The following is a 54640-nucleotide window of genomic DNA, read 5'->3' as shown; positions in this document are numbered from 1 at the left end:
GTCTTTTGCTAAAACAGCGCAAACTTTCTGCAAGTCATTTCTTGTAGTTCCTTTGTTCTCCATCCAATATCTGACGCATTTGTTCCTGACAAATTGCGCCGTTCTGATGGCTTCTTCTAGCTTTTGGTATTGTTCGGGAGTGCCGCCCTTTAGCTTGGCTTCTACAACTAACATTTGTTTATCCTCGACCTTGGATTAGCTTCAGCTTAACACACTTTACCCATGAATGGTAGAATTAAACGTTGCTCCGCTTCTGAGGCGGGCTGGTCGGATTTCATCCCCCGTTACAACGTAGTTGTAACGGGGGCATTCATCCGACATTTTTAGGTAAATCATCTCCTTAATCTTCAGTAATAATTGTTACGTTTGCCTACTTGAATTAATTTTATTTCCTGACAAATCCCAACAAGTTGTAAAGTTATATTGCAAATATTTAAAAAAATATTGAAAAATAAACCAAACTCTAATCCAAACTTTAATGTAGAAATTTATAGCAATATTACGAGGATCAGATCATGGCGAATGAGATACAAAAGTATCGGATGGTTTGCACTCTTACCTTTGGCGATATTTACGGTCAAATAGTAGTTTGGTTAATTGTAATTTTCCTCTCTTTAGCTTCTGCTTTGGCATTATGGAGCACTAGTCGGCAAATTTATGCTTTAGCTGCTGTGGGATTAATTGTAGTTCTGTCTCTGCCTTTCTTACTTTTTGCTTTCGTCACGACTCTATTAAATCACATTGAATTTAAACCGATCGATGCCACAGAAAGTACACGCACTAGTCCGGTAAATATACCTAAACCGAAAACTGCTGAAGCTACTTGATCAAGGGGATTGGGGATTGGGGATTGGGGACTGGGAAAAAGTGCCATTACCCATTAGCAATAACAATCTATAAAGAATTTCCCTGCATTTTGTAGGGAATTTTTTTTGTGAGTAACCATAGATAAAGAGGAAATTTGAATTTAAAACTGAGAATGTTAGAACACGATGTCATTATTATTGGTGGGGGATTAGCTGGGTGTCGCGCCGCTGTGGAAATTGCCCGGACCGATCCAAAATTAAATGTAGCTGTAATCGCTAAAACTCACCCGATTCGTTCTCACTCTGTCGCTGCTCAAGGGGGTATCGCTGCAACTCTGAATAATGTAGACTTGGAGGATACCTGGAAAGCTCATGCTTTTGATACTGTCAAAGGTTCCGATTATTTAGCAGACCAAGATGCGGTAGAACTTCTCACTCGTGAAGCGCCAGATGTGCTGATTGACTTGGAACACATGGGCGTGTTATTCTCGCGGTTGCCTGATGGTCGCATCGCCCAACGTGCTTTTGGCGGACATTCCCATCGTCGCACCTGTTACGCTGCTGATAAAACAGGTCATGCAATTTTACATGAATTAGTTAATAACCTCCGTCGCTACGGGGTGCATATTTATGACGAATGGTATGTGATGCGGTTAATTTTGGAGGAAGGACAGGCGAAAGGCGTTGTCATGTACCGCATTCGGGATGGCGAGATGCAAGTTGCCCGTGCTAAAGCTATTATGTTTGCTACTGGTGGTTATGGTCGGGCTTTTAATACTACTTCTAATGACTATGCCTCGACGGGTGATGGTTTGGCAATGTCTGCTTTGGCGGGTGTTCCGTTGGAAGATATGGAGTTTGTCCAGTTTCACCCGACTGGTTTGTATCCGGTAGGTGTGTTAATTTCAGAAGCAGTGCGAGGCGAGGGTGCTTATTTAATTAATTGTAATGGCGATCGCTTCATGGCAACCTACGCCCCTAGCAGAATGGAACTCGCTCCTCGTGATATTACCTCAAGAGCGATCGGTTTGGAAATTCGTGCTCTTAGAGGTATCCATCCTGATGGTAGCTGCGGAGGGCCTTTTGTCTTCTTGGATTTGCGACACATGGGAAGGGAAAAAATCATGAGTCGCATTCCTTTTGCTTGGGAAGAAGCACATCGATTATTAGGAATTGATGCTGTAGAAAAACCGATGCCTGTGCGTCCCACTGCACATTATTCAATGGGTGGAATTCCGGTTAATACTGATGGTCAAGTTCGCAGTAGTGCTGATAGTTTGGTAGAAGGTTTCTTTGCTGCGGGTGAAGCTGCTTGTGTTTCCGTTCATGGTGCGAATCGTTTAGGAAGTAATTCGTTATTAGAATGTGTTGTATATGGCAGAAGAACTGGGGCGGCGATCGCACAATACGTCCAAAATCGGAAACTCCCCGAACTCGACGAAAGACCATATTTAGCCCAAGCAAAACAACAAATTCAATCGCTTTTTGAGCAAAAGGGAGAAATCAGAATTGGCAAATTACGCCAAACTTTCCAAGATTGCATGACTCAATATTGTGGCGTATTTCGCACTTCGGAATTGATGCAAGAAGGATTAAACCAATTGCAACAGTTAAAAGCACAATACGACAATATTTATCTTGACGATAAAGGGACAGTTTGGAATACGGAAATTATGGAAGCGATCGAACTTCGGAGCTTGATGATTGTGGGAGAATTAATCTTATCATCTGCCTTAAACCGTCAAGAAAGTCGCGGTGCTCATTATCGCGAAGATTTTCCCGAAAGAGATGATAGCAACTTCCTCAAACATACCTTAGCTTACTATTCTCCTGCTGGCGTTGATATCCAGTATAAACCTGTAAGCATCACCATGTTTGAACCCCAAGAAAGGAAGTATTAATTTTCTTGTTGGTGGCATAAATCGGGGCAGGTTTTGTTTATAGGTTATCTGTTTTACCCCAGATATATCTGCTAAACCTGCCCCTACAAATACATCACAACAACGTACTTTTTTCAACCCGCATATTTCACAATTAACCGGACACAAAAACAACAATCAATACCAATGTAGGGGCGGGTTTAGCCAAAAGCTTTAAATACCCAGAAATAAGATAGAAATCAAAACCCGCCCTTCCCGATTTTTTAGTGAAAATACTTAGCTGCGATACGATCTTCAGTTAAATCACTTTAACTATATAATTCTCTTAATTTTCTATTTAAAAGTTTCCGCAAAATCCGATAAATATCAAGCCAAATTAGCCCACAGAATCGTTATTTTGGCAAATTATATTGACTCAATGAATTTCCGATGAAAATTCTTAAATTTGCGGCGACAAGTTGATAAATTATGGGAGTAGATATTTTGGATTAATTACAAACACAACCGATAAATGACAACTGAAATAACACCAACCTATGAAATACGACCCAGCTAAACATCATCGTCGTTCGATTCGCCTGCAAGGATACGATTATTCTCAGGCTGGTGCATATTTTATCACAATTTGTACATGGCAACGGGAATGTTTATTCGGTGAAATTGTTAATGGCGAAATGCAGTTAAATTCTTGGGGAGAAACTGTGAAATTACATTGGCATAATTTGCCCAAACATCACGATCATTTAGAATTAGATGAATTTGTCATCATGCCCAATCATCTGCATGGCATTATCGTATTAATCAATTACAATTCTGGACAAAATTTTGTAGGGGCGGGTTTAGCAGATATCTCTGGCAAAAAACAGATAACTTCCCAACAAAACCCGCCCTCCCCAATGTTACAACCACAAAACCAACCTAAAAAATTACCAGAAATTCTGCGGGGATTCAAAACATTTTCTGCGCGTCGGATTAATCAAATGCGTCGTACCTCTGGTGTACCTGTATGGCAGCGCAATTATTACGAACATATCATTCGTAATGAAGAATCTTTAGAGTGTATTCGCCAATATATTATGAATAATCCTCTTTCCTGGGAATTGGATCAATTACATCCTAATAATCCATCCAAATGGTAATAGATATGATAATTATTGGTGGCATAAATCGGAGCAGGTTTTGTTTATAGGTTATCTGTTTTACCCTAGATATATCTGCTAAACCTGCCCCTACAAATAAATTTAGGTGTGTTAGTGCGATCGCAAAGCGATATGTAACATTATCGCCTCACCCAAATTGAATGTGAAACCTCTAAAACCGTCACATCCCAACGATTATTATTTTTATAATTAGCCAAAATCGAGGCAATAAACCATTTTTTTAGGTGACTGAAATGTATTATAGTGTCATCAGTATTAATGTTGGCATAGTTTTTTCAGTATTGTTAGTTTTTGGGATTTTAAAATGGTTACAAATTCCTACAGGGAGTTTTCTTGATTGGGTAATTGCTGTAGCTATTTTTGAATGGTTATTAGCAATTGTTACTATTCCTTGGAATATCCATTTTGAAGCTAAAGAAGTAATTTCCGAAGCAGCAGATTCAGCGGAAAAGGGAATTAAAATTGAGCAAAAACAAGTTAATTATGCTCAAGTTGTGGCTAAGCGATCGCTCTTTCTCGCCATTACTCTACATCTAATTTCAGCGATCGGCTTTTATACTTTAGCAGTTTTGGGGATTAGTGCGATCGGTTATTTAGGTTCTGCTGCTGCTTTATTATTGACAATTTTACGTCCTGCAATTCGCGCTTATCAATATTTAGCCGCCAGATTAACCATGATTCGCCAACAAGTCAAATATCCCCGTGAAGATATTTTAGAATTGCGGAATAGTTTTAACGAATTAAAAACGACTGTGCAAAGAATTGAGGAAAATTTAAATCCAGAACATCCCGATTCTTGGGTAGCTAAACAACAAAGACAATGGGAAGCAACACGCCATGATTTAAACCGCATTGCTGCTAATTTGGAAGAATTAAAAGCTACTAATTTAGCTGAACATAACAGGTTATCGCGAGAAGCAGAACAAGCGATCGCTCAACTTTCCACCGATGGACAATTTCTCGATCATGTCCGGGAAATTATTCGCTTTTTCAAGTCAGCTTAAGCTATCCTAAACTACTTATTACTAATCCAAAATGATTGATTCCCGGAAATATTTTCCAATTCCGGGAATCATCTTCCAAAAATGCTGTACTATAATCCGAAAGCTACGTATTGAAGATTTTGTTGGCTTTCTTTCTTCTCTGAATCTCTAACAGAGGCAGTTTTTTCTAATTCTGGTTTTTGAGCCAAAGTCATGTAAATATAAGCTAGGAATTCCATAATTTAACCTCGCAAATTTTTTAGTTTGATACAACAGGGAAATTAGACGGCAGTTACCAGAGTATAAATATCAGATTCCTCTCGCCAGAACTTTCTGGAATCGGAAGCGATCGGATAGATAGGATTACTGAATGTCAGGTTGAGACTTTTCCCTACTTTTACCGATCGATTCTCAACCTGTTTAAATTGTCTAAATATAGATACACCTACTAACATCTGCTTTCGGGAAAGTTTTCCTCAATTTTTACTCTGGCAACCACAAGATTATCTATGTTTGCTTAAAGATATAGTATATTTTCCCAACTTTCAGTTACTTTTGAGACAATTATTAACTATTACAGTAGTACTACTTAAGTAATTCAACTGAGAAAAAGTTAAATATTCATTAAACATGATGATTTATAATAGAACTTTGAGCCTCGATCGCTACTGCGATCTTCAGCAGCCACTAGATCAACCCCACCGATGCAAATTCCTCGCCTGCATCCAGACACGATCGAACAAGTGAAACAACGGGCTGATATCGTCGAAATCATCTCGGAAAAAGTTGTTTTACGCAAACGTGGCAAAGATTTCCAAGGTTTATGTCCATTTCATGACGAAAAATCTCCCAGTTTTAGCGTTAGTCCCCACAAGCAAATGTATTATTGCTTCGGTTGTCAAGCTGGGGGAAATGTAATTACTTTTCTCATGGAATTGGAAAAGCAATCTTTTGCTGATGTGGTGCTAAATTTGGCGCGACGCTATTCCATACCAGTGCAAACATTGGAACCGGAACAACGTCAAGAACTGCAACGCCAACTAACTTTAAGAGAGCAATTATTTGAAATTCTTGCAGTAACAGCGGCGTTTTATCAACACGCTTTACATCAACCTTCAGGAAAAGCAGCTTTAGAATATTTGCGATCGGAACGGCAATTAAATGATGAAACAATCCAAAAGTTTCAGTTAGGTTATGCACCTGCGGGATGGGAAACTCTTTATCGATACTTGGTAGAACAAAAGAAGTTTTCGGTTCAATTGGTAGAACAAGCCGGATTAATTCGTCGGCGCAAGGAATCGCAAATTAGCTATTATGATTATTTTCGCGATCGCCTAATCATTCCCATTCACGATATTCAAGGTAGAGTTATCGGTTTTGGTGGCAGAACTCTCACCGACGAACAACCAAAATATCTCAACTCTCCCGAAACTCCACTATTTAATAAAGGTAAAACTCTCTTTGCTTTGGATCGGGCGAAAGATGCTATTTCTAAACAAGATTTAGCCGTGGTAGTGGAAGGGTATTTCGATGCGATCGCACTCCACGCCGCGGGAATTACTAACGCCGTTGCTTCTTTGGGAACTGCTTTAAGTTTAGACCAAGTGAAACTACTTTTACGTTACAACGAATCCAAAGAATTAGTTTTAAATTTTGACGCTGACAAAGCTGGGAATACCGCAGCACAAAGAGCAATTTCCGAAATCGCTAACTTAGCTTATCGGGGAGAAATTCAACTCCGCATTCTCAACCTTCCCAATGGCAAAGATGCCGACGAATATTTAAAAACCTATTCAGTTGAAAAATACCAAAATTTATTAACTGATGCACCTTTATGGTTAGATTGGCAAGTTGAACAATTATTAGCAGGTAAAGACCTCAGACAGGCTAATCAATATCAGCAAGTCGCTGAAGAAATAGTGAAAATCCTTAGTAGTATTATTGACGATAATCAGCTAACTCACTATGTTAATCAATGCGCCGAACGTTTGAGTAAAGGCGATTCTCGGCAAATTCCCTTAATTTCTGAAAATCTTCTCAGCAAAATTATTCAACATTGGAAAGCAGTATGGCGCGATAATAAATCAGTACAAATGCCCTTATTAGTAACGCGAATGGTTCAGGGTAATTATCCTCAAGCAAAACCCCAACTTAGCATTGTTAAAAAGCAAACTAATGGCGCAGAAAAAATAGTTACAACCCAACGAGATGACCTTTTAAAAATCGCTGAAGCTTTATTATTACGCCTTTATATTCACTGTCCCGAATATCGGCAAGACATTATCGATCGCTTAGAAACCCATGAACTAGAATTTAGCTTTTCCCATCATCGGTTTTTGTGGCAACAAGTCAGGGAAATGGATATTAATTTAACTGCGGAAAATCTCATTTCCAAACTGCATGATAAAGCAGTGGAATTTCCTCAAGAAATGGCGCAAGCTTCCCGGCTATTTATTTTAGATGAAATGGCAGAGAAAGACTTGGAAAGAGCCGGGGAACTAATCAAAGCAGCGATCGCACGCATGGAACAAATTATGTGTGAAAAACAATCACGTCAATTTTTAGTACTCTTAGAAAAAACCGACTGTTCTACCGATCCAGAAATTCAGAAAAAATATTACCAAGAATTTCTGCATTATAAGCAACGGAGTATGGAATTAGAGCAACAATGCCAAGTTTCCATCTCCGATTTATTACAACTTTAAGGACACATTAAAGTTTCCCGAGTATCACGTCCGGTAACAGGATTAGTACCCGTAGCCATTTCACAAAGTAGTTCTAGCTGATCGTCCCGAAATAAAACATCAGTGAAATCAGCACCTTCAATATTGGCTCCATCAAACTTTGCATTGAAAGCAAAAGCACCTTCTAAAATTGCATCCTTCAAATTAGCTTTGGTAAAACGAGCAGTGGCGATCGTCGAGTAAGAAAGATCGGCACCTTCCAAATTAGCATATAAGAAACTAGCCCCATAAAGACTAACTCCCCGCAAATTTGCGTGGTTAAAGTCGCTACTGCGGAGATTGGCTTTAGTAAAGTTAGAATCAGTTAACTCTCGATTAGAGAAATCTGCGCCAACCAAAGCTTCGTTGGTATAATCCAAAGCTAAAACTGGGGTGGAAGCTCCCAGAAAAGTTACTAAGCAAATTACTACCCAGAGGCATAAACTAAGTAATAATCTGGAAATCCGCTTGTCTAGTCGAAAATTCATGCTGCTTAAAATTAATGGCGAATCGTTCAGTATCTAATTATCCCGATTTCGGTGCATTAGGAGAAGAGCTAGTTGCACAATGGTTGCAGGAGCAAGGTGGGAAGGTTCTGCATCGTCGCTGGCGCTGTCGTTGGGGAGAGTTAGACATCATCGCCGAAAAACAGCCCAATTTATTACTATTTGTGGAAGTTAAAACTCGCAGTCGCGGAAATTGGGATAGCGATGGTTTGTTATCTATTACTCCCCAAAAACAAGCTAAACTTTGGCAAACAGCACAATTATTTTTAGCTTCAGGGAATTTTGCCGATAAAATTTGTCGATTTGATGTAGCTTTAGTAACTTGCCAAAGGGTAAAAAATAATCTATCTCAACAAACCAATTCTAATTGTAGTGTTACTACTAATTATTCCGGCTTTAGCCCCCTAAAAAATACAGATGACTTTCTACAACAGCCAACTGTATTTTTTGCGGAATACCAACTCTTTTTGCAACACTATCTTGAGTCAGCACTAAACTTTGATTTCTAATTTGTCATCTATCAAAAGTCGTATATTCTAGAATTCAATCTTTAACTGATGACTGATGACAAATTATGGAAAATATTAGGGGTTAAGCCAAAGTTTCTGGGCAATATCCTAACCCATTGACGAATTGCTTACGGAATGTCTCAATTTCTTCTTTGTCTGGTCTACCATGAGACACGATCGCTACTTGGTAGCGGCGCATTACTTCAATAGGTGGTTCGCCTGCATCCAAACTCCAAAGTGCCATCTTCACACGCACTTCAGGTTGGTAGGGAATGCCTAATTCACTGAGATAAGCTCTAAAATTGCCGTCTAGATAAGAGTCTAGCGCCTTACTCATTTTTACTTTTATTACCCAGCCGTCAATTTGGTGTAGAACGGTTACAGAGTAAAGGGGAAGTTGGTTATTTTTGTGTAAGAAATCAACTACTCTTTGGGTCAGACTGGCGTTAGCTAAGAAGTACAGGTAATCCATAAGGTGTGCTTGGGGGCAAAGCAAATGCTACACCATATATTGTCACTAAAAAACAGAATTTATAGTAGGGTAAATCCCCCAAACATAGTTGGGTAGTTTTACCCAACTATGTACTAATATTTGTGGCTTTATTAAGATAATAAAATCAACTATCGCAAGGTAGAATTAAAACTTTACAAAACTACAAATATACGGCAATTATTACTCTCAGTCTGCATGAAAGTTGTTTAATTAGGAGCAAAATAAATTTGCTGATGATATATCATCAATATCTCATAATACTGGAAAAATTTCAAAATTTTTTCCAGTATGTAAAAGAAAAGTGATTTAACCGAGTTAAATTAATAACTATATCTGAACTAAATCAAGCATGAATCAGCCACAATCTCCATCCCTTTTATCTTTCAGTCCTGTTGAGGAAAGTCAGGAAGACCTGTTATTGTCTGCTTACGACTATCAACTTCCTGATGAACGCATCGCCCAAAATCCAGTAACACCGAGAGACAGCGCCCGCTTGTTGGTAGTTAACTCTCCTACACAGCACAGCCATCGCGTGTTTCGTGATTTGTTGGAATTGCTTCAGCCGGGAGATTTACTAGTGATGAATAACACCCGTGTAATTCCTGCGAGACTTTACGGACGTAAATCTACGGGAGCACCTGTAGAAGTTTTACTTTTAGAGGAACAAAAACATAATTGTTGGTTAGCTTTAGTAAAACCAGGTAGACGCTTACTACCTGGAGCCGAAATTCATTTTCAAGCAAAAAATTCTTCAGAAAGCCAACCAGATTTAATTTTAAGTGCAAAAATTTTAGCCAAGGATGAGGCTACAGGTGGACGAATTTTGCAATTTAGTTTACCGGAAAAAAAATCTTTGATTCCGCTTTTAGATCGGTTTGGTTATGTACCTTTACCTCCTTATATTAAAGATTCGCAATCTCTTCCCGAGCAGTATCAAACTGTTTATGCACAGACTCCGGGATCGGTAGCAGCCCCAACAGCTGGGTTACATTTTACGCCGGATTTATTGGCGAAATTAAGCGCCAAAGGAATTGAACAAACTTTTGTGACGTTACATATTGGAGTAGGTACTTTTCGTCCTGTGGAAGTGGAAAAGATTACCGAACACCAAATGCACGGGGAATGGGTGGAAATCCCAGAGGCTACAGTGGCAAAAATTCAGGAGACTAAAGCTAAAGGAGGTAGAATTATTGCGGTAGGAACGACAGCGGTACGTTCTTTAGAAGGAGCAGCGCAAAATGGGGAATTAAAGCCTTTTTGTGGGCAAACCAATTTGTTTATTTATCCCGGTTATAATTGGCGGGTGGTGGAGGGTTTGATTACTAATTTTCATTTACCTCGCTCTAGTTTAATGATGCTGGTTAGTGCTTTGTTGGGACGGAAACGGTTGTTATCTTTGTATGAAGATGCGATCGCCAAAAATTACCGCTTTTACTCTTTTGGTGATGCGATGTTGATTTTACCTGAAGCTAGAATGAATTAAAGGGAACAGGAAACAGGGAACTTTGAGAAACGCTATAGTTAACTCAAAATTCACCAATTTTGTCTACACTAAACTATCATTTTTCGATCGCGTGAATATGTTGAAACAAATCTTTTATAGTCATCTACTCGTTGTTGTTACCGCGGCGCTCTTCACACCGCTTGCTGTTGCTGAATCCGGTGTGAGTTCACCAAGAACTAAACAGCTGGTTCAAGGTGTTTATACTCAAGATTTAGAAGCAGCTGGTTATTTTCAACAAGGAGTTAACAATTATAATCAGGGAAATTTTGCCGCTGCTTTTTCGGCTTTTGAAAAAGCGATAGAACGTGACCCTAGTATTGCGATGGCTTATCATTATATGGGCAATGTCTTGTTAGGAAGAGGGCGGAATGTGGAAGCGATCGCCGAATATTCCAGAGCAATTCAATTAGATCCTTCTTTAGCAGAATCACATTACAATTTAGGCATAGCTTTGTATCGCCAAGATAGACTAGATGACGCGATCGTAGCTTACCAACGCTCTATTGCCATTAATCCCCGTAATCCTAATGCTTATTACAATATGGGCGTAGCATTGTATGAACAAAAACAGTTAAATGGCGCAATAGACGCTTATCGCCAAGCGATCGCACTTAGTCCGAAAAAGGTTAATGCTTGGTTGAATTTAGCGATCGCTTTAGAACAACAAGGAAACTTTGATGCAGCCATAGAAGCTTACGAAAAAGCCACCGATCTCGATCCTAAATTAGTTACAGCACAGAATAGTTTAGGGAATCTTTTAGTCAAACAAGATCGCTTCGGCGAAGCGATCGTCGCTTACCAAGAAGCAATTCGTCGTCAGCCAAAAGATCCCATCGCTCATTACAATTTAGGTATGCTGTTGTACCGAGAAGGTAACTTAGAAGATGCGCTATCACCTCTGAGAGAAGCTAGAGAAATTTATGAAGACCAAGGTAACAATGCGAAAGCCGCAGAACTTACCCAATTAATCAATCAAATTAAGCAAAGATTGGAAGCTCAGAAGAAATAAAACTCCAACTTTGTGAGCAAAACTTCAGTTAAATTGGTAGGCGATTGATATCTTTATTAGAACCAATCACTACCATTGCTGAACCCTTTTCTAGTCGCTTGTTGGGGTTAGGATTAATTTCAAACTTGCCATCATAACTGACAGCTAACATATTCACCCCGTAACGATTCCGCATTTGTAATTCTGCAATAGTTTTGCCATGAAACACATCGGGAATAATCAACTCTACAATACTATTTTCCCGATCTAAATCAAATCTTTCGATGATGTTTGGTTTAGTTAAACTTCGAGCTAAATCCCGTCCAGCTTCATGTTCGGGATAAACTACATGATCTGCACCAACTCGTTTTAATAATTTTACATGAACCTCAGAAGAAGCTTTCGCTACCACATGAGGAACACCAGCTTCCTTTAAATTTAGCGTGGTGATGATGCTTTCTTCCAAGTAATTCCCGATCGCCACTATTACCGTATCAAACTCATAAATTCCCGATTCCTTGAGTGCGGAAGCCTCAGTAGAATCTAGCTGTACCGCATGAGAAAGTAGCTGATCGGTTAATGCTTGCGATACTCTTTTTTCATCTCTATCTGTTCCCATTACTTCGTATCCCATTTTATACAAAGTCGAGCAGACAGCCCTACCGAAACGACCTAAACCAATTACCGCAAACTGGTTATTTCCCTTTCGTAAACTGCGAAAAAAATTCAAAGATGAAAGACTCATAAGTTATGGTGAATTTGAATTGGTGACTATTACTTTTTAGGGTAACTAATGTATTGACAATAGAAACATTATCCCACTAAAAGAGTTTCTTCTGGATAACGAACTGAAGTAGGGCGGTAATCTCCTAAAATCGCTGCCATAAATAGTAAAACTCCTACCCGACCGATGTACATAGTAAAAATTAAAACTACCTTGGCAACGATCGAGAGTTTAGCAGTAATTCCTGTAGAAAGACCGACAGTAGCAAAAGCGGAAACAACTTCAAACAGAATGGCGATAAAATTTATTTCGGGATCGCTGAGGGAAATTAAAATTGTGGAAAGGATCACTGTAGCAACTGAACCGATCAGCACACCGATCGCTTTTAAAATTAAGGTAATTGCTACCTCGCGTTGATACAAAATAACCTCTTCTTGACCTTGTAAAATCGATTTTGTGGCACTGGCGAGAACGCGCACAGTTGTAGTTTTGATTCCCCCGCCCGTACCTCCCGGACTAGCACCAATAAACATCAGCGCAATAGTTAAAAATAACCCGGCTGTAGTCATTTTCCCAATATCAATAGTATTAAATCCGGCAGTTCGGGGAGTTACTGATTGAAACCAAGCATTAAGCAATTTATGCCCGAAATTCAGAGAACCAAAAGTTTCTGGATTTTTCCATTCGATAAAAAAGAACGCAACTGTACCAAATGCTAAAAGTACGATCGTTGTACTCAAAGCAACTTTAAAATTTAAAGAGAATCTAAGACAGACTTTTTTACCTTGGAGGCGATCGCGCAACCACAAATAAAGCTCAAAAATTACCTGATAACCAATTCCGCCAAAAATAATCAATGTCGTCACTACCAAAACTAACCAAACCGAAGTTTGATAGCCCACAAAACTGTCACTAAATAAACTAAAACCCGCATTATTCCAAGAATTGACACTATGAAAAACTGACAACCACAAAGCTTGACCTGAACTATAATCGCGACTAAATACAGGCATTAACAAGAAAACTCCTGTAATCTCAAAAATTATCGTAGTCGCGATAATTGAACGAATTAATTGGGGCGTTTCCTGCAATCCGGGGCGATCCATTGCTTGTTGAATTGCCATTTTATGTCGTAAATCAAACCTTCGTCCGACCAACAAAATTAAAAAAGTTGTCGTTGTCATATAACCCAATCCGCCAATTTGGATTAAGGTTAATAAAAACAACTGTCCCCAAAAAGAAAAATAAGTTCCTGTATCTTCCACAGCTAACCCAGTCACACAAACCGCAGAAGTAGCTGTAAACAATGCCACAATGGGATCGTTCCAATTCCCACTACTAGTCGAAAAAGGCATCATTAATAAGAGAGTTCCAACCGTGATGACAGCGATAAAACCTAAACAAATCGTTCTAGATATGGTCATGGAGTGTTTACTTAGTAGTCTTTTTGCAGCTTACTGCTTTGTGAGTACTTTTTTCTCTACCTAGTTAACACAGAAATGCTAACTTTCGGAAATTTTCCCTTCTTTCTGCATTTCTTGACCTCCTCTGTTAGGCTAATTTTTAATGTTACAGAACTTAACACAGAGAAATTTTCTATGTCATCTAGCCTCAATCAACGAATTCAGGAATTTTACGACGCTTCTTCTGGACTTTGGGAAAAAGTGTGGGGCGAACACATGCACCACGGTTACTATGGTTCCGAAGGAAACATCAAAAAGGAACGTCGTCAGGCGCAAATTGATTTAATTGAAGAACTCCTGAAATGGTCGGGAATCCAGCAAGCGGAGAAAATTCTGGATGTTGGTTGCGGAATTGGCGGTAGTTCGTTATATTTGGCGCAAAAATACAATGCTAAGGCTACAGGAATCACCCTGAGTCCGGTTCAGGCGGCGAGGGCGAAAGAACGGGCGGCGACAGCCGGAATGAGTGAAAAAACCGAGTTTTTGGTTGCTGATGCTTTGCAAATGCCTTTTGCCGATGATTCTTTTGACTTTGTTTGGTCAATGGAAAGTGGCGAACACATGGCAGATAAAGAGCAATTTTTACGGGAATGTTATCGGGTTTTAAAACCAGGTGGAACTTTTTTAATGGCTACTTGGTGTCATCGTCCAACTATGTCACCGAATCAGCCTTTAACAGCTGATGAACAACAACATTTGGCGGAAATTTATCGAGTTTATTGTTTACCTTTTGTGATTTCTTTGCCAGAATATGAAGCGATCGCCAAAAACCTATCTTTCCAAAACATTTACACCGCAGATTGGTCAAAAGCTGTCGCCCCTTTTTGGAATGTTGTCATTGATTCAGTATTTAATTTAGAAGCCATAATTGGCTTAATACTTTCCGGTTGGAGTACTATTCAAGGTGCAATGTCCTTGGGATTAATGCAGCGGGGATATGAACGCGGATTGATTAGATTCGGCTTACTCTGTGGCAACAAATAAACTTTAACCTCAAACCTTTCCTTGAGGAGATCTCCCTAAATCCCCCTTACAAAAGGGGGACTTAAACTAAAATTTACCCCCTTGGGAAGGCGGGTTAGGATGGATCGGTCATCTATAACAAACTTTTAGTTAATTGAAATTTACTTACTTAAAAACTTATATTTTAACAGAATTAATTCTGAATTAAAACCTCGCTTAGAAGTTATTTTTTAATTATAATTTAGATTAAAATCAAGCGGGAAACCTGATTGAGCAGATTATGAAAGAAACTTGGCAAAAAGCTTACTCATTTTCTAATGTTGCGATTGATTCCACAAGCACACAGTCGGAAAAACCTTGGTTTTATCCCTATTGGAAATTTTCCCGACCTCACACTGTCATTGGGACTACTTGCAGTGTAGTTGGGCTGTATTTAATGGCGATCGCCTCCGTAAATCATAACATTAACTTATCCCTAATCTGGCAATTACTAGGCGCTTGGGTTGCTTGTCTTGGCGGCAATATTTACATCGTCGGGTTAAATCAATTAGAAGATGTAGAAATCGACAAAATTAATAAACCACACTTACCTTTAGCATCAGGAGAATTTACGCGAAAGCAAGCTATATTAATTATCAGCATTTCAGCAATATTAGCAATATTAATCGCTGGATTAATGGGGCCATTTCTCCTGGGAATGGTGGGAATTAGTTTAGCCATTGGTACAGCTTATTCCTTACCACCAATTCGCTTAAAGCGGTTTCCTTTTTGGGCAGCGATTTGTATTTTTACAGTTAGAGGAGCGATCGTCAACTTAGGACTATTCTTGCATTTTCGTTGGGTGTTAAAAGCTAATCAAGAAATCACCCCAGAAGTTTGGGCATTAACCTTATTTATTTTAGTGTTTACGGTAGCGATCGCCATCTTCAAAGACATCCCCGACCTCGAAGGCGACAAACAATACAACATTACCACCTTCACCATTCAACTAGGACAAAAAACCGTCTTTAACCTCTCCCTCTGGTTACTAACAACCTGCTACTTAGGGATAGTAATTGCTGGAATTTTGTGGCTACCTTCAATTAACACAAAATTCTTAGTCATCACTCATCTGTTCGCACTCGGATTACTTTGGTGGCAGAGTAGAAAAGTAGATTTACAAGATAAGATGGCGATCGCCAAATTCTATCAATTTATCTGGAAACTATTCTTCCTAGAATATCTCCTATTTCCCCTAGCTTGCCTGAGCAGGTAAAACCTATGTGAATTTTATGATGGACGAAGGGCAGGAACGAATTCAGGCAACTTATCGCGATAACTACGATCGCTTAGTTGCAATTAAAACCAAGTACGATCCAGGTAATCTTTTCCGACTTAATCAGAACATCAAGCCATCTTGAGATAATGCACAATAAACGGTTTAAAGATGGCGATCGTGCCGACAGCAGCAGATAATGCGGCTGTCTTTTGTCTTAGCTGCCAAAATTTTCATTCTTAAAGCTGGTATTTGCTTAGTAAAACTACTAGAGTAAATATAGAGAAAAGTAGCCGTTTTCTCTCTAGAGATAGAGACTTTTCCCAAGCAAAACTTTAACAACACAACGGAATATCATACTTTACAGCCTTGTGCTGCTCAAAAAACATGAAGTAAAACCTACGGCGGAGGTGACTACAATGACTTTGAATCAGAAAATTACAGATACCGCCTGTGATGCGGCGTTTACAGGGAAAGAAATCCATCCTTGGGATTCTGGCCCTGTAGTAGCGGAGTTGCAAGGGCTGTTACGCGCTCACGGTTACACGATTAGAATTATTGACGGAGACTTCGGTAGTCTTACAGAAGCAGCTGTCCGGTCATTTCAAAAAAAACACGGCTTAAGAATTAATGGCGTAGTTGGGCCACAAACCTGGGCGGCATTAAAATCCACTGTACAGCCAGGAACTCGTGTCCTCAGACTAGGTTACACTGGCAATGATGTCTATGAATTACAAGGATTGTTGCAAGTCAACGGTTATGAAGTCAGCCGAACCGGAATATTTGACCGGAAGACTAAATTAGCGATTAAGGACTTTCAACAAAAACATAAATTAAAAGATAACGGCATCGTTAATAGCATCACTTGGACATTATTACGCGGTGGCTACCCTCAGCCTACTCCTCCTAAAGAACCTTTTTGGTTGCCAAGTTTCCTGAAATGGCGCTGAAAGGGAGAGGTGGGGAGATGGGGAAGTTTATTAACTCAAAACTCTGTGTTGGTGGGTTTTGTTGTTAAGTTTTCTGTTGTGAGTATAAATTTACCTGCTCTTACCCGCCCCTACAATTCAAAACTCTCCCCACCTCCCCACCTCCCCACCTCCCTACCTCCCCCTTCTGCCTGAATTTGACTTGAACGCTTAAACTAGGCTAAGAGCTACTAGTTAACACCTTTGTTTAAGAATGTCTGAAAAACACAAGTCTATTCACCTGTTGCTGATTACTGTACTTTGTTTTGGGTTTGCGGCTTTTGGTTGTTCTTCTTCGCCGTCGAACTCTACAAATACAACGAATGGAACCTCAACTCAGCAACCTACTACTTCAGCTGCTACAACACCTGTTCCGAGTACTGTTCCGGCTGCGGAGAATACGCCTAGTACTATTCAAGCTAGTCCAGCTACAAGTAATGCTACTTCAGCTTTAGAAAGTTTGGCTGGGATTAGCCAACCCAGTAATCCAACTAATATTGGTCAATCAACTATTGGTCAATCAACTAATATTGAGCAACCAACTACAACAGCTGCGACACCTGCGCCGGGAAGTGCGGCTGATTGGTATCAAAAAGGAATTGCTAGTGTTCAACAAGGGGATGTGAAAAGTGCGGAAGAATTTTGGCGGAAGTCTATTGAATTAGATCCAAAAAATCCAGAAGTTCATGCTAATTTGGGGGTGCTGTTGCAGCGTCAGGGTAAGTTGGAAGAAGCGAGTTCTCAATATCGGGAAGCTTTGCGTTTGAAGTCTGATGATGTGGAAACAGTGATGAAGTTGGCGATGGCTTTGGGTCAACAAAAAAAGTTTGATGAGTCGATCGCACAATCACAAACAGCTATTCGTCTCAAGCCAGATTTAGCACCTGCTCACATGATATTAGCCGCAGCTTTATCGGAACAGGGTAAGCCCGATCTAGCTATAGAAAGTTTGAAAAAAGCTCAGGATTTATGGAAGAAACAAGGGCAAACAGAACAAGCTGCGGGTGTGCAAGTTCAGTTGGCTAGTTTGTTAGGAAAACAAGGCAAGTTTGATGAGGCTAGTACTCAAATTAAGCAAGCTATTGCTATCAAACCAGATTTTGCTCCGGCTCATATTTTGTTAGCGGAAGTTGCTTTACAACAGAATAGACCGCAGGAAGCTATAACTAGTTTACAAAAGGCGAGGGATTTATTTAAAAAACAAAAGCAAAATGACCAATTAGCAGCAACACAAATGCAGTTGGCGATGGTTTTGGGACGGCAAAAAAAATACACTGAAGCTAGTGCCCAAGCTAAAGAAGTGTTAAAGTTAAAGCCTGATTTTGCTCCGGCTTATTTGATATTGGCGGAAGTAGCAACGGTTCAAGGAAATAATAGTGAAGCGATCGCTAATTTACGCAAAGCTAAGGATCTTTTTAAAGCTAAGGGACAAACCGATCCGCAGTTAGATACTCAGTTGAAGTTGGCTTTCGCTTTAGGAAAAGAGAAGAAAATAGATGAGGCGATCGCTTTATCAAGAGATGCGATTAATCTCAAGCCGGATTTTGCTCCATCCCATTATGTTTTAGCAATTGGGTTGGCAGAAAAAGGACAAAAAAATGAGGCGATCGCTAGTTTGCAAAAAGCTAAAGAGTTATTTACCAGTCAGGGGAAAACTCAGGAAGCCCAAAGAATTGAAATGATGCTGCAACAACTCAGCGGAAAACTGTAATTTATGTCGATTGAAACAGGCAAAGTCTATATTGTTGGTGCTGGACCAGGTGATTTAGATTACCTGACAGTCCGAGCGCAAAAAGTTTTAATGCAAGCGGAAGTATTAGTTTATGATGCTTTAGTTGATGCCCAACTTTTGCAGTTAGTACCAACAAATTGTTGCCTGTTTGATGTGGGAAAACGGGGAGGGAAACCTAGCGCCAAACAAACAGAAATTAATTCTTTGTTAGTCGAACAATGTCAGCAAGGAAAACAGGTAGTCCGGCTAAAAAGTGGCGATCCGTTTATTTTTGGTCGCAGTACTTCGGAAATTCAAGCCTTGAAAAATTCTGGTTGTAATTTTGAAGTAATCCCAGGAATTTCTTCAGCTTTAGCAGCACCTTTATTAGCCGGAATTCCTTTGACCGATCCTGTGTTAAGTCGCTGTTTTGCCGTTTTCAGTGCCCATGAACCGGATGAGTTGGATTGGGAAGCAATTTCCCGGATCGAAACTTTGGTGATTTTAATGGGGGGAAGAAACCTTGATGAAATTGTGACTCGGTTGCTGAGGTTTGGGCGATCGGCAAAAACCCCCGTCGCGGTAATTCGCTGGGCGGGACATCCCGAACAACAAGTTTGGACAGCCGAACTGAGAAATGTAGTTCAGATGACTTTAGGTGTTTCTCTTTCACCAGCAGTAATAGTAATTGGTGAGGTTGTAGGGTTACACCCCTATTTGCAAAATATTGACTCAGATTATATATTTTGATAGCACATTCAGTTAAACTATCCAGTTATCAAGGTTTAATCTGGAAATATTAACAAGGTGAATCCTATTAACTCTGAACTTCCTTTAACAGGCACTACTATCTTAGTAACTCGTGCTGCTGGACAATCTAGCGAGTTTTGTCAATTGCTGCAACAGCAAGGTGCCATAGTGATGGAAATGCCAGCTTTGGAAATTACTCCTCCTTCGAGTTGGTTTGCTTTGGATGAAGCGATCGCTCAAATACATACTTTTAATTGGTTAATTCTCTCTTCAACTAACGGTGTAGATTACTTCTTTCAGCGATTGCAAGAAAAAGGACAAAATCCCCAAGTTTTAGAGAAAGTTAAAATTGCTGTGGTGGGGAAGAAAACAGCTGCATCTCTAGCAGAACATGGTTTATCTGCTGACTTTATTCCGCCTAATTTTATCGCCGATTCTTTAATAGAACATTTTCCTGAAGAATTACCAAACCAAAAGATTCTTTTTCCCAGAGTGGAAACGGGTGGGAGAGAAGTTTTAGTTCAAGAATTAACTGCTAAAGGTGCGGAAGTAGTAGAAGTTCCGGCTTATCAGTCTGGTTGTCCTAGTGCAATTCCACTGGAAGTTTTACAAGCATTAGAACAGCAAACTATAGATATCATTACCTTTGCTAGCTCCAAAACTGTACAATATTTTCATCAGTTAGTCAAAGATAATTTACCTTTAGATAGACTAGAAAAGGTTACTATTGCTTCAATTGGGCCCCAAACCTCGAAAACTTGTCAACAATTGTTAGGAAAAGTTGATGTAGAAGCAACAGAATATACCTTGTTGGGATTAACTGAAGCAATTGTTCGATGGGCAAAAAATCAGCAGATTATTGCCGATCGAAGCTAAGGTCATTATGATTAATTGATATGGACTCTGAAAGGTATTAGCGATCGCAAAGTAATGGAAATTAGCTTGTCAGAGAGTAACGATATTCTTAGAGCATTAACAGAAAGTTCTATTGATGCTATCTTTATTAAAGATACTCAAGGAAGATATTTATTTGTTAACTCTGCAAGCGCCAAAATTTTAGGCAAGTCCGCAGGGGAAATTATTGGCAAGAACGATACAGACTTTTTTCCCTTAGAAATAGCTAGAAAAATTATGGAAAACGATCGCCGAATTATCAATAGCGGTCAGTCAGAAAGCGTGGAAGAAATTGTTACTATTAATAGCAACACGCAGGTCTATTGCTCCACAAAAAACGCCTATCGCAATGCTCAAGGAGAAGTAATTGGTTTAGTGGGAATTGCCAGGGAAATTACAGAACGTAAACAAGCAGAAGTTGCACTGGAAGAAACGAAACAAAAACTGCAAGCAATTATTGCCGCATCACCTCTAGCGATCGTTAATTTAACACCTGATGGTCGGGTAATTATGTGGAACCAAGCTGCTGAGAGAATCTTTGGTTGGAGTGAGTCAGAAGTATTAGGCAAAATATTGCCAATTGTGCCAGAAAATAAACTAGCAGAGTTTCAAATTTTGCGCGATCGCGTACTCAGGGGCGAGTCATTTACCGGAGTAGAAGTGCAAAGGCAAAAACGCAACGGATCGCTAATTGATGTGAGCATTTCCACTGCACCAATATATGATAACCAAGGCTGTATTAACGGCATTATGGCAATAATTGCTGATATTTCCCCCCGGTTGCAATTAGAGGCAGAACGTTCAGAATTAGTTAGAAAATTAAGCCAAGAAAGTGAGGATTTAAATGCGGTAATTAGAGTTACAGCTAATGCAGTTAGTACCTTAAATTTAGCTGAATTACTCAATGTATTGCTGCAAAGAATTGTGGAAGTCATCAAAGCAGATACAGCCGTAATTTTGTTAATAGAAGGCGATCGCTTAAGGGTTCGGGCTACTGTTGGTGTTCCCGAAGAACTGCAAAGGGAATTTAGTGTGGCGATCGGTCAAGGTTTTGCTGGTACTATTGCGGCCGATCATCAACCACTATATATAGAAAATGTCCAAGTAGATCCGCGAGTAACTAGTCCTATTTTAAAACAGATGAATATTTGCACAATGATGGGTGTACCTTTAAAACGTAACGGTACTTTAGTCGGAGTGATTCATGTTGATTGGTTTAATACTCATCCCTTTAGCGATCGGGAACTTCATTTATTAGAAATTACCGCCGAACGCTGTGCAATGGCAATTATTAATGCTCAACTTTATGAGCAAAGTAAACATTTACAAGAACGGTTGCAATTGCAGATCGATCGAATGCCGATCGGCTGTATTCTGAAAGATAAAAACTTTCGGATTATTGATTGGAATCCCGCCGCCGAAAAAATCTTTGGTTATACCAAACAAGAAGCATTGGGTAAATATCCTGACGAATTAATTATTCCCTCTTCTGCTAAAGCTTTAGTCCAACAAATTCGCCAGCAGTTAGCAGCTGGCGAAATCATAGATCATAACGTCATAGAAAACATTACTAAAGATGGTCGGATAATTACTTGCGAGTGGCATAATACACCGTTAAAAGATGGCAATAATCAAATTGTTAATTATTTGTCGATGGTGCAAGATGTCACCGAACGTAAACAAGCAGAAGAAAAATTACAGCATTATGCCTATTACGATCCAATTACAGGATTACCAAACCGAACCTTATTTCTCAAGCGACTTGAACAAACTATTAACTTAACAAAAGATAATCCAGATAATTTGTTTGCGGTATTATTTTTAAACTTAGACCGCTTTCAAATGGTTAAATTTAGTTTGGGACATCATTTAGCCGATCGCTTGCTGCTTAGTGCTGCCGAACGCATTAAACTTTGTTTGCAAAATAGCAATTACTCATTTTTTAAATGTGACTTTGAATCAAATTTAATCCTTTATAACCAAGCCTCACAAAGACAAAATTTAACCAGAGATCGCACTTCTAATCAAACCAATAAATATCGAAAATCAATGGTAGCTCAAATAGGATTAGATGAGTTTGCTATCTTGTTAACTAACTTACAAGAAACTAACGATGCTACTCATATTGCCGATCAAATTTACCAATCACTTAGCTATCCTTTTGACTTAGACGGACAAGAAGTTTTTATTAGTACTAGTGTTGGGATTGCATTCAGTTCTGTTGGTTATCAACAACCAGAAGATTACTTGCGTGCTGCTGATACAGCCATGCACCAATCCAAAGAATTAAGTAAAACTCGTTATGCAGTTTTTGAACCTGGATGGCAAACTCAAGCAGTGGAACGTTTGCAGTTAGAAACTGATTTAAGAAGAGCGATCGAACGTCAAGAATTTCAAGTTTACTATCAACCAATAGTTTCAATTAAAACAGGCAAATTAATCGGTTTTGAAGCCTTAGTTCGCTGGTATCATTCCACTAGAGGTTGGGTTTCGCCAGTAGAATTTATTCCCATAGCAGAAGAAACCGGATTAATTAGTTTAATCGACAGATATGTATTAAGAGAAGCCTGTTATCAAATGGTGACTTGGAAACAGAAATTTCCGCAACAATTCCCTTTAATAATTAGTGTTAATCTTTCCGCTGCTCAATTAGCGCAACTGGGATTAATCGAACGCATCGACCAAATTTTACAAGAAACCGGAATTAACCGCGAAAGTTTGAAAATAGAAATTACTGAAAGTAGCTTAACCGGAAATAGTGCTTCCGAAACTGCCATGTTGCAACAACTAAAAAGTTTGGGAATTCAGCTTTCTATAGATGATTTTGGTACAGGTTATTCTTCCTTAGCCAGATTGCATCAACTACCAATTGATACTTTGAAGATCGATCGCTCCTTCGTCAATCAAATGAGTTGTGATAGCGAAAGCTTAGAAATTGTTCGCACGATCATTTCTTTAGCTCACATTTTAGAAATGGACGTGATTGCCGAAGGAGTAGAATCCCTCGAACAACTCCGACAATTGAAAATTTTACAATGCGAATATAGTCAGGGTTTCTATTTTTCTCAACCTGTCGATCGGCAAACAGCAGAAAAATTAATCTCTGCTAACGGACACTTTTCCGAGCCAAATTCACACGATTAAAAGTGAGCAAATATTCATCTTGGTTAAAGTCAATGAATCAGCGAAAAATTGGTTTAACTGGCGGAATTAGCACTGGTAAAACAACAGTTTCCAACTATTTGGCTAACACTTATCATTTACCAATTTTAGATGCAGATATTTATGCTCGTGAAGCCGTAGAAACTGGTTCCCCAATTTTAAACCAAATCTCTCAACGTTACGGAAAAGAAATTCTTTTAGCTGATGGTACATTAAATCGTCAAAAACTAGGAGAAATTATTTTTCCTAACAAAGAAGAACGCTTATGGTTAGAACAACAAATACATCCTTATGTCAGACAACGCTTTGCAGAAGCAATGAATCAACTACCATCAAACAGCACAGTTATCTTAGTAATTCCTCTATTATTTGAAGCAAAATTAACCAACTTAGTCACAGAAATTTGGGTAGTATTTGTTAAAGAACAACAACAAATTCAAAGACTAATGCAGCGAAACAATTTAACCTTGGAACAAGCGAAAGCTAGAATTAACAGCCAAATGCCACTTGCAGAAAAATGCCAAAAAGCTGATGTCATCTTAGATAATTCTGGCAGTTTAGAATTTCTTTATCAACAAATCGACGCAGCATTAAACTCTTAATTGCTGCACAAAAGCTTGATGTTCAGATGTAGCTAAACCCCTTTGTAAAACCGATTGAACCTCAACTAAATTTCCCGCTACTAAAGCCGGGACAGCTAACCATAAACCCGGAAAAACTTCACTTTTAATTATTCCAGTTTCATCACTTGGTAAAACAATATATTCTCCTTCCCTTAACCGAAACCAATCAATTTTTTGTTCGTTTACTTGCCATACTAAATATTCTTGCACTTGGTTGCGTCGATAAGCTCTTAATTTATCTCGTAAATCATAAGAAGCACTACTTGCAGCTATTTCAGCAATCAACTCTGGCGCACCTTCTAAATAACCATCTTCACTAATCATTGTTTGTCCACCATTTACTATTCTTAATAACGCATCAGGTTGAGGTTCATTCTCAGCATCAAGGTGAACTGTAGTATTATCCATTAATGCGATTCCCGGTGTAGCTGTCCAGTAACTTCCTAACCAAGTCATAATTTGAGCATGAGGTTGACCGTGAATTACTCGAACTGGCGATCCCATATAAACTACTCCTTCGATTAATTCTGCTTTTTTGACATTAGGCATTGTTTGATAACGTCTTTCAAATTCAGGACGAGTTAGACGATCGCCATTTTCTAAAGGCAGAATTTTCGCCATTGTTTCTGACATAATTAAACCTCCAATTAAAAGTTCGTTGTGAGGACTTTAGTCCTTCTATCTGGCGAAGAAACGACTAAAGTCGCTACTACGAACTATAACGACTAAAGTCGCTACTACGAACGGGAAATTACGCGGCTTCTCCACCGACAATTACATTTTTAATTCGCAAAGAAGGGCCACCACAACCTACTGGTAAACCGCTTTGTCCGCCTTTACCACAACCGCCGGACTCATCCCAATAGAAATCATCGCCGATCGCTTCAATATCAGCCAAAGTAGTAAACACATTTCCCGAAAGAGTGACATCGCGCACAGGTTCAGCAATTTCTCCATTGCGGATCATCCAAGCTTCCCCAGCACTAAAAGTAAACATTTCTCCATTCGTCATTCCTCCCAACCAATTACGCGCATAAACCCCTTCTTTGATGTCAGTAAATAAATCTTTCACAGGGGTTTTTCCTGGTTCAATCCAAGTATTAGTCATTCGCACTAATGGGGGATAATGATAATTTAAACAGCGGGCATTTCCTGTAGCCGTTTCGTTTAGTTTGCCAGCCGTTTCACGAGAATGCAATCTGCCTACTAAAACGCCATCTTTAATTAATTGGGTAGTAGTTGCAGGTGTACCTTCATCATCGTAATAATAGCTACCTCGATGTCCTTCTGGGGCTGCGCCATCAAAAATTTGCAATTCTTCTGGCCCAAATCTGCGTCCGATCGTCATTACTTCCAACAAATCGGGATTTTCGTAAGCCATATCAGCTTCCGAAAGATGACCAAAAGCTTCATGAACGAACAATCCGCTTAAAATTGGGTCAATAACTACTGTGTAAGAGTTACCTTTAACGGGAGGTAAAGCTAAAGCATCAACGGCGCGTTGAGCAGCACTTTTGACTTGGGAATCTAAGCCAACTAAATCTTCGTAAGCTTTGCGCGATCCAGTAGTTTCTCTACCAGTTTGTACTGTATCTCCATCTCTAGCGGTAGCAGCAAAACGCATTTCCATATCTACCCAAGATTGTTCTAGCATCGTGCCTTCGGAAGTGGCGAGAATTACTCTTTGGGCGTTGTCACCATAGCGGACTGAAGTAGTAGTAATTCTTTTATCTAGGCTACGGAGAATTTCCGTGTAGCGATCGCACAACTCCTTCTTTTGCGCTAAAGAAATATGCCGCGGATCGGTACCAGTTAAAGGTAAACTGCAAACATCCTGAATTGGTGTAATCGGTGCGAGAATCGTTTCTTCTTCACCTACCATTCTGGCAGCTGCGATCGCTTCCTCCACCCGTTCCTTCAGTGTCGAAAGCTGATTAAAGCTAGCAAAACCCCAACCCCCCTTGTAACAAGCCCGCACCTGTCCACCCAGAGAGATCCCTTGAGACAGGGTTTCTATCTTATCAGCCCGCAATAAAATATCAGTCCCTTCCGATTCTTCCAGCCGAATCGCCAAATAGTCAACTTGCGAACGGTAACGACTCAGCAAATCCCCAAGCAAGTTTTTCGCATCGATCAGTAAACTCTGCATAACAGGCAACTCTTGAATAAAAGTTAAGTAAACGGGAAAGTTAGCTAATTTAATCTATTCTGCTATATCAACGGGTAAAGTTAGCTAATTACACCTAACATTTACCTGCAAAAATCTCTGTACTGTAAGTATTATATTTTACAGTTTATTTGGGCAACTTATAAATATAGAGTCGATCGGCATCTACTTATTGGAGGAAGAAAAGTTTATGAAAATCCATTTTTTGCGAGTACAACTACATCGAAATGAACACAAAAGTAAAGGTTTTACATCAGTTGACTTCATGGCACATATCTTTGTAGTCATCATGTTTTTCTTTATGATGTTAGTTTACTTTACTTCATCAAACACTTGTCATAGTCCAGCTTGCTACAGTCCGAAAATACTGCGAATTCCGGTTAAATATTAATGCCAGTTTCCCATTCATTAGTTATATTGTTTAGGCTGGTAGTTGGTAGTCGGCTCAAAGCAAATTATCCCACTACTCAATACCTACTACCTACTACCAATCAAAGGCAAAATTTGCCATCATAATCTTAATGAATTGGTATTTTATGCGGACTATTGCTGAGATTAACGAGAAAATAAACAAACAAACTGTAGTAGTTTGGACAGTAGAAGAATTAAAAGTCCGAGTTGCAGAAGTTGGTGTCACCCAAGCAGCGAAAGAAGTCGATGTAATTACTACTGGGACATTTGAACCAATGGAATCATCAGGGGCGATTATTAATTTAGGTCATACCGATCCCCCGATTAAAATTCGTTCTTGTTGGTTAGATGGAATTTTGGCTTATTCGGGTTTTGGGGCAGTGGATTTGTACTTAGGAGCAACTCAAAGTGTAGACTACGAACGTGATGGTTTAGAAGAAGAATCAAAAGAACGGGGTGGTGGTCATGTAATTGAAGATTTAATAGCGGGAAAACCTGTACAATTAAGAGCGATCGGACAAGTCACCGACTGCTATCCCCGTGCTACCTTTGAAACCACAATTACCCGCGACACAATTAATCAATTTTATCTCTACAATCCGCGGAATATATATCAAAATTTCATCGTGGGAGTTAACGGAGGCGATCGACCACTCTACACCTACTTAGGCCCCCTACAACCGCGACTCAGCAACGCCGTTTATTCCAACCCCGGAGCCATTTCCCCTCTATTCAACGACCCCAACCTAGAAATTATCGGCATCGGCACCCGGATCTTTCTTGGTGGTGGCATTGGATACATAGCTTGGGAAGGTACGCAAAACTTTACCCGACAAAAACGCTTACCCAATCAAACCCCGATCGGACCTGCTGCCACCCTCGCCTTAATCGGCGATGCCAAACAAATGGAACAACGCTGGGTCAGAGGTTGCTACTTCAAACACTACGGCCCCTCCTTGATGCTCGGAGTCGGCGTACCCATTCCAGTTCTACAGGAAGAAGTCATCAAAAAATGTGCCATCCAAGACAAAGAACTAGTAGCACCAGTAGTCGATTTTTCCATCCCCAGGCGCGTCCGACCCACCTTCGGTTTAGTCACCTACGCCCAACTAAAATCCGGTCGCATCACCATCGAAGGCAAACAAGTCCGAGTTGCTCCCCTGGCTAGCATTTATCTATCCCGCCAAGTCGCCAACGAACTAAAACAGTGGATCGCTAATGGAAAATTCACCTTAACCGAAAGAGTCGCCCCCATTCCAATGGATCGAGCCTTTTTACCCCAAGACCGTTGGGGCGCTACCATTGCCCTGGAGTAGAGGCAAGGGGAGATGGGGAAAGTTTTGAGTTTTGAGTTAGCGAGAGTTTCGGGAGTGAGAGAGTTTTGAATTCTCGCTCCCCTGCCCCCCTGCCCCCCTGCTCCCCTGCCCCCCTTCCCCTCTAGGTTGCTGGCGGTTTCGGTTTGGGACGCGGAATTGGCTTTTGAATTGGTCTGGCTCCGCCTGGAGGTGCTGAAGTACCGTCTGGAGATCCTGGACGATGAGGACGATCTTTCTTCCAAGGTTTTTTCCCACCTGGGCCACCACCACCGCCAAAGCGTTTTCCTCCGGGGCGCGGTTTTCCTGGTCTTCTCTGGCGCACAGAGGCAATATCTTTTGCCTCCCGAATTACCAGAGAATCAGCTTCTCTGATTACCTGAAAGTCCCAGAAGTAACCTACAGCTTTCTTGTCCAAAAGACCATTAAGCGTCAATTTGAAGAATTTGGGTTTATCACTTTCCTTCTTGGCGGCTTGCCTAATCTTAACGATGATTTTTCCTTGGTCTTGAGATTGGAAAACAACTTCACCACGAATGGAAAAATAACCATCTTCGGCTTCAACTTCCGTAGGGGTAGCTTCGGCTTCTGTAGAGGTAGCTTCAACTTCTGTAGGGGTAGCTTCGGCTTCTGTAGGGATAGCTTCGGCTTCCGTAGGGGTAGCTTCGGCTTCCGTAGAGGTAGCTTCGGCTTCGGCTGGGGTAGCTTCGGCTTCCGTAGAGGTAGCTAGACGCTCTTTATCTAATTTTTCGGGTTCCCAGACACCTACAATTTGCACATGAAGGTCGCCTTGTTCTTGTCTGGTTCTGGGATAGACTACCCACAGGTGTTCGCTGGCTAAATCTAAGTGATTTTTGACTAAACTCATCACTCGACCTAGCAAGACAGCATCAATTTGTCTCCCATCTGCTGCGAGTACGTTTCCGCGGGTAAATTGTTCTTCGCTGGGAAGATATTTTCCGCGAACTAAACCAATGGCTCGATATTGCAGTGGTTCGCTGGGAGGTGGAATTGGTTGTAGCCGTGAGAGGTTATCTTGTTCAGCTGTGCTAGCTTCACTGGAGGTGGTGTCTGTGTCAGCTGTTGGAGTAGGGGTAAATTCTGCCGTTGGTGCTGATTCAGCTTTTTTCGGTTCACTTTTGCCAACTAGAACACTTTTAGGAGTAGCTTCGCTCTTAGGAGTCGAGGTACTTTTGGGTGGGATAGATTCACCAGTGGTTTTAGGTTCACCTGTTGCTGTAGGCTCGCTTTTAGGAGTCGGGGCGCTTTTGGGCGGGTTTGGCCGACGTACTACTGGCGGCTGTGGTGCTTGAGGTTGTTCGGGATTGTTAGCGGATTCAGGAAACTGATTGGGATTGGGAGAGGGACTCATAAAAACTCCTTGGAGCGGAGACACACTTCATTCTGGCTTGCAATGGAAAATGTCTGGTTTTAATTCAGGAGGATTGATCGATCCGCCTGTCCCAGTCAAAAGCCAAAACCTGTATTTACTACTCTATTCTTTTGTTGAACATTTCGTAATTCACAGGATTGCTCACAATTCACTCTACTAAAGCAGTTGATTGCGATCGACAAGTTGTTTTAGCCTGTCTATTTTACTCAATGCAATATCTAAATTGTTTTATCCGTAAAGTTTCACTAATTCTTCTTATCTCTGAATATTTTTAGTGGTGGGCAGGCGGTGCGACACATTAGCAACTGATAGTTGATAATGTTAATCAGAGTTCAAAGAAGTTTTGTGTCTGAAAAGCTCCGTCGCTGGTTGGTTTTTGGCTTTCTGTTTTTGGGAAGTCTTGCTTTCATAGTTCCCTCTATTGCGCCTTTGTTTGGTAGTGCGTTCAATCAAGAAGCCTCTTCTGCTAGAACATCTGCACCAATTCAAACGCCAGCAGGGAAGCAAGAGGAATTACAAGCTCAGGTTAAAGGTTATCAGTTAGTCCTACAACGAGAGCCTGATAATGAAACCGCTCTCACGGGATTGCTGTTTACTCAGTTAGAGTTAGTACGTCAGGGTGCGGCTGATGTGAAAACTACGATCGAACCTTTGGAAAGGTTGGCGAAACTAAAGCCGGAAAATACGGAATACTCGGTTTTGCTGGCTCAGGCTCGGCAACAAACTGGCGATCGTGAAGGAGCCGCTAAAGTCTATCGTTCAATTCTGGAATCTCAACCGGGTGATGTCAAGGCTTTACAAGGTCTCGTTAGCTTGCTATTGGCTGAAGGTCGTCCTGAAGCAGCTATTGGTTTACTCCAAGATACTCTGGAAAGTGCTCCCAACCTTAACCAAATTAAAGCTAATACTGTAAATGTAATTTCTGTGCAACTGATGTTGGGACAGGTTTATGCTCAACAGGAACGCTATGCTGATGCGATTAATGTCTACGATAATGCAATTAAGGCTAATAAGGAAGATTTTCGTCCGGTTTTAGCTAAGGCGTTGGTGTTACAACAACAAGGCAAATCTGAGGATGCTAAATCTCTGTTTAATTCTGCTGCTAATTTAGCTCCTGCTCAATATAAAGACCAAATCGTTCAATTAGCATCCCAAACTCCGGCTACTAAAACTCCGGCTGCTGAAACTCCGGCTGCTTCCCCTGTACCAGCTGCACCTACTACTCAGGAAAAAACGGAAACTAAAAATTAGATTTGTAGGGTGCGAAGCGTGCTAACGTAACGCACCATTCCGTTTAAACTCCTTCTAAATAGGAAACTAATGCAAATAGGAGAAACAAGATTCCTCCGATCGCAGTTAAGCTGCGTTCCGAAATTCTTTTAGCAATTAGTTTACCGCAGGTAACTGCGATCGCCGCACAAATTCCATGCCCTAAAATGGCTCCTGTGGTAATTCCAAAAGCATTGTATCCTGCCGCTAAGCTGATCGTAGCAAATTGGGTGCGATCGCCCCACTCAGCAACAAATGTCATCACAAATGCTTTAGTCACAATTGCTAAATTACTCTGTTTATGCCGAATTTTTGCTTCGGCTTTATTCACTTCTTCTAAAGCTTCTTCTGCTTCCTCTGATTCACTTTTATCTGACATTTTGCTGGCTTCATAAAGTAACTTTAATCCAAAGCCAACAAACAAGATAATTTCTGCATAATAAACATATATTTTCGGTAAAAGTGATACCGCTTGTCCGACTAAAACCGATAAAATCGTCATTGCTGCTAAGGCGGCTGTCACACCGATAAATATCAGTCTCCGCGAATGACGCATGGCTAAAATTGCCGCAATAAAAAATGTTTTGTCGCCTAATTCTGAAACTGTAATTAACAATAATCCAGCAGTAAAAGCTGTCAGCATTCTCTCAAACTCTCCTCGTGTTTTCGCTTTCTCTGAGTGAGCTTGATGAGTGCAAATAGACTTCACCAAGCTCACATCAGTTGTGAACTTAGTGAAGGTCTCGCTTGCAAGCTTTAATCTGCTCAAATTATCTTTTGAGCTTGAGAAACTTGTCATCTGAACCAGGCTCATCGCCAGTATGTTGATTCAGACGGGCTAGCTAAATTAATTTATCTTTAATTCGGTTTAGCTAGCAGCTACTCCCCTTCTTTTTATGTAAATTATACACCTGTTAGATGGACTAGACAAGTTATTTTTTTATCATTGTTTTTTCATTTTTTGTTAGAATGGGCTAGCGGGATCGCTGAAAATATTTTAATGCAATAGATTAAAATGAATTATTGCTTCTGCGAATTCAAAGTGGAAAATCGACAAATATTTGATAGTTTATGTCGAATTTTTCAAGAAATTAAGAGAGATAAAGATACTAATAAGTGGCGCAACGAAGAAGATTGGTTAGCTTTTTTTGATGAACAAGCATTATCAACTTTTTGGTGGCCTACTGAAGAAGAACAAGCCGAATGGTTGCGTAATTGGGAAGCTACGCCTGTGCCTCAAAGGTGGACAGAACCAAGTTTAGAAACACCTTGGGATTTTGAGTCTATGATTGATGCTTTTAAGAATGGTGAATACGAACTTATTTCATGCCGAATGATATCTTCAGATTTAGCAAGAATAGAGTTCAATCCTTTGGCTTACCCTTATGGTGGTACAGGTTGTATACAGGCATTGATTGAATCATTCGGTTTTTTGATTGTCGGAGAAGATGACGGTACTGGATATATAAAATTTCAGTAGGCGCGATCGTATTTTCTAAATTTAACTTTCTATGCTTATGTAATACTATATCTGGTTTGAAAAAGGAAGAATTCCCAAAAGAACAATGACAAAAAAGACACTTGGCTTAGACAATCAACTTTACGATTACTTTGTATCTGTTTCTGTGAGACAGCCGGATATTTTGCGGCGTTTGCGCGAAGAAACAGCTAATCATCCTTCTTCTGGGATGCAAATTTCACCGGAACAAGGTCAATTTATGGCTTTGTTAGTGCAGTTAATTGGCGCGAAGAAAACTTTAGAAATTGGCGTTTTTACTGGTTATAGTTCCCTTTCTGTGGCTTTAGCTTTGCCGCCAGATGGGAAGATTATTGCTTGTGATGTTAGTGAAGAATATACTAATATTGCTCGTCGTTATTGGCAAGAAGCGGGAGTTGCAGAAAAAATTGATTTGCGAATTGCACCAGCTTTAGATACTTTAGATCAATTATTAGCTACTGGAGAACAAGAAAGTTTTGATTTTGCTTTTATCGATGCGGATAAAGGGAATTATCAGGAGTATTATGAACGCTGTTTACAATTAATACGTCCTGGGGGTTTAATTGCAGTTGATAATGTACTTTGGTCGGGAAGAGTTGCCGATCGGCAAGTGCAAGATCAAAGTACTCTAGCAATCCGTAAATTTAACGAGAAATTGTTCTCGGATGAAAGAGTTACTATCAGTATGGTACCGATTGCTGATGGTTTGAGTTTGGCGCTGAAACGTTAATATTTAAAAGGGTGGGACTTGCCCACCCAAATACTGATCTTCAGCCATTTTTAACCCACCAGTTAACTATTGTTGGTAATAGCGTTCTTCGATCCACATCCGCATTTCTGCTTCGGAGTCTAAGCTAATAGATTTACCTGTGGTGGGGTCGTAAGCGTTCCAGCAAGTATGACCTTTGCGATCGCGACTTTGCCAAACTTTGAGTTCGCTGGCATGATTAATTAATGTGACAAATCCTTCACAAATCTTGTTAATGAATGTGGCAAATTTAGATTTAATTGCTGGTAGATAAAGCCCCGAAATTAATGGAGAGTTTGCTTGGTTTTGTTGTAAAGAACTGTGTATTATTTTCATAGACTTATCCTGATAAGTGATTTTTTAAATCTGTCGATAAATCCAATGTACTCCTAATTTAACTAGGGAACCATCTATTACTTGAATAGCTTGTATGAATAAAATAGATAGATGGAAAGAGGAATTAGGCTGCGGCTTTTGAGACAATGCAATAATTGAGTAAAAAACTGATATGGATGAAATCAAAAAAAATCAGATCAAACTCTCTCAGTTGCTTGCTTTAGTTGCAGTAGCAGAATGCAAAAATTTCAGTGAAGCAGCACTGCGTTTAGAAATTTCTCAATCAGCAGTTAGCCACGCTATTGCTAGCTTGGAAGAAGAGTTAGGAGTAGTGTTATTTTATCGAGGTCGTCATGGCGCACATTTAACGCCTGTGGGGGAAAGAGTTAAAGTTCATGCAACTCAAGTATTACGATTAGTAAATGCGATGAAAAAGGAAGCTGATTTAGAAAAAGGTTTACAAGGCGGAGTGGTGCGAGTTGCTTGTTTTCGCAGTGTGGCGACTCATATTTTACCAACTGCGATCGCCAAATTTCACACTATATGTCCTGATATTAATATTAAAATTACTGAAAATGATAGTTTTCTCAGCATAGAAGAAAGTTTGCGTACAGGTTTTGCCGATATAGGCTTTACTTATTTACCTTCTAGTAATGAGTTTGAAACTTGGGAAATTCTCCGAGATGACTACATCGTTCTTTTACCGCCAAAATGTCCTCTAGAAACTACGCAGATTTCTTGGCAACAGTTAGCTGGATTTCCTTTAATTATCAGTTCTTTAAATCCTTGTTATGATTACATCATTCCTTATTTGAATCAAGCGGAATACCCAATGAAAATTGCTTACGAAATCCGCGAAGATTCAACAATTGTCAGCATGGTAGAACAAGGTTTAGGCGCAGCTATTATGCCTCGATTAGCTGCTGAACCTTTACCTATTGGCATCAAAGAATGCAATTTACCAGTACCTTTGCAAAGAATAATTGGAGTAGCAATTTTAGCAAATGCTCTCCATTCTCCGGGAGTTTACGCTTTTTTAGATGCTTTAAAAAATACGGGTAGGTTTGCTGACAAAATGCCTGTTTAATTTGTCGGCTTTAATCATTTGTCATCTGTCATTTGTGTGAACGATCATGCTTTTTAGCTATTGAGGCTAATTTTAATAGTTGGTTAGAGCGATCGCTCTATTAATTACTTTCTTTAGTACCGCATTACTAATACACTCGCCACGGGATCTAGATCGGAATTTAAACCACTTTTAGCATAGTGACAAACTTCGACCACCCAAAATCGATTGTCTTTGACTTTGAGTTTTTCATATATAGTAGGAACTCGCGAAAATAGCTCTGTTCCCGATCGGTAATTTCCTTTATTGGTTCGGATATACAAATCAACTGCTACAAACAGCATAAATTTATTTGGCTAAGTAAGTTAATTTAAATTTCTCTGAATTTCCTATTAAATCGGGATTGTAAGGGTAAATTTTAAAAAAGTTTTGATAAAGAAGCTCAAGACTAATATTAAGGTTCGTTAAAGTACGCGGGGTAGCGGACGGTTAAGCTCTAAACAACAATGCGATACCTGCTAAAGCTAAAAAGACTCCAGCAATGGCGCGAAAGCTAACTTTTTCTCCCAGCCAAATTGCAATGGGTAAAACAAAAAGTGGGCTAGTGGCGTTTAAGGTTTGGGCGATTCCAGCCGGGGCAAATTTTAGGGCAATTTGTTGTAACCATATTCCTAAATAAGTGCCAAGAAAGGAAGTTAAGATAATGATTCCCAATAATTTGGTTGTAAAGAGAGATTGGGATAAATGAATCGAACTTTCTTTGATTTTGCGGGTTTTTATTAGGAGCAAAATTAGCAATAATACTTGTCCCGTAGCTAATCTAATTAGGGTACTCCATAGAGGATTAATTGTGGTTTGGGTTAAGGCTGCACGGGAGAAAATTACAGCGATCGCATCTCCGAAAGTTGATACCATCGCCCAAGCAATACCTTGCCAAAAATACGCTTCTTTGCCATTTATTCCCGGAACTCTTTCGCTAATTACCCAAGCTACTCCTAATAGAGTAAGAATAATTCCCCACCAAGCTGTAATGGAGAGAGTCTCCTGTAAAAAAACTAAAGCTATTAATGCTACTAATGGCGAGGTTAGTGTTTTTAATAACAGCGTGCGTCGTGCGCCTAAACAGTTAAGTGCGGCAAATAAAGCTGTATCTGCGATCGCAATTCCCATCACCCCACTGAGGAAAAGTAACCAAAAAGCTAGTGGATCGATCGCTGGTAATGACTGTCCTGAAAGAAAAACTGTCAAGATTAAAAAAGTAATTGCGATCGCCCCTTTGAGAAAATTTAACTTTAGTGGGGGAATGCGTTGTCCCAAGTTTGACCAGACTACAGTTGCGATCGCCCACAGAAAAGCTGCACTCAGCGCCGCCAGTTCACCTTTAAAATTCGTCACCCAAAAATTGGGAAAATTTGCTATATAAGTCATCAAATAAGCCTAAGTATCTGAAATTAGGAGTAGAGGAATGAAATACACTTTCGATATTCTCGGAGTCTCTCCAATTTTATACTTTTTTAATCAACAGCAAGAGAGAAAAGAGCAACAATCTCAAACCGGAGTGGAATATGTCGCCGCATACAAATGTACTCTAGACGCATTAATTCAATCGGTAGAAAATATTCCGAATTACCGCGGTTGGGATTTAGATGCAGTAATTGATACGGTAGTTAATTTCTGGGTGAATAACTCAGATAGTATCAAATATTGGAAAGAACGCTTAAAAGATGCCGGAAGCGAAAATCTTTTAATTGGCAGAGTCGCCAATGTCAAATCATTAAGGGCAGAATTTGAAACACTACTGGACAAAAATCGTTAACTTCAGAAATCATTTTCATATTGCTAAAGTGTAACAGTATATCGCACTTTTGGCAGCTATAAAGAATAAACCCGGTTGCTAGTAAGTACAAATTGCTACTATATCCATTTATACTCGTCAAGACCGGGTTTATTTAAAATTTTTGTGGTTGTAATTGCACGATTAATTGTTATACTGTTCTAGGTAAAATTAGATAAGTTGTTATTAATTAACGTATTTTCCCAAAAAAATGACCAAAGAAAGTGCCTATCAATTTCTAGAAGATGCTACTAGTGATTTCTCTTTAAGAGAAAAGATGACAGCAGCTAGTAACCCAGAAGAGTTCATTAAAATGGCGGAAACATTGGGATACAATTTCACAAGTCAGGAACTCAGAGATGTGATCTCAGAACATAGCGAAAACGTCACTTTGAGAAGACAAACAGGAGTTTGGCCCTGGCTGCGTCATGTTAATTGGATTTAGTTTGAGGAGAAAGGGTAGAGGTTGAGAAAATTACTTTTCCCTTTCTCCCAAATCAAGATAAAAATTCTAATGGCTATCTTGATCTTCGGGAAAACGAATAATATCATCTTCTCCGAGATATTCTCCATTTTGAACTTCAATCATAACTAATGGAATTACTCCCGGATTTTCTACGCGATGCGGAGTTGAAGCAGGAACATAAGTAGACTGTTTTTGCATGAGGAGAGTTTCTTTTCCACTGCAAAGAACTCTAGCAGTACCAGAAACTACAATCCAGTGTTCGCTACGGTGATAGTGCATTTGAGTGCTAATATGATGACCGGGTTTAAGTTCAATGCGATTAATCCTGTAGCGATCGGTTTCTTCGAGAAGTGTAACTGTTCCCCAAGGTCGCATCCGAGTAGTAACAGGTTCAGAGGTCGAAGACACAGTAGCAATTTGCTCATTTTGTTGATTATCATTTATGGTTGCCATAGCTAATTCCTCATACTCAGGACTTGTAATTTGTTTTATAGCCATATTCTAAGTTGGATACAACATAAGATAACAGGGCGCAGCAAAATTTTCGGTAAAATAAAGCATTTTCGGCATTTAGATTAATCTTTAGTAGCAATACAAAATGTATCGATTCTTAACAGTACTATCTCAAACTTTGGTTTCTGGCGTTGTGGTAATGGGGCTATGGATATCAGCTAGCAAAACCAGCATTGCCGAAAATCCTACAAATATTAATGTATCTCAAGTTACGAATGGTAATACACCGCAACTTTTAATTAACCAACGTGCCATAACTGTAATTGGTCAAGGTCAAGTGAGTGTCCCCGCAGATACCGCCCGCTTGGAATTTCGCTTTGCTTCCCGCAATCCTTTGGATACCACAGCAAGAAGCACTCCTTCATTAACTCCGGGCACGGTTTTACCAGCTGAAGACCCGTTAAAATCTGTGATTGATGCTTTAGTTGCGATCGAAATTCCAGTTAATAATATTGAGGTTCAAACTAGTGCTTTAGAAAATCCTAAAATATTAGTTAAAATCTCGAAACCAACTCGCGAAAAAATGCAGGAAGTTGTAAAAACAGTGAATTTGACAACAGAAACTAGCAGTCAATTATTTGTTCAAGGTGTGAGTGCTGAATATGCTGTAAATAACTGTCAACCTTTAGAACGTGACGCACGCCGCAAAGCTATTAGAGATGCAGAAACTCAGGTGCGAAGTGTGGCATTAGAAATGAGCGTGCAATTGGGAGAATTGTTATTAGTAACAGTTTATCCGCTCGTTAGTCCGGCTTCTGTTTCTGCTTGCGGTACAAAAGTTGCAGTTCCCCTTTCGCCTTTTTCTAGTATTAGTCAAAGTATCCCTCCTTATGACCCATCGGCGCTTCCAGAGGTACAAGTAAGGAGTCAAGTTAGTGTTACTTACTCGATTAAATAACTACTTATGCCGTATTTTTACCTTAATTAATATAAGGCTTAACTTGATATTATGCGTGATATCCTTGAGAAATAAACTACACTTAATCCAGTTCTATTTATTGGTGCCACCAAATGAGTTACAAAGTCGAAACCGATCGTTTTCTTGACGACTTGGAAAAAGTTGCCCAAGCACGTAGAGAAGTGGCTAACTCCTTCAATAGCATGACTGAAACTCTGGAAAAAGCCGAAACAGAAGGTAAGAAATACTCTGGAGAACTCGGTTTAGAAAGAGAGATAGAAGATGTAAAAATAGCTAGTAACAATTACAAAAAAGGTGTATTTCGCCTCTTAGTTTTAGGTGATATGAAACGAGGCAAAAGCACTTTTCTAAATGCCTTAATTGGCGAGAATTTGTTACCAAGCGATGTCAATCCCTGTACAGCAGTATTAACTCTACTTCGCTATGGTTCAGAAAAGAAAGTAACAGTTTATTTCAAAGATGAAAAAAGTCCAAAAGAGCTAGATTTTAAGAGCTTTAAAAAAGATTATACGATCGATTCTGCGGAAGCAAAAAGACTGGAACAAGAAAAGAAACAAGCTTTTCCTGATGTTGATTATGCGATCGTTGAATATCCCTTACCTTTGTTAGAAAAAGGTGTAGAAATTGTTGATAGTCCAGGGTTAAATGATACAGAAGCGCGAAATGAATTATCGCTGGGTTATATCAATAATTGCCATGCAATTTTGTTTGTTTTAAGAGCATCCCAACCTTGCACCCTTGGAGAACGTCGGTATTTAGAAAATTATATCAAAGGTCGGGGTTTAAGCGTGTTCTTTTTAATTAATGCTTGGGATCAAGTCCGAGAAAGTTTAATCGATCCAGATGATACAGAAGAATTAGAAGAAGCTGAAGACAGATTAAGGCGAGTTTTCCAAGCTAACTTAGCCGAATATTGCGTGCTAGAAGAACAAGATATTTACGATGAAAGAGTATTTGAAATTTCCGCAATTAAGGCATTAAGAAAACGTTTAAAACAGCCTTCAGCTTCTCTAGAAGGTACAGGTTTTCCTGAATTTATGGGCGCACTCAACACATTTTTAACCAAAGAAAGAGCCGTTTCTGAATTGCGACAAGCGAGAATTTTGGCGCGTCAAACTTCTAATCGGGTGCGCGAAGCTGTGTCAAGGCGAATTCCCTTGTTAGAACAAGATGTTCAACAGTTGAGAGAAAAGATTAGTTCGGTTGAACCAGAGTTTAAAAACTTGACGAATATCCGCGATCAATTTAAGGAAGAAATTCAAAATTTGGGGGATAGTAAAGCTAAAGCGATCGCTGATTCTTTCCGTTCTTACGTGCTAAACTTAGGCAATACTTTTGAATCCGATTTTGTCCGCTATCAACCCGAATTAAAATTCATGGACTTTTTGAGCGCCAGTCGAAGAGAAGCCTTTGAAAATGCACTCAAACAAGCATTCGAGCAATACATTAATGACAAGCTTTCCGCCTGGAGTCTAACTGCGGAAAAAGAAATGGATAGCGCCTTTTTATTGTTAGCTAAAAGCGCCGAAAATTACGGTTCTTCTTATAGCAAAATTACCAGTTTAATTAATGAAAAGTTAACCGGAAATAAAGTACAAACCACCGGGACTTCATTACCAGAAGATAACTCTCCCGCTTGGGCGAAATGGGCAATGGGACTTTTTTCCTTGGCTAGTGGCAATTATGTAGGTGTGGCAATGGCGGGGGCAGGATTTGATTGGAAAAATATCCTGTTAAACTTAATTACCGTGTTTGGGATTAGCACCATTATTGGTAGTGTAACAGGCATTGTTTTAGGCCCATTATACTTAGCTTTATTAGGAATGGGTGTGGGAGTTTTGCAAGCAGATCAAGCAAGAAAAGAGTTAATAAAAGCGGCGAAAAAAGAGCTAGTAAAATATCTACCCCAAGTAGCGCAAGAACAATGGCAACCAATTCACGATGCAGTCAAAGAATGCTTTAATGTTTATGAGGGGGAGATTAGCGATCGCATCAACGATGACATCAACTCCCGCAAAGCCGAACTAGACAATTTACTCAAACAAAAAGAGTCATACGAAATTAATCGAGACAACGAACTAAAGCGACTCAAAACTATTGAATCAGAAGTCCTTTCTAACTCCGAAAAAATCCAATCAGTTTATAATGATTTTCTGAAAGCTGTAGCTTAAATAAATGTTAACTCCCCACTAGGGGAGTTAAAAATATGTAATTATCAGCAAAAGTTAAGGATAATATGGCACAACAAAACAACTATCAAAACTTAATAAATAATCTGCAAACAGCATTAGCATTGCTCGAAATAGAGAAAAACTCTCAGCTTTATCAAGATACTCTTTCCGTCTGCAATCATCTATCTAAACCAGGATTTCAGATAGCCGTTTTTGGCCCATTTAATTACGGCAAATCAACTTTAATTAATGCCATTCTCGGTAATCGTGCCTTACCGATCGATCTTATTCCCACCACAGGTGCAGCAATTTCCGTCAAATATGGCGACGAATTAAGAACTAAAATTAACTTTATAGATGGTAGAGAAATCAATGAAAGTGGCACAGAAATTCTTAAAAAATTTGCTATCTTAGATGGCGATCGAAGAATGCGAGATGATGTCACCTCAGTCCAGGTTTTTTGTCCTCATTCACTCCTCAAAAACAACGTTGAATTACTCGATTTACCCGGAACAAACGACAGAGAAGCACAAGATAAATTAGTCCGAGACAAACTGCTAACAGCAGACTTAATCATCCAAGTTTTAGACGCTCGTCAATTAATGACTTTAACTGAACGAGAAAAACTGCATGATTGGTTAATCGATAGAGGCATTAAAACTATAGTTTTTGTTGTTAACTTCCTCAATTTATTGGAAGCAGAAGACCAAAAAGAAGTTTACAAACGCTTGCGATTTGTAGCAGAAAGTTTTCGTGCAGATTTACCGCCCAACATCAGTAACCTTTACCGAGTTGATGCACTTCCCGCCTTAAGATCAAGATTAAAAGGTGATGTAGCAGCTGCACAAAGTAGCGGTTTAGTGATTTTTGAATCGGCTTTGCAAAGTATTTTAGCAGCAAAACAAGAAAAAATCGCAGATGTTCGTTTACCCCGTGTGGTAAAAATTGTTGCTCAAATTAAACAACTCTGGCAAGCAAAAGTACAAAGCATTGCCAGTGAATTAGAAACCCTAGAAAGTACATACAATGCTAAAATTCAGATTCAACAAAAAGCAGAAAAACTAATTAAACAAGGTTTTATTACTAGTGTTTTAGAATTACGCAATTGGCTAGACGAACAAACACTTTTACATCGGTATCAATCAGAAGCTACTGCGGCACTGCAACAAGGTCAATTTAGCAATTGGGAAAGAGATTTTTTGCAACCAAGATTAGTTCAACTGCAAGAATCAATTGTCAAATGGGTAACACAAGCTAGCGAATTTTTCAATCGTCATCAACCTGAAACTCTTTCTATTTCATTCCCTACTTCCCCCCAAGTAAATTTGCCAAATAAACCGACAAATTCTGAAGGTTTGGCTGACACTGCTTCTGTCGGTGTAGCCACGGGTTTAGGTTGGGTTTTAGGTGGCCCAGTGGGAGCCGCTGTTGTTGGTAGCGCCGCTTATATTTTAAATAAAAACCTTAACAAAGAAAAACAACAAACTACAGAAGAAAGTTATCATAATCAAGTTTTACAGCTATATACCGATGCTGCTAAAGATTATTTAATTCGCTTTAGTAAAGAAGCTCTTGAGCAGTTAATAAAATATCAAGAAAAAGCCGAGAGGATTATCAGTTTCCAAATGCCAGAACTGCCTGTTGAGATTAGCACTAAGCGATCGCAACTGAATTTATTAAATGGTTGTCTGGAAAAGATCGATCGCGAATTAGAGTCACTAAAAACCAGTTTAAATTAATTAAGGTTAGTTACAAGCTGATTCTTTGGGTCGCCAAACATCTAACTTCCAACTTTGTGCAAGCATATTTACAGTAACTTCTCCTTGGTAGTTATAACATTTTTTGACCAAATCTTCCGAAACAAACTCGGAATATCTTTGAGTCAAAACTACTAAGTCAAATTCTTGATTTTGTATAGAACTAGCAATTTCTTGTTTATAGTCTTTGACTCTTTGTTTAATCTTGTTATCAGTGGGCAATTCAATGTTAAATATCTTCCTTTTTTGACCTAAGATAAAATACTCAGATTGACCTGAATCATAAACTTTCTTATCTTGTTCTAGAAGAATTGATGCGATCGCCGGAGAGTTCAACACATTTTCATGCTGTGATATCAACACCCTTAAATTCTGCCATTGTTGATAATTATCTTGTCCTTTAAACAAAGGCTGCGGGTAGATAAAAAATAAGTTTAAAGCAATTATTGCTAATAGCAGAATTATTGAATTTACATCTAACTTATTAGCCAATCTAAAAGCTATAATTATTAAAAACGGAGAAACCAAGTGATATAAATAAGCCAACCAATTGCCTGTGTGCTGACCTAATTTTAAGTAAAACAACACTAAAGAAATCAGCAAACAAAAGGTAAATAAATCTACATCTAGTTTAATTAAAGGTTGGTTAAATTTAGATAGATTGAATTTTTGGGCGATCGCTTCCTTCACCCTAAATCTATGCCAATTTAATATAGTATTTTTGACCAATATGTAACCAAATGCAACAAGAATAACTACGATTGACAGATTTTCAAAAATATAAGTTTTACTTTGATAAAAAGCATAATTAAGCCCACTTCCTGCCAACCTTTGGTTTAAATATCCAAAAAAGTTATTATCAAAGTAAGTTGCGAACAAACCGTTGAGTATTCCAAAGGTAAATCCAGTTGCTAAGAACGACAAAAATCCATAATATATTCCTTTCTTTTTCGAGTGAAACAGGAAAAGGTACAGACATAAATAAGGTATGGACAACACAAAATATGGTTTAGCAATAAATCCTAACAACCCTAAAATTATACTTGCTAGCAAACTTAGCCAGCTATATTTATGTTTCCAAGCTACTACTAAGCTAGCCAAAAACAAAAATAAACCCATGCTATCTGGTTTAACAAAAAAAGTTGCTGACAAAATTTGATGCCAGTAAAAAACGATCGCAGCGACTATTGATAAGATTAATGATACTTTTAGCGATCGCATCACCCAAAAAATTAGTCCAGTAGCAGCAAAAATAAAAAATGTCGATATCGCCCTATGAACTGGAATAGTTGCCCCCCATAACTTAGCAAATGGATAAACAAATAAAGGATATAATATCCCATAAACATTTGTATTTTCCGGCTGATTAGCGATATCATAAGGATTACCACCTTTTAACAGTAAAATCGTGTTTGTTAAAGGCGCAGCTTCTCTATATTCCAATTGAAATGGATAGAAAATCATTTGAAAATTAAATATAATTAACCTGAGTAACAAAAGAGATATAGCCATCAAAACGCCATAAGTTAAAACTTTTTTAGCATTTTGTTTAATGAATTGTAGATTCAACATAATGAATTTTATTGTAATCAAATATTGTCAATGCAGTTTCAAAGCCACCCATCCGAGAAACTCGGATTTAAATATATAAGTCACCCCTAATCAAGACCTTAGCACAATTTGCTTAACCCACCCTTGTATTCTAGGTGCATTTCCTCTTTGAATTCTTCCAGCAACATAGAGGTACTCCAAGATTTGCTACGATCGCACTAACTAACCTCTCTCTCGACCAGATTTAACAGCGCATTTGTCGGGTGAAATGTGCGATCGCCTAGCCTGTGTTCTATTCATCTATCGCTTTCTCATACAACTTGCCAAATTAACATACAAAAACTCCAACATCTACTGTTACAGTTTAAAATGGTGAAATAATCGCACTGTTATTACCAATGAATACTGAACCAAATGCGCCTTCAAGTTAAGGAATACGTCGATCGATTATCCCCCGATCGATTGCGTGTTGCGGCTGATTTCTTGCCAAAAAACGCTATCCTTTTAAACATCAGCCTTACTAGCAAAACTTATGCAAATTACCCTCGAACTTCCCGATGATATCGCCAATAAACTACAACTACAACGCACCAACATTTCCGGCAGAGTTTTAGAACTGATTGCAGCCGATTACTATCGTCAAGGTAGGATTGGAGCAGGTGAAGTTCACCGAATGCTGAACTTTTCTTCCCGATGGGAAACATATCAATTCTTGAAACAAGAACAAGCTTACTTACCCTATACTGAAGAAGATTTAGCAGAAGATATTCAAACGATTAATAACTTGCGACGATCGCACGCTACCAACTCCAGCAACCAAGCCCACATAGTTTAAAAAATGCTACAATCTGCCAATGGGTAAATTAAGTAAATTAATTGAATACCTTCTTTCCCGTCCTCCTGAAGCCAGATTTGAAGAGATTAGTTATGTTTTAGAAGCGTTCGGTTATCAGGAACTTAGATCGCGGGGAAGTCATCATTCCTTTGAGAACGAACAAGGAGAAGTTATTATTATCCCTAAAAAAGGCGGTAAAAAAGTTAAACGAACTTATATTGAATAAACGATTAGATTACTAGATTTAGAAAATTGGAAAGATGAAAACTAATTCTCAACTAGAAAATCAACCTTTAGAATATTATCTTTCTTTAAAATATCCGATGTCTATTTACCCAGAAGATGATGGAGGATATACAGTAATTATTCCCGATCTTCCAGGTTGTATGACTCAGGGAGAAACTTTAGAGGAAGCGTTAGAAAATATTAATGAAGCGAGAGAGTTATGGATAGAAACTGTTTATGAGAGTGGGAAAAAGTCAATTCCTTTACCTTCTAAACGAATTGCGATCTAAAAAGAGCGATCGCATTTCGGAAATCAATACCACCTGTTATGATGAAATTAATTAACTTGGCTATTTGAGGAAATACTATAATGCAAGCTTTTGAAGTGATGGGAACAATTGATGAAAAAGGTCAAATAATTTTAGATCACAATTTAAATATTACTACACCAAGTCGGGTTAAAGTGATTGTTTTATTAACTAATGAATCTGAATTTGAATCCGATCCTGATGATACCCCTGTTGCAGAAATTAAAGCAAGTTTAAGACGCTCTTTACAACAAGTAAAAACCGGAGAAACGCGACCTATTTCTGAATTATGGAATAGAATAGATGACTAATAATTTCAATCAAATTTCAGTAAGATTTGCTAACGAATTTGAAAATGAGTTGTATCGGTTATCAAAGAAATATCGCCATATTCGTGCTGATGTTGAACCGATAATAGCGGAAATCCAGAAAGGTAATTTTGTGGGAGATCGCTTATCGGGATTTGGTGCAGATTATTTCGTTTATAAAGTTAGAGCTAAAAATAGTAATATTCAAAAAGGTAAAAGTGCAGGGTATAGGTTAATTTATTTGGTTGAATCAGAAACCCATGTTGTACTGCTGGCGATTTACAGTAAATCAGAACGAGAAGATATTACAACCAATGAAATTAATTCTATTTTGGCTGAGTTTTATGGGGATTAGTAATCGATCGCATCAAATCAAAAAACTTTGTAGGGTGCGTCAGATAGTTAACTTAATTATCTGATCAATAACTTTTTTTGCTCTGACGCACCTTACGAGATGGGCGATCGTACTACATTGAAGATTGTAGATATTCTCTAATTAGTGCTTTAGTAGCCATCTTCATAAGTTGACAAGTTCTGTTTACGAGAGAAGGGTCTTTTTTAGAAGATTCTAATGTGACATGACACTGACCTGCACAGCAACCTTCTATTTCGCACCCCTTACAAAAATCATTATTACCAGGTAAACGACTGCTAATAATTTCTAGGTATTTACTACCTGGTAAAAAACATTCATCAAAATTTTCATAACGTCCTACTATTGTGTTTGTATGTCCACAAGTTTTTAAGGTTCCATCAACATTAAATTCAATGGTTTTACCTTCCATTGCTGGACAAAAAGCGTGAGGATTAGATAGCCAAGAGTTAGAGATTAAAATTCGATATGGAGTTTCCCAAGTACCGTAAAAGTTTAGCCCATTTTTATGAGCATATCTCCTTAGCGATATGATCTTATGGACACAATCTTCAACAGGAATATTAATAGATCGAACTAAGTCAAAGTCCATTGAAACATCTTTTACACCAAGAGATTTGGCAAAATCAATAACTTTCTCATCAACTAAGGAAAAATTTGCATCAGTAATAGTTATTGAAAACCCGTCTATAGGATAGTCAATAGACTTTAGTAAGTTAATTTTACTCACAATTATGTCAAATGTTCCTTTGCCTCTAGCATCAATTCTAATTAAGTCATTTGCTTCACGAAGTCCGTCAAGAGAAGTAGATATTTTAACTTGATATTTTTTCAAAATTTCTGCTTTATCTTTGGTTAATAAACTGAGATTAGTGTTAATTGCATAGGCAAATTTAATATCTTCTATTGATTCACAATATTCCAGGCAGAAAACTATTACTTTCCAATTAATTAGTGGTTCTCCATTACTTCATGAGAGACTAGCAAGTATAAATTCTCAAAAATGTTGATAAGTGTATGAATATCTCCTTCACAAATAGCACCAATATTATCTAGCGTTTTGACTTCTTCAAAAAGATTTAAAAAGTCAACAATAGATTGGCTTACTTCTCTAGGTTGATTAAATAGAGAATGATAAACCATGAATTTTCCATTCTCTCCATCAACAACTTGACAATGTTTGGATTTTTTGTAAGTTTTAGTCAGCATGATATTTATTCACCTTTTAAATTACAAAAATTTTTGCCTATCATAACTACTATCTATAGCCAGAATATTTTATAGATAAATTAGCAACGATAGGCAGAAAAAGTTAGCTACGACGTTGACAAAAATCAACGTTATTTGCTCAAAAAAATAGAAAGCGAAGAGATTTTGTTTAATTTATCTCCGATTTTTCGGGAATATATGAGGTATTTGTCGCCAAATTTGATAGTTGTTTAAGTAGTGACAAATTCACTACCCTCAATAGTCAAAAATTCATGCAATTCTTCTATACAAATCGGAGCCTTATAAACATTAGTTTCTGTTTGATAAACATCTTGCAAAGTCTCTATAGCCTCTTTAAGCTTACTAATAGAATCTTCTGGATTACTTCCCTGTCCTACTAATCCGTTTTCTAAACACAAAGCCACCCAATAACCCGCACTTTGTCTGAGTACCACTTTGTAAAATTGCATTGTTTTACCTGTTAATAAATCGGGTTTACTATGATAGCAAAATCAACCAATTTTATCAAAATCATGAATTACGCACTAATACTAAATATGATATTAAATATGGTGGAATGGTGCGTTACACTGGCGTTAACGCACCCTACGAATAGAAGCTTTGCGTAAGTTCTGAAACTATTCATAGCGATCGCTAATTTTCCCCCATCTTTTCTCTTAATTGTTGCACAAAAAGTTGATGCTCCTCCGAACTAATTCCCCCTTGCAGAACTGTCAAAACTTGTGGCATATTTCCTTGCAACATTGCCGCTATATCTAACCACAACCCCGGAAATATTTCCGAGCAAATTACACCTTGTTCATTCGGCATCAACGAAACATAATCACCATCTTGCAAACTAAACCAATCAATTATTTGTTCAAAAACTTGCCAAACAATATATTCCTGTACCCCATTCCGTCGATAAGCACGCTTTTTATCCCTTAGATCGATCGCCGCACTACTAGCAGCAATTTCTATTACCAATTCTGGTGATCCTTCCAAATATCCATCTTCACTCAAAGTCGAATTTCCGCCACTTTCTTGACTAATTAATAACACACCATCTGGTTGCGGTTCATTATCTATATCCAAACGTACCGTTGGTTCAATTCCCATTTCTACCTGTGGTGTCGCCGCTTCATATACTCCTAACCAAGTGATTAAGCGTCCGTGTGGTTTAGCATGAGGTCTAAAACGTAACGGTGATGCCATATAAACAACTCCTTCAATTAATTCCGCTTTTTTTACTTCTGGCATAGCATGGTAACGGCGCTCAAATTCAGGACGAGTTAAGCGATCGCCATTTGACAACGGTGGCAATTTTTGAGAATCTCTTACTTGAGAAATCATCGATTTAGGCAATGAAGAAGTCATCTTAGTAGCCTCAATTTTACACTGGATTCTGGCAAGCTTTCTTACCCTACAACTATTCTAGTTCCTTACTCAATCTTAGTTATCCGATCGCCAAATTAGAAAAACAAGTTTGGCTTAGAATAGCGATCGCTTACAGATAACTTACCAATTTCCTCTTTGATTTCTTGCAGCGACATACAGCTACTCCCACATTTGCTGGTATTCCAATTTTAGTATGCGCGATATACCTACGGTACGCTGCGCGATCGCATTTGTTGGATAAAATGTGCAATTCCCAACTTTCCATTACTCCTGAGAATTATCTTCCGAATTTGATAAACCAAGAATTGTAGACAAAGCTGTTGCTAACTCTTCCATATAAGCATCATTTAGATGACCAATAACTCTCGTAATTCTAGACTTTTCGATAACTCGAAATGTGTTGTCATTGGTTTTTCCCTGTGTCATATCTGAATCTAGGATAACTTTGGTGGAGTGAAAGTGCGATCGTCTAGCCTGTGCTCTATTCACCGATCGAAAATCAGATAACTTATCAATTTCCTCTTTCAAATAAGACCCAAATTTAAGAATTTTTCTTTGTATCTTAGAGTTGTCAGAAGAGGATTATACGGTTGTTTTATATCTAGAAAAAACTCTCGAAACTGCTCAAATATTGAGCGACTCATTGAGAATATGTGTGAATATGTAGGTATTGTTTTCTTTCATCATCAAACATTAACACTTCATCCACATCAGGAACAGGAACTTGTGCTGAAATACGTTCGTATTCAGTTAAAATTTGCTTAATCAAATTTTGATAGTTAATTATTTTTTCCATTGGAGAGAGACTCAGAAAACTTTTAATTTCAATAATAATTTGTTCTCCTTTTCTACTAGCAGAAATAGTTTTTTCACCAGCGAGATCTGCAAACAGCTTAACTTCTTCATATTTAATCGGATAGGGATCGGCAGTGATAGTCCAGCCATCCTTAATTAAAGCATTTTTAACAGCATCATGGTAAATATCCTTAGCAGGCATGACAAAATTTGGGATAAATTAGAGAGGGCAAAAGCCCTACTCTAATATTAAACTAGTTAATCATCTAAGGTGGGCAATTCTCACACTACTTTAACTATTTACCCGCCTTCACAGGCATTCCTGATATATAGGTGATTTAGCTTTAGGAGTCGTCACCATTCCTAAAGGGCCAGAATCTAACAACACTATTTTGCTCATCAAAAACTTTAGATAGATATGGAATTTTCTACTAGTGCTTTACGGAGAATTTCAGCGGTTTCTGTTTGCTCCTGTTCATCTCCTTCTTCTTCCCATTTCTTTTGTTATTACTCAGACAGTTTACTCAATCGTAGTTATACGATCGCAAAATCAGTAAACTTTCTCACCTCTGGAGGTTGAAAAGCTAACACAATATCCTCTTTGGGAACGCCTAATCTTAATAACTCATTTGCCATTCCTTCTTGTGTCCAATCTTCCTCAATGTAAATCTTGTCATTTTTAATCCGAATATGAACAGAAATTCCTTTAATTCTCTCCTGTGGTGTCCAACCAACTTGAAACCATAAATATTGATCTCTTTGTTCGTCAAAAGCTAAAAGCATTTCAATCTCAGGATTTGCAACTTGGGAACAGAGTCGATCGTACTCTGTCATAATTTTTTGAATTAGCGATCGATAATGGCTTAATTTATCCATTTTTTAGCTTACTTCCGTTTAACTTAGAAAAAACTAGTTTGCAACGTTTCTTCTAAAGTAAAAGGTGATTCTTTCGGAAAAAAGTTTAACTTAATTCCTGTTTCATCCGCTGCTTTCAGACGAGCTTTTTGATAACAATCATCAAACACTTCCGAAATTAGAGGTTTTAAGCTGGGACTATCTTCTAGTAATCCCTCAATACAAATACGCTGTTCGCTGATAGTACTACGCCAACTTTCACTACGTTTTTCTGGTTGATATTGCCATTTTAACAAGTGCATTAAAAGCACAATTAAACGACTTTTCAATTCTCGTTTTTCACTTCTACCCATACTTTCAATTTCTTCTATTAAATTAGTCAAATCTACTTCATCAAATTTGCCTTCTTTTAACTGTTGAGCAGTAGTTTCTATCCACAGATAAAAGTCTTGTTCGTAGAGACTATTGGGATTTGCGATCGCTCTCTGAATCATACCTAATCTCCTGTTATCTATCACTTAATTAAGGTGGGCAAAAGCCCACCCTAATTTAACTATTTACCCGCCTTCACAGGCATCCCTAAAATATCCTCAATCTTGGGCATATCTTCCAACGCAATCACCCGTCCTTCATCCGCAAAACCAGCAATTTGATCGAAGTTCAAATAGCGATACAAATCACCAGCAAAAGGATTAATTTTCTTCGCCACAAGTTCCAGATATTCCTGCACAGTTGGGATTCTTCCTAACAGCGCACAAACAGCAGCTAACTCAGCGGAACCAAGGTAAACTCGCGCATCTTTACCCATGCGATTATTGAAATTTCGGGTAGAAGTTGAAAACACAGTTGTTGCATCAGCAACTCGCGCTTGATTACCCATACATAAACTGCAACCAGGCATTTCTGTACGCGCACCAGCAGCACCAAAAATTCCGTAATATCCCTCTTCTTGCAGCTGCTTTTCATCCATTCTGGTAGGCGGACAAATCCACAACCGAGTTTTTACCGCACCTTCCCCTTCTAAAACTTTCGCAGTGGCGCGATAATGTCCGATATTCGTCATACAAGAACCGACGAATACTTCTTGCACTGGATCGTTAGCAACTTCTGACAATAACTTAACATTATCTGGGTCATTTGGAGCCGCCACAATTGGTTCTTTGATTTCATTTAAATCAATTTCAATTATTTCGGCATACTCGGCATCAGCATCAGCTTCCATTAACACCGGATTTGCTAACCATTCCTCCATTTTTGCCACCCGACGCATGATAGTTCGGGCATCTTGATAACCCCTTGCTACCATGTTTTTCATCAGCGCCACATTAGAACGAATATATTCCGAAACTGTCTCAATGCTCAGTTTAATTGTGCAACCAGCACAAGAACGTTCGGCGGTAGCATCGGTTAATTCAAAAGCTTGCTCAACTTTTAAATCTGGCAAACCTTCGATTTCCATAATTCGCCCGGAAAAGATGTTTTTCTTGTTCTGTTTGGCGACAGTTAGCAAACCTTTTTGAATTGCTACATAAGGGATTGCATTCACAATATCTCGTAGCGTTACACCGGGTTGCAATTCACCTTTGAAACGCACTAAAACTGATTCTGGCATATCTAAAGGCATGACACCCAAAGCAGCAGCAAATGCTACTAAACCTGAACCTGCGGGGAAGGAAATTCCTAACGGAAAACGAGTGTGAGAATCACCGCCTGTTCCCACAGTATCGGGTAGCAACATTCGGTTTAACCAAGAGTGAATAATGCCATCTCCCGGACGTAAAGAAACACCACCTCTTTGAGATATAAAATCAGGTAATTCTTTGTGAGTTTTTACGTCAACTGGTTTAGGATATGCGGCGGTATGACAGAAACTTTGCATTACTAAATCTGCACTAAATCCTAAACAAGCGAGTTCTTTTAACTCATCTCTGGTCATCGGCCCTGTGGTATCCTGGGAACCAACAGTTGTCATAATTGGTGTGCAAGAAGTTCCCGGACGAACACCTGGTAAACCGCAAGCTTTACCAACCATTTTTTGTGCTAAAGTAAAGCCTTTGCCTGTGTCTTTTGGAGGTGTAGGACGGACAAATAATTCGCTGGGTTCTAATCCTAAAGCTTCGCGAGTTTTGTCGGTTAAACTGCGTCCAATTAATAGGGGAATTCTCCCACCTGCACGCACTTCATCAAGGATTGTTTCGGGTTTTAAAGTAAAGGTGGAAATTACTTCTCCTGCTTCGTTGGTAATCTCTCCTTTGTAAGGGTAAATGTTGATTACCATGCCTGTTTCTAGCTTGGTAACATCGCATTCAATGGGTAATGCACCTGCATCTTCAGCTGTGTTAAAAAAGATGGGAGCGATCGCACTTCCTAAAATATATCCCCCCGCCCGTTTATTGGGAACAAAAGGAATATCATTACCGATATGCCACAACACCGAATTAATCGCCGATTTCCGCGAAGATCCAGTACCCACAACATCCCCAACATAAGCAACAGGATGTCCTTTTTTCTTCAACTCGGCAATAGTTTCTAAACCTCCAGGCATCCGACTTTCTAACATTGCCAAAGCGTGCAAAGGAATGTCCGGGCGCGTGGTAGCATGAGGCGCAGGAGATAAATCATCAGTGTTAGTTTCCCCTGGAACTTTAAACACTGTTACGGTAATTTCTTTTGGCAATTTTGGACGACTAGTAAACCATTCTGCATTCGCCCAAGAGTCAACCACTTGTTTAGCATAAGGGTTAGAATCTGACATTTCAATTACATCATTGAAAGCATCAAAAACTAACAATGTTTTGCTTAAAGCTGAAGCGGCGTTAGATGCGATCGCCGGATTTTTTGCTTTCAACAAATCAATCAAAGATTGCACATTGTATCCGCCTACCATCGTCCCTAACAAATATACCGCCCACTCAGGAGCAATCAGCGGACTGGTAATTTCGCCTTTGGCAATAGCAGTGAGAAATCCAGCTTTCACGTAAGCAGCAGGATCTACTCCGGGGGGAACGCGATCGCGCAATAATTCTACTAAGTACTCCTCCTCCCCAGCAGGCGGATTTTTCAGTAACTCACAAAGTTCCGAAGTTTCTTGCGCCGAAAGCGGTAGCGGCGGAATTCCCAAATTCGCCCGTTCTTCTACCTGCTGACGATAAGCTGACAACATCAAGTATTCTCCTAATCTATCTCTTCGTTATATTAGTTACTTTATCGCTAATTAGGAGACAGTATGTTATTGGATAACGATTTTGTGAGCATTTGAAAGTTTTGCATTTTTTATAAAGTCGATAAAGTCATCATTTAATTAAATGAATATGAATCTTATCTTACACATCAAGTGTTACACTTAATATTAAGCCAATTGCAAATTGTTATCCCTATAAAAATTATGACTAATGAAGAACTAAAGCAACTTGTTGAAAGTAATGCTAGGACTGCTCAAGCGATGCTAGATGCAATGGTAGAAGCTAATAATGAAAGACAAGAACTTCAAGAAGGAACGCTACAACTTGAAAATATAGTGGAACGTTTGACAAATTTACAAGAGGGAATGGCTAATTTACTAGCTTCTGTTGATGAAGATCGTCCCACAATTTTTCGGAAACTTACGGCTATTGAAAACAAAGTCGATCGGCTTTTAGCACAAAAGCAAGATCGTCAATCTGAGTAATTGGTATTCCTATAAGGTGTGTCTGGTAGGAAATTTATTAATTGTTTTTTAATCTCAAAACCGACAAACTTGGTTCAGCTATTTAAAACTTTTGCTAATCAATAATCATATTCTTTTATGATAAATTTTAATAATTTTCTAAATCATTGAGAATTTCCTTACAATAATTGATAACTCTTCCTCTATTTACTTTATTCCAATCATCAATTTTTTGTTTTGCGTGTAATTCTTCAACCTGACTTTTCATATTTTTTGCTTCATCTTCAGACAAATCTTTACCACGACCAAAACCATTGTGTTCAAGTCCCCAGACAATAGCTAACAAACCTTTAACAGTATCCTCTATTTCTTTTGATGTCATAGTACCAGCTATTATTCTATAATACAATACAAAAACTTGTAGGGTGCGTCAGACATTTAAGTGAATTGTTTTCCACTAAATTTTCTTTCTGACGCACCCTACTAGATAAGATAATCTTAGTTGGATTTTTTATTATGTCTAATTATCGCAGAGTAATCATACCTGGGGCGACTTATTTTTTTACCCAAGTAACTTATCAAAGAATACCGTGGCTATGTAGTGATATTAGTCGAGAAAGCTTGCGAAAAGGTTTACAAAGATTGCAGAAATTGTATCCATTTTCACTAGATGCGATCGTACTTTTGCCCGATCATTTTCATTGTATTTGGACTTTACCTGAAGGAGATAGTAATTATGTAGGCCGTTGGCGTTATTTAAAAAATTTTGTCACTCGGAGTTGTGGGCATAAATTACAATTACCAACCGAAATTAGTCTATCTCGCCAAAAGCGTCAGGAAAAAAACTTATGGCAAAGACGTTATTGGGAGCATTTAATTAAAGATGAAACGGATTTTAATAATCATTGTGATTATATTCACTATAATCCTGTAAAACATGGCTTATGTCAATCTCCTAAAGATTGGGAATTTTCTAGTTTTCATCGGTTTGTCAAACAAGGAATTTATTCTGGAGATTGGGGTGCAAATATAGAACCTAATATTCCTGAAAATGTTGGTAATGAATAATTCGTACTTATAGAACTGTAGGGTGCGTCAGAGCAGAAATTTACTGAGGAAACAATTCAGTTAAATGTCTGACGCACCCTACTATACTGAAAATGTTAGCAATGAATAATTCATATTTATAGAACTGTAGGGTGCGTCAGAGC

General features: G+C 38.8%; 58 protein-coding genes and 3 pseudogenes. 35 read left to right on the top strand and 26 right to left on the bottom strand.

What is annotated here, in order from left to right; genetic code table 11:
- Positions 1–174, bottom strand: a pseudogene (locus ACE1B6_RS30045) (RNA-guided endonuclease TnpB family protein); the annotation flags it as partial.
- A gap of 341 nt (positions 175–515) precedes the next feature.
- On the opposite strand from ACE1B6_RS30045, the gene ACE1B6_RS06595 reads away from it, so the two are divergent.
- The 4 genes from ACE1B6_RS06595 (at position 516) to ACE1B6_RS06580 (ending at position 4850) form a co-directional block, all read left to right on the top strand.
- On the top strand, positions 516–827 hold the full coding sequence (locus ACE1B6_RS06595) for a hypothetical protein (RefSeq protein ID WP_413256451.1): 312 nt from the start codon (positions 516–518) through the stop codon (positions 825–827).
- A 152-nt stretch (positions 828–979) separates the two neighbouring features.
- Positions 980–2707 carry a succinate dehydrogenase/fumarate reductase flavoprotein subunit gene (locus ACE1B6_RS06590; protein ID WP_413256450.1) on the top strand — a complete coding sequence of 576 codons (1728 nt, stop codon included), beginning with the start codon at positions 980–982 and terminating at the stop codon, positions 2705–2707.
- Between the two features lie 515 nt (positions 2708–3222).
- Entirely contained in the window at positions 3223–3825 is a 603-nt protein-coding gene (locus ACE1B6_RS06585; protein ID WP_413256449.1) for a transposase, read from the top strand.
- A 254-nt stretch (positions 3826–4079) separates the two neighbouring features.
- On the top strand, positions 4080–4850 hold the full coding sequence (locus tag ACE1B6_RS06580; protein ID WP_413256448.1) for a hypothetical protein: 771 nt from the start codon (positions 4080–4082) through the stop codon (positions 4848–4850).
- Between the two features lie 89 nt (positions 4851–4939).
- Here the strand turns inward: ACE1B6_RS06580 and ACE1B6_RS06575 are convergent, their stop codons facing one another.
- Together ACE1B6_RS06575 and ACE1B6_RS06570 are read right to left on the bottom strand one after the other, a co-directional pair.
- Positions 4940–5068 (bottom strand): hypothetical protein, encoded by a 129-nt coding sequence (locus tag ACE1B6_RS06575; protein ID WP_413256447.1) that lies wholly within the window; start codon positions 5066–5068, stop codon positions 4940–4942.
- Positions 5069–5110: 42 nt separating this feature from the next.
- On the bottom strand, positions 5111–5284 hold the full coding sequence (locus ACE1B6_RS06570) for a hypothetical protein (protein ID WP_413256446.1): 174 nt from the start codon (positions 5282–5284) through the stop codon (positions 5111–5113).
- 249 nt (positions 5285–5533) lie between these two features.
- On the opposite strand from ACE1B6_RS06570, the gene dnaG reads away from it, so the two are divergent.
- Positions 5534–7534, top strand: a complete 2001-nt coding sequence (gene dnaG / locus ACE1B6_RS06565; protein ID WP_413256445.1) for a DNA primase — start codon at positions 5534–5536, stop codon at positions 7532–7534.
- Here dnaG and ACE1B6_RS06560 read toward each other — a convergent pair.
- Complete coding sequence (locus ACE1B6_RS06560; protein ID WP_413256444.1) at positions 7531–8040, bottom strand: pentapeptide repeat-containing protein; 510 nt, start codon at positions 8038–8040, stop codon at positions 7531–7533. The two genes, dnaG and ACE1B6_RS06560, sit on opposite strands and share 4 nt — an antisense overlap.
- Before the next feature lie 14 nt (positions 8041–8054).
- Here ACE1B6_RS06560 and ACE1B6_RS06555 point away from each other — a divergent pair, with 14 nt between their 5' ends.
- Complete coding sequence (locus ACE1B6_RS06555; protein WP_413256443.1) at positions 8055–8567, top strand: YraN family protein; 513 nt, start codon at positions 8055–8057, stop codon at positions 8565–8567.
- A gap of 82 nt (positions 8568–8649) precedes the next feature.
- Here the strand turns inward: ACE1B6_RS06555 and ACE1B6_RS06550 are convergent, their stop codons facing one another.
- On the bottom strand, positions 8650–9039 hold the full coding sequence (locus ACE1B6_RS06550) for a hypothetical protein (protein WP_413256442.1): 390 nt from the start codon (positions 9037–9039) through the stop codon (positions 8650–8652).
- Between the two features lie 370 nt (positions 9040–9409).
- Between ACE1B6_RS06550 and queA the strand changes: the two genes are divergently transcribed.
- Together queA and ACE1B6_RS06540 are read left to right on the top strand one after the other, a co-directional pair.
- On the top strand, positions 9410–10543 hold the full coding sequence (gene queA, locus ACE1B6_RS06545; RefSeq protein WP_413256441.1) for a tRNA preQ1(34) S-adenosylmethionine ribosyltransferase-isomerase QueA: 1134 nt from the start codon (positions 9410–9412) through the stop codon (positions 10541–10543).
- A gap of 22 nt (positions 10544–10565) precedes the next feature.
- Positions 10566–11573 (top strand): tetratricopeptide repeat protein, encoded by a 1008-nt coding sequence (locus ACE1B6_RS06540; RefSeq protein ID WP_413256440.1) that lies wholly within the window; start codon positions 10566–10568, stop codon positions 11571–11573.
- Between the two features lie 28 nt (positions 11574–11601).
- Here ACE1B6_RS06540 and ACE1B6_RS06535 read toward each other — a convergent pair whose 3' ends face one another.
- Both ACE1B6_RS06535 and ACE1B6_RS06530 read right to left on the bottom strand, forming a co-directional pair.
- Complete coding sequence (locus ACE1B6_RS06535; RefSeq protein ID WP_413256439.1) at positions 11602–12297, bottom strand: potassium channel family protein; 696 nt, start codon at positions 12295–12297, stop codon at positions 11602–11604.
- Between the two features lie 68 nt (positions 12298–12365).
- Positions 12366–13700 (bottom strand): TrkH family potassium uptake protein, encoded by a 1335-nt coding sequence (locus tag ACE1B6_RS06530; protein WP_413256438.1) that lies wholly within the window; start codon positions 13698–13700, stop codon positions 12366–12368.
- Positions 13701–13874: 174 nt separating this feature from the next.
- Here ACE1B6_RS06530 and ACE1B6_RS06525 point away from each other — a divergent pair, with 174 nt between their 5' ends.
- The 8 genes and pseudogenes from ACE1B6_RS06525 (at position 13875) to coaE (ending at position 24044) form a co-directional block, all read left to right on the top strand.
- Positions 13875–14723, top strand: a complete 849-nt coding sequence (locus tag ACE1B6_RS06525; protein WP_413256437.1) for a methyltransferase domain-containing protein — start codon at positions 13875–13877, stop codon at positions 14721–14723.
- 259 nt (positions 14724–14982) lie between these two features.
- On the top strand, positions 14983–15957 hold the full coding sequence (locus ACE1B6_RS06520; protein WP_413256436.1) for a homogentisate phytyltransferase: 975 nt from the start codon (positions 14983–14985) through the stop codon (positions 15955–15957).
- A pseudogene (locus tag ACE1B6_RS06515) lies at positions 15950–16102 on the top strand (BBE domain-containing protein); the annotation flags it as partial. The gene ACE1B6_RS06520 and the pseudogene ACE1B6_RS06515, both read left to right, overlap by 8 nt.
- A gap of 274 nt (positions 16103–16376) precedes the next feature.
- Complete coding sequence (locus ACE1B6_RS06510) at positions 16377–16907, top strand: peptidoglycan-binding domain-containing protein (RefSeq protein ID WP_413256434.1); 531 nt, start codon at positions 16377–16379, stop codon at positions 16905–16907.
- A gap of 232 nt (positions 16908–17139) precedes the next feature.
- Positions 17140–18636: a tetratricopeptide repeat protein gene (locus tag ACE1B6_RS06505; protein ID WP_413256433.1), complete on the top strand. Its 1497-nt coding sequence runs from the start codon at positions 17140–17142 to the stop codon at positions 18634–18636.
- Between the two features lie 3 nt (positions 18637–18639).
- A pseudogene (gene cobA, locus ACE1B6_RS06500) lies at positions 18640–20262 on the top strand (uroporphyrinogen-III C-methyltransferase).
- 15 nt (positions 20263–20277) lie between these two features.
- On the top strand, positions 20278–23424 hold the full coding sequence (locus tag ACE1B6_RS06495) for a sensor domain-containing protein (RefSeq protein ID WP_413256432.1): 3147 nt from the start codon (positions 20278–20280) through the stop codon (positions 23422–23424).
- Between the two features lie 32 nt (positions 23425–23456).
- Positions 23457–24044 (top strand): dephospho-CoA kinase, encoded by a 588-nt coding sequence (coaE, locus tag ACE1B6_RS06490; protein ID WP_413256431.1) that lies wholly within the window; start codon positions 23457–23459, stop codon positions 24042–24044.
- Here coaE and ACE1B6_RS06485 read toward each other — a convergent pair.
- Positions 24033–24698 carry a Uma2 family endonuclease gene (locus tag ACE1B6_RS06485; RefSeq protein ID WP_413256430.1) on the bottom strand — a complete coding sequence of 222 codons (666 nt, stop codon included), beginning with the start codon at positions 24696–24698 and terminating at the stop codon, positions 24033–24035. The two genes, coaE and ACE1B6_RS06485, sit on opposite strands and share 12 nt — an antisense overlap.
- A gap of 118 nt (positions 24699–24816) precedes the next feature.
- On the bottom strand, positions 24817–26214 hold the full coding sequence (locus ACE1B6_RS06480) for a TldD/PmbA family protein (protein WP_413256429.1): 1398 nt from the start codon (positions 26212–26214) through the stop codon (positions 24817–24819).
- A gap of 208 nt (positions 26215–26422) precedes the next feature.
- On the opposite strand from ACE1B6_RS06480, the gene ACE1B6_RS06475 reads away from it, so the two are divergent.
- Together ACE1B6_RS06475 and ACE1B6_RS06470 are read left to right on the top strand one after the other, a co-directional pair.
- Positions 26423–26623 (top strand): hypothetical protein, encoded by a 201-nt coding sequence (locus ACE1B6_RS06475; RefSeq protein WP_413256428.1) that lies wholly within the window; start codon positions 26423–26425, stop codon positions 26621–26623.
- Positions 26624–26768: 145 nt separating this feature from the next.
- Positions 26769–27959 (top strand): homocysteine biosynthesis protein, encoded by a 1191-nt coding sequence (locus ACE1B6_RS06470; RefSeq protein WP_413256453.1) that lies wholly within the window; start codon positions 26769–26771, stop codon positions 27957–27959.
- 121 nt (positions 27960–28080) lie between these two features.
- Here the strand turns inward: ACE1B6_RS06470 and ACE1B6_RS06465 are convergent, their stop codons facing one another.
- Positions 28081–29328 carry a hypothetical protein gene (locus ACE1B6_RS06465; protein WP_413256427.1) on the bottom strand — a complete coding sequence of 416 codons (1248 nt, stop codon included), beginning with the start codon at positions 29326–29328 and terminating at the stop codon, positions 28081–28083.
- A gap of 366 nt (positions 29329–29694) precedes the next feature.
- On the opposite strand from ACE1B6_RS06465, the gene ACE1B6_RS06460 reads away from it, so the two are divergent.
- Positions 29695–30600 (top strand): tetratricopeptide repeat protein, encoded by a 906-nt coding sequence (locus ACE1B6_RS06460; RefSeq protein ID WP_413256426.1) that lies wholly within the window; start codon positions 29695–29697, stop codon positions 30598–30600.
- Between the two features lie 43 nt (positions 30601–30643).
- Here the strand turns inward: ACE1B6_RS06460 and ACE1B6_RS06455 are convergent, their stop codons facing one another.
- A complete protein-coding gene (locus tag ACE1B6_RS06455; RefSeq protein WP_413256425.1) occupies positions 30644–31261 on the bottom strand; it encodes a TMEM165/GDT1 family protein in 618 nt (205 codons plus the stop codon).
- 399 nt (positions 31262–31660) lie between these two features.
- Here ACE1B6_RS06455 and ACE1B6_RS06450 point away from each other — a divergent pair, with 399 nt between their 5' ends.
- Together ACE1B6_RS06450 and ACE1B6_RS06445 are read left to right on the top strand one after the other, a co-directional pair.
- A complete protein-coding gene (locus ACE1B6_RS06450; protein ID WP_413256424.1) occupies positions 31661–32098 on the top strand; it encodes a hypothetical protein in 438 nt (145 codons plus the stop codon).
- A gap of 85 nt (positions 32099–32183) precedes the next feature.
- Positions 32184–32846: a class I SAM-dependent methyltransferase gene (locus tag ACE1B6_RS06445; RefSeq protein WP_413256423.1), complete on the top strand. Its 663-nt coding sequence runs from the start codon at positions 32184–32186 to the stop codon at positions 32844–32846.
- A gap of 66 nt (positions 32847–32912) precedes the next feature.
- Here ACE1B6_RS06445 and ACE1B6_RS06440 read toward each other — a convergent pair whose 3' ends face one another.
- Entirely contained in the window at positions 32913–33200 is a 288-nt protein-coding gene (locus ACE1B6_RS06440; RefSeq protein WP_413256422.1) for a hypothetical protein, read from the bottom strand.
- Between the two features lie 172 nt (positions 33201–33372).
- On the opposite strand from ACE1B6_RS06440, the gene ACE1B6_RS06435 reads away from it, so the two are divergent.
- Positions 33373–34287 (top strand): LysR family transcriptional regulator, encoded by a 915-nt coding sequence (locus tag ACE1B6_RS06435; protein ID WP_413256421.1) that lies wholly within the window; start codon positions 33373–33375, stop codon positions 34285–34287.
- 113 nt (positions 34288–34400) lie between these two features.
- On the opposite strand, the gene ACE1B6_RS06430 is transcribed toward ACE1B6_RS06435, so the two are convergent.
- A complete protein-coding gene (locus ACE1B6_RS06430) occupies positions 34401–34610 on the bottom strand; it encodes a hypothetical protein (protein ID WP_413256420.1) in 210 nt (69 codons plus the stop codon).
- Positions 34611–34755: 145 nt separating this feature from the next.
- Entirely contained in the window at positions 34756–35694 is a 939-nt protein-coding gene (locus ACE1B6_RS06425; RefSeq protein WP_413256419.1) for a DMT family transporter, read from the bottom strand.
- A 37-nt stretch (positions 35695–35731) separates the two neighbouring features.
- On the opposite strand from ACE1B6_RS06425, the gene ACE1B6_RS06420 reads away from it, so the two are divergent.
- Both ACE1B6_RS06420 and ACE1B6_RS06415 read left to right on the top strand, forming a co-directional pair.
- Entirely contained in the window at positions 35732–36082 is a 351-nt protein-coding gene (locus ACE1B6_RS06420) for a hypothetical protein (RefSeq protein WP_413256418.1), read from the top strand.
- 229 nt (positions 36083–36311) lie between these two features.
- A complete protein-coding gene (locus ACE1B6_RS06415; protein ID WP_413256417.1) occupies positions 36312–36545 on the top strand; it encodes a Nif11-like leader peptide family natural product precursor in 234 nt (77 codons plus the stop codon).
- Positions 36546–36611: 66 nt separating this feature from the next.
- Here ACE1B6_RS06415 and ACE1B6_RS06410 read toward each other — a convergent pair whose 3' ends face one another.
- On the bottom strand, positions 36612–36941 hold the full coding sequence (locus ACE1B6_RS06410) for a phosphomannose isomerase type II C-terminal cupin domain (protein WP_413256452.1): 330 nt from the start codon (positions 36939–36941) through the stop codon (positions 36612–36614).
- Between the two features lie 223 nt (positions 36942–37164).
- Here ACE1B6_RS06410 and ACE1B6_RS06405 point away from each other — a divergent pair, with 223 nt between their 5' ends.
- The 3 genes from ACE1B6_RS06405 to ACE1B6_RS06395 all read left to right on the top strand — a co-directional run bounded on the left by ACE1B6_RS06405 (position 37165) and on the right by ACE1B6_RS06395 (position 41908).
- Positions 37165–37977: an SIMPL domain-containing protein gene (locus ACE1B6_RS06405; RefSeq protein ID WP_413256416.1), complete on the top strand. Its 813-nt coding sequence runs from the start codon at positions 37165–37167 to the stop codon at positions 37975–37977.
- 113 nt (positions 37978–38090) lie between these two features.
- Positions 38091–40169: a dynamin family protein gene (locus ACE1B6_RS06400; RefSeq protein ID WP_413256415.1), complete on the top strand. Its 2079-nt coding sequence runs from the start codon at positions 38091–38093 to the stop codon at positions 40167–40169.
- Positions 40170–40234: 65 nt separating this feature from the next.
- A complete protein-coding gene (locus ACE1B6_RS06395; RefSeq protein WP_413256414.1) occupies positions 40235–41908 on the top strand; it encodes a dynamin family protein in 1674 nt (557 codons plus the stop codon).
- A 6-nt stretch (positions 41909–41914) separates the two neighbouring features.
- Here the strand turns inward: ACE1B6_RS06395 and ACE1B6_RS06390 are convergent, their stop codons facing one another.
- On the bottom strand, positions 41915–43498 hold the full coding sequence (locus ACE1B6_RS06390) for a hypothetical protein (RefSeq protein ID WP_413256413.1): 1584 nt from the start codon (positions 43496–43498) through the stop codon (positions 41915–41917).
- Positions 43499–44009: 511 nt separating this feature from the next.
- Here ACE1B6_RS06390 and ACE1B6_RS06385 point away from each other — a divergent pair.
- The 5 genes from ACE1B6_RS06385 (at position 44010) to ACE1B6_RS06365 (ending at position 45508) form a co-directional block, all read left to right on the top strand.
- Positions 44010–44312 carry a UPF0175 family protein gene (locus ACE1B6_RS06385; RefSeq protein ID WP_413256412.1) on the top strand — a complete coding sequence of 101 codons (303 nt, stop codon included), beginning with the start codon at positions 44010–44012 and terminating at the stop codon, positions 44310–44312.
- A gap of 19 nt (positions 44313–44331) precedes the next feature.
- Entirely contained in the window at positions 44332–44538 is a 207-nt protein-coding gene (locus ACE1B6_RS06380; protein WP_413256411.1) for a type II toxin-antitoxin system HicA family toxin, read from the top strand.
- Positions 44539–44572: 34 nt separating this feature from the next.
- On the top strand, positions 44573–44827 hold the full coding sequence (locus tag ACE1B6_RS06375; RefSeq protein ID WP_413256410.1) for a type II toxin-antitoxin system HicB family antitoxin: 255 nt from the start codon (positions 44573–44575) through the stop codon (positions 44825–44827).
- Between the two features lie 80 nt (positions 44828–44907).
- Positions 44908–45156 carry a type II toxin-antitoxin system RelN family antitoxin gene (locus ACE1B6_RS06370; RefSeq protein ID WP_413256409.1) on the top strand — a complete coding sequence of 83 codons (249 nt, stop codon included), beginning with the start codon at positions 44908–44910 and terminating at the stop codon, positions 45154–45156.
- Entirely contained in the window at positions 45149–45508 is a 360-nt protein-coding gene (locus tag ACE1B6_RS06365) for a type II toxin-antitoxin system RelE/ParE family toxin (RefSeq protein ID WP_413256408.1), read from the top strand. The genes ACE1B6_RS06370 and ACE1B6_RS06365 overlap by 8 nt, the downstream gene beginning before the upstream one ends.
- A 112-nt stretch (positions 45509–45620) precedes the next feature.
- Here the strand turns inward: ACE1B6_RS06365 and ACE1B6_RS06360 are convergent, their stop codons facing one another.
- From ACE1B6_RS06360 to ACE1B6_RS06350, 3 genes are all read right to left on the bottom strand, one after another.
- Entirely contained in the window at positions 45621–46361 is a 741-nt protein-coding gene (locus ACE1B6_RS06360; protein WP_413256407.1) for a hypothetical protein, read from the bottom strand.
- Positions 46362–46477: 116 nt separating this feature from the next.
- Positions 46478–46735 (bottom strand): hypothetical protein, encoded by a 258-nt coding sequence (locus ACE1B6_RS06355; RefSeq protein WP_413256406.1) that lies wholly within the window; start codon positions 46733–46735, stop codon positions 46478–46480.
- Between the two features lie 230 nt (positions 46736–46965).
- Positions 46966–47205: a hypothetical protein gene (locus tag ACE1B6_RS06350; protein WP_413256405.1), complete on the bottom strand. Its 240-nt coding sequence runs from the start codon at positions 47203–47205 to the stop codon at positions 46966–46968.
- Between ACE1B6_RS06350 and ACE1B6_RS06345 the strand changes: the two genes are divergently transcribed.
- Positions 47205–47351: a hypothetical protein gene (locus ACE1B6_RS06345; RefSeq protein ID WP_413256404.1), complete on the top strand. Its 147-nt coding sequence runs from the start codon at positions 47205–47207 to the stop codon at positions 47349–47351. The genes ACE1B6_RS06350 and ACE1B6_RS06345 overlap by 1 nt on opposite strands.
- 38 nt (positions 47352–47389) lie before the next feature.
- On the opposite strand, the gene ACE1B6_RS06340 is transcribed toward ACE1B6_RS06345, so the two are convergent.
- From ACE1B6_RS06340 to acnB, 6 genes are all read right to left on the bottom strand, one after another.
- On the bottom strand, positions 47390–48112 hold the full coding sequence (locus ACE1B6_RS06340; RefSeq protein ID WP_413256403.1) for a Uma2 family endonuclease: 723 nt from the start codon (positions 48110–48112) through the stop codon (positions 47390–47392).
- A gap of 285 nt (positions 48113–48397) precedes the next feature.
- Positions 48398–48661 carry a hypothetical protein gene (locus ACE1B6_RS06335; protein WP_413256402.1) on the bottom strand — a complete coding sequence of 88 codons (264 nt, stop codon included), beginning with the start codon at positions 48659–48661 and terminating at the stop codon, positions 48398–48400.
- A gap of 112 nt (positions 48662–48773) precedes the next feature.
- The gene (locus ACE1B6_RS06330) at positions 48774–49130 is read right to left on the bottom strand and encodes an element excision factor XisH family protein (protein ID WP_413256401.1); all 357 of its coding nucleotides are present in this window, start codon (positions 49128–49130) and stop codon (positions 48774–48776) included.
- A gap of 332 nt (positions 49131–49462) precedes the next feature.
- Positions 49463–49804, bottom strand: coding sequence for a XisI protein (locus ACE1B6_RS06325; RefSeq protein WP_413256400.1), 342 nt, complete (start codon positions 49802–49804; stop codon positions 49463–49465).
- A 23-nt stretch (positions 49805–49827) separates the two neighbouring features.
- The gene (locus ACE1B6_RS06320; RefSeq protein WP_413256399.1) at positions 49828–50277 is read right to left on the bottom strand and encodes a DUF29 domain-containing protein; all 450 of its coding nucleotides are present in this window, start codon (positions 50275–50277) and stop codon (positions 49828–49830) included.
- A 59-nt stretch (positions 50278–50336) separates the two neighbouring features.
- Positions 50337–52946: a bifunctional aconitate hydratase 2/2-methylisocitrate dehydratase gene (gene acnB / locus ACE1B6_RS06315; RefSeq protein WP_413256398.1), complete on the bottom strand. Its 2610-nt coding sequence runs from the start codon at positions 52944–52946 to the stop codon at positions 50337–50339.
- 222 nt (positions 52947–53168) lie between these two features.
- Here acnB and ACE1B6_RS06310 point away from each other — a divergent pair, with 222 nt between their 5' ends.
- Positions 53169–53450 carry a hypothetical protein gene (locus ACE1B6_RS06310; RefSeq protein WP_413256397.1) on the top strand — a complete coding sequence of 94 codons (282 nt, stop codon included), beginning with the start codon at positions 53169–53171 and terminating at the stop codon, positions 53448–53450.
- Positions 53451–53577: 127 nt separating this feature from the next.
- Here the strand turns inward: ACE1B6_RS06310 and ACE1B6_RS06305 are convergent, their stop codons facing one another.
- Positions 53578–53811, bottom strand: coding sequence for a hypothetical protein (locus ACE1B6_RS06305; protein ID WP_413256396.1), 234 nt, complete (start codon positions 53809–53811; stop codon positions 53578–53580).
- 134 nt (positions 53812–53945) lie between these two features.
- Between ACE1B6_RS06305 and ACE1B6_RS06300 the strand changes: the two genes are divergently transcribed.
- Positions 53946–54497, top strand: coding sequence for an REP-associated tyrosine transposase (locus ACE1B6_RS06300; protein WP_413256395.1), 552 nt, complete (start codon positions 53946–53948; stop codon positions 54495–54497).
- Positions 54498–54640: the final 143 nt, after the last annotated feature.

Origin of the sequence: Floridaenema fluviatile BLCC-F154 (genome assembly GCF_041929135.1) — a bacterium.
GTDB lineage: Bacteria > Cyanobacteriota > Cyanobacteriia > Cyanobacteriales > Aerosakkonemataceae > Floridanema > Floridanema fluviatile.
This window is presented reverse-complemented; position numbering and strand designations above follow the sequence as displayed.

What these genes read in the sequence shown, in the direction of transcription:
- ACE1B6_RS06400 (WP_413256415.1), top strand. Translation starts at nt 38,091, where the DNA reads ATGAGTTACAAAGTCGAAACCGATCGTTTTCTTGACGACTTGGAAAAA.
- ACE1B6_RS06550 (WP_413256442.1), bottom strand. Translation starts at nt 9,039, where the DNA reads ATGGATTACCTGTACTTCTTAGCTAACGCCAGTCTGACCCAAAGAGTA.
- ACE1B6_RS06365 (WP_413256408.1), top strand. Translation starts at nt 45,149, where the DNA reads ATGACTAATAATTTCAATCAAATTTCAGTAAGATTTGCTAACGAATTT.
- ACE1B6_RS06355 (WP_413256406.1), bottom strand. Translation starts at nt 46,735, where the DNA reads ATGCTGACTAAAACTTACAAAAAATCCAAACATTGTCAAGTTGTTGAT.
- ACE1B6_RS06410 (WP_413256452.1), bottom strand. Translation starts at nt 36,941, where the DNA reads ATGCGACCTTGGGGAACAGTTACACTTCTCGAAGAAACCGATCGCTAC.
- ACE1B6_RS06435 (WP_413256421.1), top strand. Translation starts at nt 33,373, where the DNA reads ATGGATGAAATCAAAAAAAATCAGATCAAACTCTCTCAGTTGCTTGCT.
- ACE1B6_RS06485 (WP_413256430.1), bottom strand. Translation starts at nt 24,698, where the DNA reads ATGTCAGAAACAATGGCGAAAATTCTGCCTTTAGAAAATGGCGATCGT.
- ACE1B6_RS06325 (WP_413256400.1), bottom strand. Translation starts at nt 49,804, where the DNA reads ATGGATAAATTAAGCCATTATCGATCGCTAATTCAAAAAATTATGACA.
- ACE1B6_RS06440 (WP_413256422.1), bottom strand. Translation starts at nt 33,200, where the DNA reads ATGAAAATAATACACAGTTCTTTACAACAAAACCAAGCAAACTCTCCA.
- ACE1B6_RS06475 (WP_413256428.1), top strand. Translation starts at nt 26,423, where the DNA reads ATGAAAATCCATTTTTTGCGAGTACAACTACATCGAAATGAACACAAA.
- queA (WP_413256441.1), top strand. Translation starts at nt 9,410, where the DNA reads ATGAATCAGCCACAATCTCCATCCCTTTTATCTTTCAGTCCTGTTGAG.
- ACE1B6_RS06425 (WP_413256419.1), bottom strand. Translation starts at nt 35,694, where the DNA reads ATGACTTATATAGCAAATTTTCCCAATTTTTGGGTGACGAATTTTAAA.
- ACE1B6_RS06390 (WP_413256413.1), bottom strand. Translation starts at nt 43,498, where the DNA reads ATGTTGAATCTACAATTCATTAAACAAAATGCTAAAAAAGTTTTAACT.
- ACE1B6_RS06585 (WP_413256449.1), top strand. Translation starts at nt 3,223, where the DNA reads ATGAAATACGACCCAGCTAAACATCATCGTCGTTCGATTCGCCTGCAA.
- ACE1B6_RS06530 (WP_413256438.1), bottom strand. Translation starts at nt 13,700, where the DNA reads ATGACCATATCTAGAACGATTTGTTTAGGTTTTATCGCTGTCATCACG.
- ACE1B6_RS06445 (WP_413256423.1), top strand. Translation starts at nt 32,184, where the DNA reads ATGACAAAAAAGACACTTGGCTTAGACAATCAACTTTACGATTACTTT.
- ACE1B6_RS06510 (WP_413256434.1), top strand. Translation starts at nt 16,377, where the DNA reads ATGACTTTGAATCAGAAAATTACAGATACCGCCTGTGATGCGGCGTTT.
- ACE1B6_RS06300 (WP_413256395.1), top strand. Translation starts at nt 53,946, where the DNA reads ATGTCTAATTATCGCAGAGTAATCATACCTGGGGCGACTTATTTTTTT.
- ACE1B6_RS06455 (WP_413256425.1), bottom strand. Translation starts at nt 31,261, where the DNA reads ATGCTGACAGCTTTTACTGCTGGATTATTGTTAATTACAGTTTCAGAA.
- ACE1B6_RS06370 (WP_413256409.1), top strand. Translation starts at nt 44,908, where the DNA reads ATGCAAGCTTTTGAAGTGATGGGAACAATTGATGAAAAAGGTCAAATA.
- ACE1B6_RS06570 (WP_413256446.1), bottom strand. Translation starts at nt 5,284, where the DNA reads ATGTTAGTAGGTGTATCTATATTTAGACAATTTAAACAGGTTGAGAAT.
- ACE1B6_RS06580 (WP_413256448.1), top strand. Translation starts at nt 4,080, where the DNA reads ATGTATTATAGTGTCATCAGTATTAATGTTGGCATAGTTTTTTCAGTA.
- ACE1B6_RS06505 (WP_413256433.1), top strand. Translation starts at nt 17,140, where the DNA reads ATGTCTGAAAAACACAAGTCTATTCACCTGTTGCTGATTACTGTACTT.
- ACE1B6_RS06375 (WP_413256410.1), top strand. Translation starts at nt 44,573, where the DNA reads ATGAAAACTAATTCTCAACTAGAAAATCAACCTTTAGAATATTATCTT.
- ACE1B6_RS06310 (WP_413256397.1), top strand. Translation starts at nt 53,169, where the DNA reads ATGACTAATGAAGAACTAAAGCAACTTGTTGAAAGTAATGCTAGGACT.
- ACE1B6_RS06350 (WP_413256405.1), bottom strand. Translation starts at nt 47,205, where the DNA reads ATGCAATTTTACAAAGTGGTACTCAGACAAAGTGCGGGTTATTGGGTG.
- ACE1B6_RS06420 (WP_413256418.1), top strand. Translation starts at nt 35,732, where the DNA reads ATGAAATACACTTTCGATATTCTCGGAGTCTCTCCAATTTTATACTTT.
- ACE1B6_RS06575 (WP_413256447.1), bottom strand. Translation starts at nt 5,068, where the DNA reads ATGGAATTCCTAGCTTATATTTACATGACTTTGGCTCAAAAACCAGAA.
- ACE1B6_RS06555 (WP_413256443.1), top strand. Translation starts at nt 8,055, where the DNA reads ATGGCGAATCGTTCAGTATCTAATTATCCCGATTTCGGTGCATTAGGA.
- ACE1B6_RS06320 (WP_413256399.1), bottom strand. Translation starts at nt 50,277, where the DNA reads ATGATTCAGAGAGCGATCGCAAATCCCAATAGTCTCTACGAACAAGAC.
- ACE1B6_RS06520 (WP_413256436.1), top strand. Translation starts at nt 14,983, where the DNA reads ATGAAAGAAACTTGGCAAAAAGCTTACTCATTTTCTAATGTTGCGATT.
- ACE1B6_RS06465 (WP_413256427.1), bottom strand. Translation starts at nt 29,328, where the DNA reads ATGAGTCCCTCTCCCAATCCCAATCAGTTTCCTGAATCCGCTAACAAT.
- coaE (WP_413256431.1), top strand. Translation starts at nt 23,457, where the DNA reads ATGAATCAGCGAAAAATTGGTTTAACTGGCGGAATTAGCACTGGTAAA.
- ACE1B6_RS06385 (WP_413256412.1), top strand. Translation starts at nt 44,010, where the DNA reads ATGCAAATTACCCTCGAACTTCCCGATGATATCGCCAATAAACTACAA.
- ACE1B6_RS06590 (WP_413256450.1), top strand. Translation starts at nt 980, where the DNA reads ATGTTAGAACACGATGTCATTATTATTGGTGGGGGATTAGCTGGGTGT.
- ACE1B6_RS06395 (WP_413256414.1), top strand. Translation starts at nt 40,235, where the DNA reads ATGGCACAACAAAACAACTATCAAAACTTAATAAATAATCTGCAAACA.
- ACE1B6_RS06525 (WP_413256437.1), top strand. Translation starts at nt 13,875, where the DNA reads ATGTCATCTAGCCTCAATCAACGAATTCAGGAATTTTACGACGCTTCT.
- ACE1B6_RS06305 (WP_413256396.1), bottom strand. Translation starts at nt 53,811, where the DNA reads ATGACATCAAAAGAAATAGAGGATACTGTTAAAGGTTTGTTAGCTATT.
- ACE1B6_RS06330 (WP_413256401.1), bottom strand. Translation starts at nt 49,130, where the DNA reads ATGCCTGCTAAGGATATTTACCATGATGCTGTTAAAAATGCTTTAATT.
- ACE1B6_RS06595 (WP_413256451.1), top strand. Translation starts at nt 516, where the DNA reads ATGGCGAATGAGATACAAAAGTATCGGATGGTTTGCACTCTTACCTTT.
- ACE1B6_RS06380 (WP_413256411.1), top strand. Translation starts at nt 44,332, where the DNA reads ATGGGTAAATTAAGTAAATTAATTGAATACCTTCTTTCCCGTCCTCCT.
- ACE1B6_RS06405 (WP_413256416.1), top strand. Translation starts at nt 37,165, where the DNA reads ATGTATCGATTCTTAACAGTACTATCTCAAACTTTGGTTTCTGGCGTT.
- ACE1B6_RS06470 (WP_413256453.1), top strand. Translation starts at nt 26,769, where the DNA reads ATGCGGACTATTGCTGAGATTAACGAGAAAATAAACAAACAAACTGTA.
- ACE1B6_RS06415 (WP_413256417.1), top strand. Translation starts at nt 36,312, where the DNA reads ATGACCAAAGAAAGTGCCTATCAATTTCTAGAAGATGCTACTAGTGAT.
- ACE1B6_RS06535 (WP_413256439.1), bottom strand. Translation starts at nt 12,297, where the DNA reads ATGAGTCTTTCATCTTTGAATTTTTTTCGCAGTTTACGAAAGGGAAAT.
- ACE1B6_RS06480 (WP_413256429.1), bottom strand. Translation starts at nt 26,214, where the DNA reads ATGCAGAGTTTACTGATCGATGCGAAAAACTTGCTTGGGGATTTGCTG.
- ACE1B6_RS06560 (WP_413256444.1), bottom strand. Translation starts at nt 8,040, where the DNA reads ATGAATTTTCGACTAGACAAGCGGATTTCCAGATTATTACTTAGTTTA.
- dnaG (WP_413256445.1), top strand. Translation starts at nt 5,534, where the DNA reads ATGCAAATTCCTCGCCTGCATCCAGACACGATCGAACAAGTGAAACAA.
- acnB (WP_413256398.1), bottom strand. Translation starts at nt 52,946, where the DNA reads ATGTTGTCAGCTTATCGTCAGCAGGTAGAAGAACGGGCGAATTTGGGA.
- ACE1B6_RS06430 (WP_413256420.1), bottom strand. Translation starts at nt 34,610, where the DNA reads ATGCTGTTTGTAGCAGTTGATTTGTATATCCGAACCAATAAAGGAAAT.
- ACE1B6_RS06340 (WP_413256403.1), bottom strand. Translation starts at nt 48,112, where the DNA reads ATGACTTCTTCATTGCCTAAATCGATGATTTCTCAAGTAAGAGATTCT.